44 protein-coding genes (1 of these 44 only partly in view) are annotated in these 55,845 nt (G+C 34.3%); 24 read left to right on the top strand and 20 right to left on the bottom strand.

Going from position 1 to position 55,845, the window contains the following annotated elements; translation table 11 throughout:
* From BUC23_RS08510 to BUC23_RS08495, 4 genes are all read right to left on the bottom strand, one after another.
* Nucleotides 1-1,894 (bottom strand): TonB-dependent receptor (locus BUC23_RS08510; RefSeq protein ID WP_073208472.1); only part of this gene is annotated, 1,894 nt, incomplete at its 3' end.
* 382 nt (nt 1,895-2,276) lie between these two features.
* On the bottom strand, nt 2,277-2,972 hold the full coding sequence (locus BUC23_RS08505; protein WP_073208415.1) for a LytR/AlgR family response regulator transcription factor: 696 nt from the start codon (nt 2,970-2,972) through the stop codon (nt 2,277-2,279).
* Nucleotides 2,965-4,032: a sensor histidine kinase gene (locus BUC23_RS08500; RefSeq protein ID WP_073208412.1), complete on the bottom strand. Its 1,068-nt coding sequence runs from the start codon at nt 4,030-4,032 to the stop codon at nt 2,965-2,967. The genes BUC23_RS08505 and BUC23_RS08500 overlap by 8 nt, the downstream gene beginning before the upstream one ends.
* A 642-nt stretch (nt 4,033-4,674) precedes the next feature.
* Nucleotides 4,675-5,238 carry a Crp/Fnr family transcriptional regulator gene (locus BUC23_RS08495; RefSeq protein WP_073208408.1) on the bottom strand — a complete coding sequence of 188 codons (564 nt, stop codon included), beginning with the start codon at nt 5,236-5,238 and terminating at the stop codon, nt 4,675-4,677.
* A gap of 1,214 nt (nt 5,239-6,452) precedes the next feature.
* On the opposite strand from BUC23_RS08495, the gene BUC23_RS08490 reads away from it, so the two are divergent.
* The 3 genes from BUC23_RS08490 (at nt 6,453) to BUC23_RS08480 (ending at nt 8,263) form a co-directional block, all read left to right on the top strand.
* Nucleotides 6,453-6,665, top strand: coding sequence for a hypothetical protein (locus BUC23_RS08490; protein WP_073208405.1), 213 nt, complete (start codon nt 6,453-6,455; stop codon nt 6,663-6,665).
* A gap of 234 nt (nt 6,666-6,899) precedes the next feature.
* Complete coding sequence (locus BUC23_RS08485) at nt 6,900-7,769, top strand: CPBP family intramembrane glutamic endopeptidase (RefSeq protein WP_073208402.1); 870 nt, start codon at nt 6,900-6,902, stop codon at nt 7,767-7,769.
* Nucleotides 7,770-7,945: 176 nt separating this feature from the next.
* Nucleotides 7,946-8,263, top strand: coding sequence for a Fic family protein (locus BUC23_RS08480; RefSeq protein ID WP_084538322.1), 318 nt, complete (start codon nt 7,946-7,948; stop codon nt 8,261-8,263).
* A 684-nt stretch (nt 8,264-8,947) separates the two neighbouring features.
* Here BUC23_RS08480 and BUC23_RS08475 read toward each other — a convergent pair.
* From BUC23_RS08475 to BUC23_RS08465, 3 genes are all read right to left on the bottom strand, one after another.
* A complete protein-coding gene (locus BUC23_RS08475) occupies nt 8,948-10,396 on the bottom strand; it encodes an amino acid permease (protein ID WP_073208399.1) in 1,449 nt (482 codons plus the stop codon).
* A 375-nt stretch (nt 10,397-10,771) separates the two neighbouring features.
* Entirely contained in the window at nt 10,772-11,254 is a 483-nt protein-coding gene (locus BUC23_RS08470) for a hypothetical protein (protein WP_073208396.1), read from the bottom strand.
* Between the two features lie 168 nt (nt 11,255-11,422).
* Complete coding sequence (locus tag BUC23_RS08465; protein ID WP_073208393.1) at nt 11,423-12,589, bottom strand: acyl-CoA dehydrogenase family protein; 1,167 nt, start codon at nt 12,587-12,589, stop codon at nt 11,423-11,425.
* Between the two features lie 157 nt (nt 12,590-12,746).
* Here BUC23_RS08465 and ligD (BUC23_RS17705) point away from each other — a divergent pair, with 157 nt between their 5' ends.
* On the top strand, nt 12,747-14,279 hold the full coding sequence (gene ligD, locus BUC23_RS17705; protein ID WP_244153789.1) for a non-homologous end-joining DNA ligase: 1,533 nt from the start codon (nt 12,747-12,749) through the stop codon (nt 14,277-14,279).
* A gap of 34 nt (nt 14,280-14,313) precedes the next feature.
* A complete protein-coding gene (gene ligD / locus BUC23_RS17700) occupies nt 14,314-15,249 on the top strand; it encodes a non-homologous end-joining DNA ligase (RefSeq protein ID WP_244153788.1) in 936 nt (311 codons plus the stop codon).
* On the opposite strand, the gene ku is transcribed toward ligD (BUC23_RS17700), so the two are convergent.
* Complete coding sequence (ku, locus tag BUC23_RS08455; RefSeq protein WP_341868411.1) at nt 15,246-16,034, bottom strand: non-homologous end joining protein Ku; 789 nt, start codon at nt 16,032-16,034, stop codon at nt 15,246-15,248. The two genes, ligD (BUC23_RS17700) and ku, sit on opposite strands and share 4 nt — an antisense overlap.
* Nucleotides 16,035-16,302: 268 nt before the next feature.
* The gene (locus tag BUC23_RS08450) at nt 16,303-17,070 is read right to left on the bottom strand and encodes an XRE family transcriptional regulator (protein ID WP_073208468.1); all 768 of its coding nucleotides are present in this window, start codon (nt 17,068-17,070) and stop codon (nt 16,303-16,305) included.
* Nucleotides 17,071-17,158: 88 nt separating this feature from the next.
* On the opposite strand from BUC23_RS08450, the gene dinB reads away from it, so the two are divergent.
* Together dinB and BUC23_RS08440 are read left to right on the top strand one after the other, a co-directional pair.
* Nucleotides 17,159-18,340, top strand: a complete 1,182-nt coding sequence (dinB, locus tag BUC23_RS08445) for a DNA polymerase IV (protein WP_208609313.1) — start codon at nt 17,159-17,161, stop codon at nt 18,338-18,340.
* A 4-nt stretch (nt 18,341-18,344) separates the two neighbouring features.
* Entirely contained in the window at nt 18,345-21,401 is a 3,057-nt protein-coding gene (locus tag BUC23_RS08440; protein ID WP_073208387.1) for a DNA polymerase III subunit alpha, read from the top strand.
* Nucleotides 21,402-21,456: 55 nt separating this feature from the next.
* Here BUC23_RS08440 and BUC23_RS08435 read toward each other — a convergent pair whose 3' ends face one another.
* Nucleotides 21,457-26,319 (bottom strand): DUF8202 domain-containing protein, encoded by a 4,863-nt coding sequence (locus BUC23_RS08435; RefSeq protein ID WP_139259801.1) that lies wholly within the window; start codon nt 26,317-26,319, stop codon nt 21,457-21,459.
* 421 nt (nt 26,320-26,740) lie between these two features.
* Between BUC23_RS08435 and BUC23_RS08430 the strand changes: the two genes are divergently transcribed.
* On the top strand, nt 26,741-27,523 hold the full coding sequence (locus tag BUC23_RS08430) for an RMD1 family protein (protein WP_073208381.1): 783 nt from the start codon (nt 26,741-26,743) through the stop codon (nt 27,521-27,523).
* Between the two features lie 51 nt (nt 27,524-27,574).
* Here BUC23_RS08430 and BUC23_RS08425 read toward each other — a convergent pair whose 3' ends face one another.
* The gene (locus BUC23_RS08425) at nt 27,575-28,153 is read right to left on the bottom strand and encodes a DNA polymerase ligase N-terminal domain-containing protein (protein ID WP_073208377.1); all 579 of its coding nucleotides are present in this window, start codon (nt 28,151-28,153) and stop codon (nt 27,575-27,577) included.
* Nucleotides 28,154-28,426: 273 nt separating this feature from the next.
* Between BUC23_RS08425 and BUC23_RS08420 the strand changes: the two genes are divergently transcribed.
* Nucleotides 28,427-29,485 (top strand): DUF3667 domain-containing protein, encoded by a 1,059-nt coding sequence (locus tag BUC23_RS08420; RefSeq protein ID WP_073208374.1) that lies wholly within the window; start codon nt 28,427-28,429, stop codon nt 29,483-29,485.
* Between the two features lie 43 nt (nt 29,486-29,528).
* Here BUC23_RS08420 and BUC23_RS08415 read toward each other — a convergent pair whose 3' ends face one another.
* Nucleotides 29,529-29,885: a hypothetical protein gene (locus tag BUC23_RS08415; protein WP_073208372.1), complete on the bottom strand. Its 357-nt coding sequence runs from the start codon at nt 29,883-29,885 to the stop codon at nt 29,529-29,531.
* Nucleotides 29,886-30,585: 700 nt separating this feature from the next.
* On the opposite strand from BUC23_RS08415, the gene BUC23_RS08410 reads away from it, so the two are divergent.
* The 12 genes from BUC23_RS08410 (at nt 30,586) to BUC23_RS08355 (ending at nt 42,461) form a co-directional block, all read left to right on the top strand.
* Nucleotides 30,586-30,969 (top strand): hypothetical protein, encoded by a 384-nt coding sequence (locus BUC23_RS08410; protein WP_073208368.1) that lies wholly within the window; start codon nt 30,586-30,588, stop codon nt 30,967-30,969.
* 227 nt (nt 30,970-31,196) lie between these two features.
* Nucleotides 31,197-31,529, top strand: coding sequence for an ArsR/SmtB family transcription factor (locus tag BUC23_RS08405; protein WP_073208364.1), 333 nt, complete (start codon nt 31,197-31,199; stop codon nt 31,527-31,529).
* An 18-nt stretch (nt 31,530-31,547) separates the two neighbouring features.
* A complete protein-coding gene (locus BUC23_RS08400; RefSeq protein ID WP_073208359.1) occupies nt 31,548-32,018 on the top strand; it encodes a DUF6428 family protein in 471 nt (156 codons plus the stop codon).
* Nucleotides 32,019-32,034: 16 nt separating this feature from the next.
* Entirely contained in the window at nt 32,035-32,667 is a 633-nt protein-coding gene (locus BUC23_RS08395) for an arsenate-mycothiol transferase ArsC (RefSeq protein WP_208609312.1), read from the top strand.
* Nucleotides 32,668-32,669: 2 nt separating this feature from the next.
* A complete protein-coding gene (gene arsB, locus BUC23_RS08390) occupies nt 32,670-33,713 on the top strand; it encodes an ACR3 family arsenite efflux transporter (RefSeq protein ID WP_073208357.1) in 1,044 nt (347 codons plus the stop codon).
* Nucleotides 33,714-33,986: 273 nt separating this feature from the next.
* Nucleotides 33,987-36,494: a nitrite reductase large subunit NirB gene (nirB, locus tag BUC23_RS08385; RefSeq protein ID WP_073208354.1), complete on the top strand. Its 2,508-nt coding sequence runs from the start codon at nt 33,987-33,989 to the stop codon at nt 36,492-36,494.
* 119 nt (nt 36,495-36,613) lie between these two features.
* Complete coding sequence (gene nirD / locus BUC23_RS08380) at nt 36,614-36,991, top strand: nitrite reductase small subunit NirD (protein ID WP_073208351.1); 378 nt, start codon at nt 36,614-36,616, stop codon at nt 36,989-36,991.
* A gap of 29 nt (nt 36,992-37,020) precedes the next feature.
* Nucleotides 37,021-37,608 (top strand): DUF4202 domain-containing protein, encoded by a 588-nt coding sequence (locus BUC23_RS08375; protein ID WP_073208348.1) that lies wholly within the window; start codon nt 37,021-37,023, stop codon nt 37,606-37,608.
* A gap of 12 nt (nt 37,609-37,620) precedes the next feature.
* Complete coding sequence (locus BUC23_RS08370) at nt 37,621-39,429, top strand: sensor histidine kinase (protein WP_073208345.1); 1,809 nt, start codon at nt 37,621-37,623, stop codon at nt 39,427-39,429.
* Nucleotides 39,430-39,554: 125 nt separating this feature from the next.
* Nucleotides 39,555-40,211 carry a response regulator transcription factor gene (locus BUC23_RS08365; protein WP_073208341.1) on the top strand — a complete coding sequence of 219 codons (657 nt, stop codon included), beginning with the start codon at nt 39,555-39,557 and terminating at the stop codon, nt 40,209-40,211.
* A gap of 154 nt (nt 40,212-40,365) precedes the next feature.
* Complete coding sequence (locus tag BUC23_RS08360; protein WP_073208338.1) at nt 40,366-41,856, top strand: MFS transporter; 1,491 nt, start codon at nt 40,366-40,368, stop codon at nt 41,854-41,856.
* A gap of 143 nt (nt 41,857-41,999) precedes the next feature.
* Nucleotides 42,000-42,461 (top strand): DUF4265 domain-containing protein, encoded by a 462-nt coding sequence (locus BUC23_RS08355; protein ID WP_073208334.1) that lies wholly within the window; start codon nt 42,000-42,002, stop codon nt 42,459-42,461.
* 112 nt (nt 42,462-42,573) lie between these two features.
* Here BUC23_RS08355 and BUC23_RS08350 read toward each other — a convergent pair whose 3' ends face one another.
* The 5 genes from BUC23_RS08350 to BUC23_RS08330 form a co-directional block, all read right to left on the bottom strand.
* Nucleotides 42,574-43,380 carry an ABC transporter ATP-binding protein gene (locus BUC23_RS08350; RefSeq protein WP_073208330.1) on the bottom strand — a complete coding sequence of 269 codons (807 nt, stop codon included), beginning with the start codon at nt 43,378-43,380 and terminating at the stop codon, nt 42,574-42,576.
* Nucleotides 43,381-43,586: 206 nt separating this feature from the next.
* Nucleotides 43,587-44,474 (bottom strand): nitrate ABC transporter permease, encoded by an 888-nt coding sequence (gene ntrB, locus BUC23_RS08345; protein WP_073208327.1) that lies wholly within the window; start codon nt 44,472-44,474, stop codon nt 43,587-43,589.
* Nucleotides 44,475-44,588: 114 nt separating this feature from the next.
* Nucleotides 44,589-45,815 carry a CmpA/NrtA family ABC transporter substrate-binding protein gene (locus BUC23_RS08340; protein WP_073208324.1) on the bottom strand — a complete coding sequence of 409 codons (1,227 nt, stop codon included), beginning with the start codon at nt 45,813-45,815 and terminating at the stop codon, nt 44,589-44,591.
* A 27-nt stretch (nt 45,816-45,842) separates the two neighbouring features.
* Nucleotides 45,843-47,279, bottom strand: a complete 1,437-nt coding sequence (locus BUC23_RS08335; RefSeq protein ID WP_208609311.1) for an alginate export family protein — start codon at nt 47,277-47,279, stop codon at nt 45,843-45,845.
* 368 nt (nt 47,280-47,647) lie between these two features.
* Complete coding sequence (locus BUC23_RS08330; protein WP_073208321.1) at nt 47,648-48,346, bottom strand: Crp/Fnr family transcriptional regulator; 699 nt, start codon at nt 48,344-48,346, stop codon at nt 47,648-47,650.
* 287 nt (nt 48,347-48,633) lie between these two features.
* On the opposite strand from BUC23_RS08330, the gene BUC23_RS08325 reads away from it, so the two are divergent.
* From BUC23_RS08325 to BUC23_RS08315, 3 genes are all read left to right on the top strand, one after another.
* Complete coding sequence (locus tag BUC23_RS08325; protein ID WP_073208318.1) at nt 48,634-52,146, top strand: nitrate reductase; 3,513 nt, start codon at nt 48,634-48,636, stop codon at nt 52,144-52,146.
* A gap of 81 nt (nt 52,147-52,227) precedes the next feature.
* Complete coding sequence (locus BUC23_RS08320) at nt 52,228-53,670, top strand: rubredoxin (protein ID WP_073208314.1); 1,443 nt, start codon at nt 52,228-52,230, stop codon at nt 53,668-53,670.
* 160 nt (nt 53,671-53,830) lie between these two features.
* Nucleotides 53,831-54,379: an acyl-CoA thioesterase gene (locus tag BUC23_RS08315; protein ID WP_073208311.1), complete on the top strand. Its 549-nt coding sequence runs from the start codon at nt 53,831-53,833 to the stop codon at nt 54,377-54,379.
* Between the two features lie 153 nt (nt 54,380-54,532).
* Here BUC23_RS08315 and BUC23_RS08310 read toward each other — a convergent pair whose 3' ends face one another.
* From BUC23_RS08310 to BUC23_RS08300, 3 genes are all read right to left on the bottom strand, one after another.
* Nucleotides 54,533-54,991, bottom strand: coding sequence for a cytochrome c oxidase assembly factor Coa1 family protein (locus BUC23_RS08310; RefSeq protein ID WP_073208309.1), 459 nt, complete (start codon nt 54,989-54,991; stop codon nt 54,533-54,535).
* 198 nt (nt 54,992-55,189) lie between these two features.
* On the bottom strand, nt 55,190-55,639 hold the full coding sequence (locus BUC23_RS08305; RefSeq protein WP_073208305.1) for a GyrI-like domain-containing protein: 450 nt from the start codon (nt 55,637-55,639) through the stop codon (nt 55,190-55,192).
* Nucleotides 55,623-55,845 carry the 3' portion of a DUF3781 domain-containing protein gene (locus BUC23_RS08300; RefSeq protein WP_084538321.1) on the bottom strand. The gene runs 65 nt beyond the window's last position, so the window shows 223 of its 288 coding nt (coding positions 66-288); its start codon lies beyond the right edge, outside the window — the gene reads right to left on this strand; it ends in the stop codon at nt 55,623-55,625. The genes BUC23_RS08305 and BUC23_RS08300 overlap by 17 nt, the downstream gene beginning before the upstream one ends.

Genomic DNA, 55,845 nt, shown 5'->3' with positions numbered 1-55,845 from the left:
AACCGGTGAATCTGCCTTCGTTTTTACGAAACATCACTTCTAAACCATAAGAACGCATTTGTCCGTTGAGAACTACCTGCTCAATTGCTTTGTTTGCAATCAAATCAGCACCGTCTATGTAGTCTATCCTATTTTGAATCTTTTTGTAAAAGGTTTCCACTTCCAAAGAATACATCTCATCGCTTAAATTCCTGAAATAACCCAAAGCTACCTGGTCTGCAATTTGCGGCTTGATGTAGTTGTCACTTGGCGTCCAAATGTCAAGTGGTGTTGGTGACGAAGTATTGGAAACCAATTGTAAATACTGAACCATTCTGTTATAACTTGCCTTTACGGATTGATTGCTATTCAGTTCGTAAGCCACAGCAAATCGGGGTTCTAAATAGTTATAGCTTTGAATCACTTTATTTTTATCATACAATTTAGTTCCAATTGGAGTTGCCTTTTCATAAATCTGTGCATCCTGATTAAAAATCACTGGTTCATTGTTGGCATAAATATTAGTCGATGATCTACCTAATCTATAAAACATACTGTATCGTAAACCATAGGAGAGTGAAAGCTTTTTAGATAGTTCTTGTTCAGCGTCTATATATACTGCCGGTTCAAAAGCATATTTTTTATCTAATTGTTCAAAATTTATTCCTGAATTTGCAATCGTTGGATTTATTGTTCCAGGATTGAAATCATAATAAATACTATTTGCACCAAAATTTAATTTGAATTTATCAGAAATATAATTTTTGAAATCGTACTTAATATTGTAATTTTTGATTCCCGAATCCCATTTGAATCCAACTAAATCTAAATTTAATCCAAAGTAATAATCGCTATATATTACCGATAGGTTTGAAAATAATTTATCATTAAACAGATGATTCCATCGTAAGTTTAAAATTGAATTACCATAGGTGTTGGTAAAACTTTTATCTAAACTAAAAACATCCCGACCAAAATAGCCCGAAAGGTATAAATTGTTGCTTGGGTTTAACTTATAGGATAACTTGGTATTCAAATCATAGAAATAGGCCGCATTGTTTTTCTGTTCCTCCAAAAATTTTAAAAATAAATGAGCATAAGATGCACGGCCACCAATAAGAAATGAGCCTTTGTCTTTTACTATTGGCCCCTCAGCTAGCAATCTACTGGAAATTAATCCAATTCCGCCATTCATATGAAAACCAGTACTGCTTCCATCTTTTTGATAAATATCTAAAACAGAAGAAGCTCTTCCGCCATATCTTGCAGGGATTCCTCCTTTGTATAATTTTAAATCCTTTATAGCATCAGGATTAAAAACAGAGAAAAAACCAAAAACATGTGAAGAACTAAAAATTGTAGCTTCGTCAAGAAGAATTAAATTTTGATCTGCCCCCCCTCCACGAACATTAAAACCAGAAGCGCCTTCTCCCGCGTTGGTCACCCCAGGAAGTAATAAAATAGATTTCAGTACATCAACTTCTCCAAGGACCACCGGCATCTTTTTTATCGTGGCAATAGAAAGTTTATTGACACTCATTTCTGCTTTTTTGATATTGGTTGCTTTCCTATCCTTTTTAATTACTACTTCTTGTAATTGTTCTTCACTACTGAAAAGCTTGAAATTGTTTTTGGTGTTTTTGTCTAAATTAACACTTTCTGTGATTGTTTGGAAACTTACTGAACTCACCTGAACTCTATAGTTCCCTTTAGGAATAGTGATAGAGTAAAAACCATATTCGTTAGTGGTAGTTCCCGTTTTCAATTCGGGAATATATACGTTTACACCAATTATGGTTTCATTGCTTTTAGCATCAGAAACGGTTCCACTTAAAGTACACTTTTCTTGAGAAAACATACTACTGACAAAAAGCAGAAGTGTCAGCGTTACGAAATAAATTAATTTTGTATTCATGTTTTTATTTTTTTTTTATATTTTTTAACATAATTGTCATTATTATTTACCAAACAAAGGCATCCCAAAATAAAAGTTGCGGAGTAGAACAAAAATGAAGGAAATGGAATCTAAATGTAGTGTGAACTTGTAATTAGGATTGCAGTTTTAGTTTTTCCGTTTCTATCTGTATGGATTGAGTTTTGACAATAAGCCAGTCTATCTATAATAACAGGTAATATATAGGCATAAATGAGCTTTTTCATAATTGTTCCTTATGTATAAGTAATAATATCTTATACAAAAGTCCAAGAATAAAGTTAGGTCTACAATCTAAATATGCCAATTAAATGAGGATGTCTGCAAGTTCCTGTTTTAATTCTGCAAGACGATTAATGAAAAGTTATATTCTATTATTTATTACAAGAAAAAATAGCTCTTTGTAGGTTTCTGAAATTGGGATTCTCTGATTTGAAATTATTATTCTCATCCTTTCAATAGATTCAATTTTGTTAATCCCAACCATGTAAGATTTATGAACTCTGCAAACTAAATTAGAGGGTATAATTTGCTCTAGTTCACTAAAATTTTGAAGTGTCATGATTTTTTTATTTACAGTATGAATTCTTCTGTAATCTCTCATTCCTTCAATGAATAAAATATCGACTAAATTTATTTTCTCTAATCGATTTTCGGTCTTCACAAAAATAAAATCTATTGGCAAGTGAGGAAGATTATAGTTAATATTTTCCTGCGCTTTATTTACGGCTTTTAAGAATCGATCAAACGTAAAAGGTTTTAATAAGTAATCCGTTACACTGAGTTCATAACCTTTTATAGCAAATTCCTGATAGGCTGTCGTTATGATAACCTGACTTTCTATTTTTGAACTTTCAAGTAACTCAATACCAGATAATTCATCCATATTAATATCTAAAAAAAGTAAATCGACTTTATTAGATTTTAAATAAGAGAGACCTTTAAGCGCATTATCAAACGTACCACATAAATTGAGAAAGGGAATTTTATTGACAAAACTCTTTGTTCTCTCGAGTGCCAAGGGTTCGTCTTCTATTATAATACAAGAGTATCTATCCATTTTTAATTGTTAATTTTACACTATAAAAGTTGATATGATTGTCTAATTCTAATATATGTTTCTCTGGATAAATCAGTTTTAGGCGTTTTTGAATAAGATCATTTCCTAAACCATTACTTTCTTTTTTAAATTTTCGAGTTGTATCGAATTTATTTTCACAAACGAATATGATGTTCTCCTTATTAATAAATACTTCAACACTTATAGCATTGTCTATTTTCTTATTTGTAGTATGCTTAAAGGCATTTTCGATAAATGGAATAAAAATCATTGGCGCTATTGTTCGATCATCCTGCATACCATTTATTTTAAAACTCACATAATTAGAATTTGCAGTTCTTATTTTTTGCAATTCTATATACTTCTCAATATATTCGATTTCTTTTTTAAGCAAAATTGTATCTGTTTTAGTTTCGTATAACATAAAACGCAAAATATCGGATAGTTTAATTAAATAATTAGAAGCCTCTGTGGCATCCTTTAATATCAATACATCGATATTATTTAAAGTGTTAAATAAGAAATGAGGATCAAGCTGGGCTTTTACTAATGCCATTTCTATTTCATGATTTTTTTGTTTCAATTCTTCTTTTAATTTTATTTCTTTAACCCAAGTAATAAAACCTTTAAGAATCAAGGCCGCCAAACCGCAAATCGAAGCAATAAAGCTCATAGCCATTATTGTTCTTATAGCGGTAGATCTACCATTTATACCTCCTTTATCCATATCAATAAGTTGACCTGATTCTATAAAATAGCGCATTATAATATATGCAAGTATTGCAGCACCTATAGAAAATACCATACCGGAAATAATGGAAATTACAAACTTTTTTTGTTGCAGGTATTTTGGGAATACTATAAAATAACATGCATAAAATGTGATGGCTGAAGGAAAAAACGCAAATAGAAAAAGTGATTTGAAGGCATTTACAATTCGTGCGGTCTGATCTACTGCATGACTGCTGCTTCTATAGAAAACTGCTAACATGATTGATATTAAAAGTAAATAGCACATCCAAAAACCAATATGCAACAAAATAATGATTGATTTTTTCATAACTTCAAATTTAGTAATTTATAAGAAATAAATTCAAAGATTTTAGAATGTATCGAAAATATATTATTAAAAATGGAGATATCTGTTTACAAAATCAAGAAAGACTTATTCAGATGCTTCATGGAATATGCTCATACTAAGAATTGTTGTCGTAATTTGGAACAAAATCTAATTTGCAGGATAGTCCAAAAAAGTTGAATAGTTCTGTAAAATCCAAACTGCACTATACTTTTTAGTCCGCCACCTATCTAACTTCTTTGAACACTTTAGAAAATAGGTTTGCAATAATTTTGCTAAATAAAGATTGTTGCTATTATTTAGACGGCATCGTTATAAAAAGCAACCATAAAAAACTGTAAAATCCAATAATTTTTGAAATACCAAGCATAATTATAAAATAGTTTGGACATTCGCACCATAGAAATAAAAAGAAACAATTATCGATGCTCAGTTTACCTATAATATTTTTAAAAATTAAGTTTTAATTTAAAAAGATCCAAAAATAATTCAACTAAAAAAATTACTTAAGCTTTATTCTTCTTCTAACAAAATCTATTCAAAAACAAAGTGGCTACCTTCGTTAATTTGACCTATTTTTCTATTTTTTTAATCTAAAATATAAAAAACACTTTTCAGTAAAAACTATCTTATGTTATTTCTGATACGACTTAAATGTCTGGGAGTGACTCCAAGTATGGATGCTAAACATTGAAGCGGAATTTTTTGCAAAAGTTCCGGCTCTTCTTTTAACATTTTACTATATCGTTGTTCCCCGCTTAGCAAAATAAGATCATGACGATTAGCATCAATATTGCAAATGGAACTTTCTAAAAAACCAATGTAAAAATCTTTAAAACTTGGAATTTCGTTTATCAATTTTTTTAGATTGGTTTTACTAATGATACAGATACTTCCATCTGTTAATGCTTTTACGTTTTCAATCGCAGGTCTATCATTCACGAAACTCAAGCGCGAAGCCATAAAAGTATTTTCAATTGAAACATAGGTCGTTCTAATTTCACCTTCTTTCAAAACGTAATATTGAAACACGCCGCTTTCAACAAAACCTAAATGGTTGCTTATTCTATCTTGCTTTATAAAGAATTCATTTTTTTTAAATGTTTGGAGTCTAAATGAATTTAAAATTTGATCTAAATCATTCGCCTCAAATCCAAACATATTAAAATATTTTTTTAGATTTATCATACCTTTTGCGTTAATTCCAATTATTAATCCTGAAGCTGCTGGATTATAGCTTATACTCGAAATTTTCTTGTTTTTTGTTAGTGTTCATTATGAAAACTGACAATTTTGAAAGGGCAAAAATAATATCTACAACTTTGAATTTCATTCACTCTAGTTAAGAAATAAAAACAATCAATCAGATGCGATAAAGTAAACAAGTAACAAATCAAACCATTTTATTTTGCATTTTTCACATAGACTACTTTTCTAATATTACGCCAATGCAAACTATTACCAACAGGTATTGTTGGATACAAGACAAAATATTTGAATAAGTCGCACTGAAAATTATTAATGCAACATCTCGCAAATCTTTGATTTAATGTTTAAAATAATCCTTTATATAAAGCATTAAAAGCTCTTAGAGTCAATAGATAAAAAAAAACTGTACTTATTAAACAAAAATAATTACCATTTATTTTGATTAAAAGTAATACTACAATAACACAGCATTAGACTTCTTTTTAAGTATTTCTATAACAATAGGTTTAAACAGTTCCGACTGGCATTACAGAAATTAAGCGAAATTTTAATCATCCAGATCTCCAAATTTAAATATGTCCCATTTTTTTTTTAATTGGTAAGTTTCAAATCCTGTTTTTAAAAAATTCAATTCATAAAGTATTCTACTGGAAATACTTTGATGGATCCATTTTTATATATTTTGAAACTAGTTGAGCACTTAAAAACAAAATAGCAGTTGGATTTGGTAGTGTTTGAAAATCCGTAAAATCAATCTAAAGAAATTGATAAACTAAATTCTAGTTTCAAAATTTTCACACGGGCTTTTTAAAAGTTCCCTTTGCAATATAAATTACCAAACAGCTATATCAGAAAATATTGAAAAGTAGAATTGGAGGCTTTGGGAAAATTATGAAATGTAATTATATTTTTTTTTTGCTAAAGCCACATCAAAAAAAAAAAATATTTTTTCTAGACTTTTGTCTAGTAAAATTAACGCTGTAATTTAAAAATTTGTATGTGGAAACAAAACAGATCAATTCATTTTTTAATCATCGTGCATCAAAATTATTCTCAATAAAAATTTATCTAAAAAAGAATAATTTACATCTTTTAGATTAAAAAAAAACATTTACCTAATAGGTTTATTTTACGCAATCAACCCTTTGTAAAGCAAAGATTATTGTTGCAATTCGTCCTTAAAAAAAAAAAAAATGGAAAAATTAATTTATCCAATTAATGGAATTAACTATATTCTCTTTGAGATAGAGTTGCCTCTAAAATTCGCCAAAAATTTTGAAACTAGAATTAAAGTTGTTGATGGAATCATTCAACAAACGAAATATATCGAAAAATTTTGGAATAGGAACGTAAGCATTAAGTGCTTAATTCCAGAAATAAATATGGCAAAATTTAAAGACTTATAAATACAACTCCTGAATTACCAAAATAAAAATATCATAAAAAAGTATAAATGGGGTAAAATTAATAATCGGCTTAGCCGGATTCAAATTAGGTGCATGCGCTATTTACTAACTAATAAATGATCCAATTTTGACAAAAGAGATTGGTTAAATTTTGAGAGGCCTAAATGTAAAAAATATCTTACACTTTGACATAGGAAAGACTAATTTTGATATATGAAACGAAAAATATAAACAATGAAAAAAATATTTAAAAGTTGTCCAATAATTACATTCGTACTAATAACATTTATGTTAAGTTCAATATTTTATTTTCTGATTATTCATACTGGAAAACTTGGTAGTGGATTTGGAATATTTATTACTGCGTTAATGTGGTGTCCTGGAATTTCTGCTTTACTTACTTCTTTATTATTAAGAAGAAAAATATCGCAACTTGGATGGAAATGGGGTAAAGCAAAATACCAATGGAAAAGCTACTTAATACCCTTACTGTATATTTTTATTACTTATATAATAATTTGGTCGATGGGCTGGGGAGGGTTTTACAACAAAGATTTCGTTAACCAAGTTTCAACATTATTTGGATGGACAAAATTGCCGCCCGGACTTGTTATATTGTTATATTTTATCTTGACTGGTGTATTTGACATGGCTAGAAATGCATCTTCAGCCTTAGGTGAGGAAATTGGATGGAGAGGTTTTTTGGTGCCAGAGCTTTCTAAAAATTTTAACTATACCAAAACATCATTAATAACAGGTGGTATATGGGCAATATGGCATTTTCCAATTCTTATTTTTGCAGATTATAACAGCGGAACACCTTACTGGTATGGTTTAACTTGTTTTACGGTATTAGTAGTAAGCACGAGTTTCGTCTTTACATGGTTTCGATTAAAATCAAATAGTTTGTGGACTGGCGTAATACTTCATGCAAGTCATAATTTATTTATACAATCAATATTTTCTCCTCTTACCATAGATACCGGAAATACAAAATATTTTATTGATGAGTTTGGAGTAGTTTTACCAGTAGTTTGCATGTGTTTTGCTATTTATTTTTGGAGAAAACGTTTAGAACTAACAAGTACCAACAAACAAAATTGAGAGATATAAATAATTTCAGGACAATACAGGTCAATTTGCACTGGAATAGGGTGGTCAATTTGACCGGTTTTCCCACTTAACATTAAATACTAATTTTATCACAACAAGATAAACTAATTAAATCACAACGGTAAATACTAAAATTATCATAACAAAATATAACTATCTTTACCACTATGCATATTCTGTTTCAATTATTGGAACAGGAGACCGAAGCTGCAGTCAGGGCGGTTTTAGGTCATTTTACATTTGTATTTATTCATCCAGATATGGATGGTAATGGACGCATGGGTCGATTTTTAATGAATACCATACTGGCTTCTGGTGGATACCCTTGGACTGTGATACCAGTTGAAAAAAGAGCAGAATATATGCAGGCTCTTGAGCAGGCAAGTTCGCACCAAGATATAAGTCCATTTTCTAAATTCATTGCGTATCTGATAAATGAAGCGATGGAGGAAAAAGCTGTCGCGATATTTCCGGAATCAAAATAAGTCAATATTAATTTATTCAATTAAATACTTATTCCTTACATTTACAAAATTACAAAAAAGACTTTGAAAGTCTAGTGACCTTATTGGTGACCCTGTTCTTAAAAAATGTATAGAAAGCCCAGCATTTACTGGGACTATTATAAAGCTTTTGGAGCCTCTTTCTCCGCGAGAGAATTCTCAAAATGAATTAAAACCCTTTAAATCGTATGATTTAGAGGGTTTTTCATTTTTTTTGTATGTCACAAATAATATCAAAAAAAGTGGCTCTATTATTTGTTACTCTTCTTCTTTAAAACTGTCGATTAGTCGGGAACACAGCTTTTTTGAAAATCGATCTCCTATTCTTTTTTTTACTAAATCAATTATAATAGGAAATAAAATATCTTTTTTGTCTGCAACAAAAACCTACCTTTCCAGAAATATCTTTTGTTTTTTTTAAGGGCTTGATTTGAGCTTCCACTTCCAATACCTTTTGTTCAGGTTTGTTTTTTCATTAATTGTTAATTTCCTCTATTCAATTTCTTGGATAACTTGCAATTTGAAAGATATCCTGCAGTCTTTATGTGCGTGCTTAACATAGTATATTCCTTGTATTGAATCGTAGTGATACTTTTGGTATATCGCTATTTTAAGACTTGATAAAACTATCCATAAAAAAGCCACTCTTTTCAGAGTGGCGTCCAATTATTTTTCTTCTTGTTCTCTTCTTAGTTTACTATTCTTTTTACCGTAAAAAAAGTAGATAACAAATCCTATAGCCAACCAAACAATCAATCGCAACCATGTATCAAAAGGAAGAGAAACCATCATCAGGACACAAGTTAATATTCCTAAAATTGGAACTAAAGGAACGAATGGAGTTTTGAATGGTCGTTCAATATCGGGCTGTTGCTTACGCAAAATAATAATTCCAAGGCAAACCATAACAAATGCTAAAAGCGTTCCTATACTGGTCATCTCTCCTACTATGCTGATAGGAACTAAACCTGCAAAAAGACAAATGAAAATACATAAAACAATATTTGATTTGAAAGGTGTGTTAAATTTTGGATGTAAATCAGAGAATATTTTAGGCAACAATCCATCCTTACTCATAGAAAAAAACACACGAGACTGTCCTAATAAATCAACTAATATTACTGAGGTATATCCTATTAAAATAGCCATAATAACGGCTACTGCTAACCATTTGTAAGGTGTATGTGCAATAGCTACTGCAACTGGCGCAGCACTATTTTTAAATTCCGTATAATTAGCCAGACCTGTCATCACATATCCAAATAATATAAACAAAACGGTACAAACTATTAACGAACCCAGAATTCCTATAGGCATATTTCGCTGTGGATTTTTAGTCTCTTGCGCCATTGTAGCAACAATATCGAATCCAATAAAAACAAAGAAAACTACTCCGGCACCACGCAACACTCCTGACCAGCCAAACTCTCCAAAAACCCCCGTATTCTCAGGAATAAACGGATGGTAATTAGCCACATCAATATATTGCCAGCCCAAACTTATAAAAACCAACACGACACCCACTTTCAGTGTAACAACTATCACGTTAAATATTGCTGAACCCTTTGTCCCACGAATAATTATTGCCGTTATCAAAACAATTATTAGGGTCGAAGGCAAATTAAACCATCCGTTTACTATTGTGCCGTCAGCTAATGTGGCTTTTTCAAAAGGAGACATGACCAACTGAGGCGGCAGGTAAATATCAAATTTTTCTAGAAATTTAACTAAATACTGTGACCAACTAATTCCTACAGTAGCGGCGCCAACAGAGTATTCCAGTATTAAATCCCAACCAATAATCCAGGCAAACAACTCTCCTAAAGTGGCATACGCATATGTATAGGCGCTTCCTGAAACGGGTACCATAGAAGCGAACTCGGCATAGCATAAAGCACTAAAGGCACAACCAACTGCAGCAACAACAAAAGACAAAATTACAGCTGGCCCTGAATTATTTGCAGCAGCGATTCCCGTTAAAGAAAATAAACCGGCGCCTATAATAACCCCAACACCAATTGCCACTAAATTAATGGCTCCTAAACTTCTTTTTAAAGTTCCTTTACCGCTTTCGGCAGCTTCTAATTTTAACCGATCAATAGATTTTTTAAGCATAATTCTTTTGTATTTTTAGCTATAAAAAAAGCCTTTCAGTATAAGAAAGGCTTCGTTGCTATTATGTTTAGACAATATCATAATTAAACCATTTCTGTAATAAATAATGTTTTGCAACTCATTATTGTACAGCAGTAATTCATCTTGTTATGTCTTTCTTTTTTATTCACAGTGCAAATGTATTGCGTAATACATTCGATTCCCAAATTATTTCAATATTTTTCCTTTATTTCAATATTATTTTTTTCAATTTAAAATCAGTTACAGACTCTTCCCGGTGTCATAATTTCCACGTTTTTTAATAAAAAACACAAAATACACTATGATTGATAAATACCTTTTTAATGCTAAATTCTGGTAATTAATCCCATTTTCTTATTTATCAACGCAGTCAACAGTTGTAAATTTATATTTCACGCGTTCAAAATCTATAGGTTCACCTTTAACAAAATAAGAAGCACCCATAGTAGTTTCTATTTTCCCGTTGCCTACAATAAGTTCGTTTCCTCGTTTTAAAAAAGCCATAGGATTTTTGTACGTTATTTTATCATACGTACCCTGAATAAATGTGTAGCTGGCGAATAAAGTATCCCCACGGAATTCTCCTGCGATTTTGCCAACTTTTTTTGGCATATCTAAAATTTTCATCACCATATCGCCGGTTATTTTTCCACTTTTTAAAGTGTTCATTTTTAATTCAAGAGTATCCTTTTCATACAACGCTTTATAACACTGAACGCTTATCGGTTTTTCAATCTGAACTTTGGTAGCTTCACCGCTTTTTGGGGTTTCATTTTTTTTACAGCCTTGGAGTCCAATAAAAGCCAACAGTACACAAGAAAGAGGTAGATTTTTCATAATAATAAGTATTTAGTTAATATTTGCAGCAATAACAATTGCTAATTTACATATAAATAGTGTAAAATACTACAGGTTTATTGGCGTTAAAATTATTATTGATACTGTATTAAAGCAACAGTAGTTTCTTTTACAGTACTCTTCAAGTAGTATTAATTTCAATAATAGTTAAAGATCTTTAAGCAATCCCCGGGCAATTACTATTTTCATAATTTCATTCGTTCCGGCATAAATGCGTGCCACACGATTATCGGCATACATTCGAGCAATTGGATAGTCCCACATGTAACCATAACCACCAAATAACTGCAAACATTCATCAACAACGTGGCCGCACATATCAGTGGCAGAATATTTAATCATCGAAGCACTTTCAGTTGTTAGTTTATGCTCTGCTAATAATTCGATACATCGATCTAGAAAAGCCTGATGTATTTGCATTTGGGTTGTACATTCCGCCAATTTAAATTGGGTGTTTTGAAATCCCGCAATAGGCGTACCAAAAGCGGTTCGTTCCGTAGTATAAGCGATGGTACTTTCGATGGCTCCTTCAGCGGTCGCGACCGCCATAATCCCGACTGTCAATCGCTCCCGAGCTAATTCCTGCATCATAATTTTAAATCCTGTTTTCTCATCTCCAAGCCTGTTCTCCTTTGGAACTCTTACATTATCAAAAAACAACTCTGCAGTATCCTGCGATTTCATTCCAATTTTTTTGAGCGGGACTCCTTTTGTAAAGCCCTCCATTGTTGATTCTAAAATGAGTAAGGTAACGCCTTCCCCCTCTGTATTGTGATTGGTTTTTACAGCCACAATAGCCATATCACACAAAAAACCATTGGTTATAAAGGTTTTTTGACCATTGACCAGATAATAATCCCCTTTATCTTCTGCTGTTGTTCGAAGTGCTTTCAAATCGCTCCCGCAAGTAGGTTCGGTCATTCCTATAGCAGTTATAATAGCGCCTTTAGCCATTAGCGGTAAATACTTTTGTTTTTGGGCTTCCGTTCCATAATACAATAAATAAGGAGCTACAATATCGGAATGCAACGAAAACCCAGGACCGGTTATTCCCTTTTTTGCGAAAGCTTCAATTAACAATGCATTAAAAGTAAAATCCAGTCCTCCTCCCCCGTATATTTCTGGTATATCCAAACACAACAATCCTAGTTCCCCCGCTCGTTTCCAGATTTCACGCGATACCATCCCGTTTTTCTCCCATTCGTCTAAATGATCTATAATATCATTTGCAATGAATTCCTGGATCATTTCGTGCATCATTTTATGCTCTTCCGAGGCATAAATCTTTCGTTCCAATAGTATGTTTTTTAGCATTTTTTTACCAATTTTAGATTAGAGGATGCATCTGCTGGTTCAAATGGGAATTTACGACATAAGAAGCAACAAATCAACATTATAACATTATTTATTGCATTATAATTAATAAATTTACTATTACTTTACTTTAGATTTTCAGCTAAATAATCTTGTAATGACGTTAGATAAATACAATCAGAAACGTAATTTTAATTTCACTGAGGAACCCAAAGGTGAAAACGTCAAGTCGAAAAACGATTTAATTTTTGTAGTTCAAAAACACGCTGCGTCACATTTACATTATGATTTTCGTTTAGAAATGAATGGGGTTTTAAAAAGTTGGGCAATACCAAAAGGCCCGTCAATGAACCCAAACGACAAAAGACTTGCCATTATGGTCGAGGATCATCCCTTTTCTTACAAAGATTTTGAAGGAACTATTCCTAAAGGAAATTATGGCGCCGGAAATGTTATTGTTTGGGATAATGGGACTTATACGCTGTCAGAAGAGCAATCAAAAGTAGCTACTGAAAATAAATTAAAAACAGATTTAGAAAAAGGACATATCCGTTTTATCCTGAACGGAAAAAAATTAAAAGGCGAATTTTCATTGGTTAAACTAAACAACGAAGAAGATAATTCCTGGCTTTTGACTAAAAAAAACGACTCTTACGCCACGGATGTAGACATTTTAAAAAAAGATATATCCGTAATATCTAAGGTAAGTTTAGAGGATTTGCCAAAAAAAACGACAAAGGATAATTTAGATTCAAAAATAAACGGAAGCGCTAATTTTATTAAACCAATGTTAGCCCAAACCTCTGAAAAACCATTTGACAACAAAAACTGGGTATTTGAAATTAAGTATGACGGCTACCGAGCCATTGCTGTTATCAATCCGGACCAGGTCCATCTTTTTAGCCGTAATCAGCTCTCTTTTAATAAAGACTTTAAGGTAATTGCTGATGAGTTAACAAAAATAGATCATGTTGCAGTACTCGACGGTGAAATTGTGATTGAGGATGAAACGGGCCGTTCGGATTTTCAATTGTTGCAAAATTATATCAAAACCGGAAAAGGAATCTTGAAATATTATGTCTTCGATATTTTAAATCTGGATGGCCACGACACTTCTAATTTATCATTAATACAACGAAAAGAACTAGTCGAAATTTTGCTTCGTAAATTCCCGATGTCGAATGTATTGTATTCGGAACACATTCAAGAGAAGGGAATTTTATTATATGAACAAGCAATCGAAAAAAATCTGGAAGGCATCATGGCAAAAGAGGTAAACAGCTTATATAGACCAGGAAAAAGAAGCAGCGATTGGCTTAAAATAAGAATTTCACAACAGGAAGAAGCAATCATCATTGGCATAACCGAATCAAAAACTACCCGGAGTTATTTTGGCGCCCTTTTATTGGGTCAATATGATCATGAAACATTACGATTTATAGGAAAATGCGGTACTGGTTTTAAAGAAGAAACGCTAAAGGAATTGTATAATAAGTTCGAACCTTATTTTATTGATGAACCTCCAATAAAAGGTAAAATTCCAACACGTGATAAAATAAAATGGCTTAAACCAAAATTTGTTTGTCAGATAAAATTCACCGAATGGACGCAGGATCATTATTTGCGGCATCCTGTTTTTCAGGGGTTGCGGGTCGACAAAGAAGCGAAAGACGTTATTTTCTCATTATAATAATAATCAATAACTTAAATAAAAACTCACAGCCATGAATCTTAAAAATGAAAATGATTTTTATTTAAAAATTGGACAAATAAATTTGCATTTGACCAACCAAAACAAACTATTTTTCCCCAACGATGGCATTTCAAAAGGGGATATTGTAAATTATTATAATGAAGTTTCAGCATTGATATTACCCTATTTAAAAGACCGTCCAGAGTCTATGAACCGCTTTCCTAATGGAATAAATGCAGGTAGTTTTTACCAGAAGAATGTTGACTTAGAAAATAGCCCTTCCTGGCTTAAAACGGAGAAAATTTATTCAGAATCAAATGACAAATACATCGATTATTTGCTGTGCAATGACAAAGCGACCTTACTGTATATGGCAAATTTGGGTTGTATTGAATTCAATCCATGGAATTCCACAATCAATAAAATGGATAAACCTGATTGGGCGGTAATCGATTTAGATCCGGCAAAAAATGATTTTAAAGAAGTGGTAAAAACGGCACTTACAGTAAAAGAAATTATGGATGAATTAGAGACGGAATGCTATTGCAAAACATCCGGAGCAACAGGGCTGCATATTTATATTCCGCTAGGGGCTGAATACAGCTATGATTCTGCCAAATTGTTTTCGGAGGTAATCGCAAATGAGGTTGTTGCCCGATTACCGCAAACCACGAGTGTCATACGATCAGTTGGAAATCGAGGAAATAAAATTTACATTGATTATTTACAAAACAGGCAAGGTCAGACTTTGGCTTCCCCTTATTCCGTGAGACCGAGAGCTGGAGCTACCGTGTCAACACCTTTGGAATGGGGAGAAGTGAATGAAAAATTATCTCCGTCACAATTTACTATCAAAAATGTACTGCAACGCTTTGATCAAAAAGGCGATTTATGGAAACCGGTATTAGGCAAAGGAGCCAATTTAGAAATGATTATAAAAAAGATTTCTGAAAAACCTAGGCGTTAAGATGATTTGTTTTTTTCGTTTTCGAGGCTTGCTTTCAGCATAGCCATTAAATCATCATTCTGTTTGTGCACCACTTTAAGTTTAGGGGCGACTTGTTTTTTACCTTTCGCTTTATTTTTTATAATTTCTAAAAGTTTTGCAGTATAATTGTCCTTATACTTTGCAATATCAAATTTCTCTGTTAATTGTTCGACGAGCTTAATGGCCATATCCATTTCTTTTGTATTCGTTTCGGAATGCGGCGGCAATTTTAACTCAGTAGTAGTTCTAATCTCTTCTTGAAATCGAATTCGGTTAAGTACAATAACATTTTTATACGATTTCAAAATGACCAAACTTTCTCTATTTCTTAAAACAATGGTACCTACCCCCACTTTTCCCGAAGCTTGCAATGCATCCCGAAGCAATGCATATGCTTTGACTGCTCCCTTATCCGGCTCGAGATAATAAGGCTGTTCGTAATAAATAGTGTCAATTTCTTTTTCATCGGCAAAATTCATTATTTCGATGGTTTTGGTTTTCTCGGCTTCAGCAGCTTCAAAATCAGAATCTTCAATTACCACATACTTGTCATCCAGTTTATATCCTTTTACAATATCGGCATAAGTAACTTCTTTGCCCGTATTTTCGTTAATGCGTTTAAATTTAATATTAGAATAATCATGCTTGTCGAGCATATTCATTTCAAGATTGCTTTCCTGGACTGCTGAAAATAATTTAATTGGGATATTTATCAACCCGAAAGTAATTGAACCTGTCCAAATTGATTTTATTCTGGTTTCCATAAAATTGAAGATTTACGTAATTAGGCTATCGAAAATATACAAAATACTGAATTTCAATACATTAAATTTACGAAAAAATAATATTTGTTTAATAACTATTCTCACCAAAATAAAACATCAACTCTAATAAAACTCCAAAAAACAACTTCTAAAAAACTTTAGACATATTTATTTAAACCCTTAAGAGCCTTTACCTTTATCTCCCTTTTAATTTAAAGATTGTTTAAGAACGCTTTACAAAATTCATCTCAATAGTCCGGCGATCTGTTTAAAAAAGCTTTTCTTTTACTTCTCGTACTTCCCGCCTCAAATCCATTAGTACCTCTTTCAAGCTTTCCGGACTCAAATCATCCGGTTTAAATTCTTCGGTAGCAAGACTGCAGGCAAATTCCCAAATTTCAAGAATTTCAGAAGCCTTAACTTCATACGACTTATAATAAGCATTGTCCGAATGAAGCACTAAGGCATTTTTTCCGTTTTTGTTTAATCTTTTGTAAACAATTCCTTCGTTTTTAGTCAGCAAAATATACGTCTTCCCATCCATAACATCCCCCAGTTTTTCTACATAACGACCTACAATGAAAAACCCACTTTTATGCGGTGGCATAGAATCTCCATCAACAGGAAAAGCCCTGAATTTGCCATTGCGTAGCCACGGTAACGAAATGTGCTGCAGGTTTTCAATAAATTCAGGGTCGGAATAGCCCGTAAGATAACCCGCTCTCGCTTTATGAGGAACAATTTCAATAAAACTCTCCCCTTCCTTATCCACCGTAATGGGCAGCAATATCCGGTTATCCTCGAGTTTTAACAAATCATCTATGGGTATTTTCCGCACATCTACCGATAGCAACAAGTCAATACTAATGTGGTAATAATGAGATATTTTCTTTAGTATTTCATAGGGAGCTTCTGAAGTCCCATCTTCATATTTAACGTATCTCCCTCTGGTTATTGCAAGTGACTCCGCAAGTTTTTCCTGAGAAATTTTCTGTTGCACCCTAAGGTTCCTGATGTTGTCGGAAAATAAAGACATGTTGATTTTGTTATAATTTGTAACAACAAATATAAACATTTTTGTTACAATCTGTACTAATTTTGTAATGTATAAAAGGAAGATGATTATGGAAAGAGCAATTGTACATATGGATTTAGACACTTTTTTTGTGTCGTGTGAAAGACTGGGAAATTCAAAACTGGAAGGAATCCCTTTAATCATTGGCGGTGGTGACCGCGGTGTAGTGGCTTCCTGTTCTTATGAGGCCCGCACCTTCGGGGTACGTTCTGCAATGCCTATTAAAATGGCACTACGCCTCTGCCCGCAGGCAAAAGTGATGAAAGGCGATATGGAATTGTATTCCAGATTATCACATGATGTCACTGAGGTGATTCAGGAGAAAGCCCCAGTCGTGGAAAAAGCCAGCATCGATGAATTTTATCTCGATATTACCGGAATGGACAAATTTTATGGGGGTTATAAATGGTCTAACGAGCTGGCACAATCCATTACCAGAGAAACCGGTTTACCTATAAGTTTTGCGTTATCTATAAATAAAACAGTCTCTAAAATTGCCACTGGAGAAGGGAAACCACTGGGAAACCTGGAAATACCGGAGAATAAGGTCAAGCAATTCTTAAATCCATTATCCATCCAAAAAATACCTATGGTGGGTGATGTAACGTTTCAATTATTATCCCGAATAGGAATCCGCACCATCCAGACACTTTCAGAAATGCCTGCAGAAGTATTGCAACGAATGATAGGCAAGAACGGCATCGATATTTGGAAAAAAGCCAACGGTATCGATAATAATCCCGTGGAACCCTATACCGAGCGAAAATCAATTTCGACGGAACATACTTTTGATCAGGATACCATTGACATCCCAAAACTGAAATCAGTGCTAATAGGTATGGTCGAAAAATTGGCTTTTCAGCTGCGATCAGAAGAATGGCTGACTTCAACGGTGGTCATCAAAATACGGTATGCCAATTTCGACACAGAAACCAAACAATGCAAAGTACCCTATACCTCAGCCGATCATATTCTGACAAAGAATGTTACAGATTTATTTGATAAATTATACCAGCGCCGCATGCGACTGCGATTAATCGGAATTCGTTTCAGCGGACTCGTCAGAGGGACGTACCAAATCAATATGTTTGAGGATACCGAAGAAATGCTTTCACTGTATCAAGCAATGGACCGAATGAAAAGCAGATATGGTTTTGACGCTGTTATGCGTTGTGCCGGAGCAACATTCAAACCCAATAACAAGTCCGAAATTTTAAAACGCAAATTATAACACGATGTACCTCAACTGTCATTCTTTTCATTCCCTGCGCTACGGTACCATTCCGCTCAACGAACTGATACAGCAGGCTGCTATTTGTGGAGTCAAAACAATGGCATTAACGGACATCAACACAGTCACCGGGATCTATGATTTCATAAAAGGCTGCGAAGAAGTCAACATCAAACCACTAGTTGGTATCGAATTTCGCTGCAACCATAAATTGCGTTATATCGGGTTGGCCAAAAATGCAAATGGTCTCGCCGAAATGAACCGCTTTCTGACCAAACACAATTTCGAAAATAGCCCTTTGCCACTGGTTGCACCATCATTTAATGACGTATGTATTATTTATCCATTAGAAAATCTACCAACAGTATTAAAAGACTATGAATATGCCGGAACTTCTCCAGAACAGCTTCTTAAATTGTTTCTCCCGGAATGGAGTGCCCGACTTGACAAAATGGTGGTGCTACAATCCGTCACATTCCGGACCAAAAGAGAATTCAATCTGCATAAAATCCTTAGGGCTATTGATACCAATGTTATTTTGTCAAGACTTACTGTAGCCGATTATTGTAAAACATCTGAACTGATGATCCCTTTGGACGAATTGCTGGCCAAATTTGAGGAGTATCCGCAAATCATCGAAAACACCAAAAAATTATTGGATCAGTGTAATTTTGAATTTGATTTCAAAACTCCCAGAAACAAAAAATACTATTCCGGAAGCCGTGAAAGTGACATGCTGCTTTTGACAAATCTCGCTTATGAAGGATTATCAAAAAAGTATGGCACCAATAATCCGCAAGCAAAAGCAAGAGTAGAAAAGGAATTAAAAGTGATTGACCAGCTAGAATTCAGTGGCTATTTCCTGATTACGTGGGATATTATTCAATACAGCATCAGTAAGGGATTTTTGCACATCGGTCGAGGAAGCGGCGCTAACAGTATTGTAAGCTATTGTCTTGGCATTACTGCCATCTGCCCTATTGAACTGGATTTGTATTTTGAACGCTTCCTGAATGTGAACCGCAAGAGTCCACCCGATTTTGACATTGACTGGTCCTGGAAAGAACGCGACACCATTCTTCGATACATTTTTGATAAATACGGCTCCGATCATGTCGCTTTTTGTGGAACCAATGTGGAGTTTAAATACCGCTCGATATTCCGGGAAGTGGGTAAAGTTTTTGGTTTACCCAAAGAGGAATTAGACCAATTGGCTAAAAACCCAATGCTATTACATGATAAAAATCCAATCGTAAAACTAGTACAGGAATACGGCATGCTGCTCGAAAAATACCCCAATCAAAGAAGCATGCATTCCTGCGGCATAATCATTTCGGAAGAACCCATTACCAATTATACCCCTCTAGAAATGCCTCCAAAAGGGTTTCCTATTGTCTTGTTCGACATGCACATTGCCGAGGATATCGGTTTTGAAAAATTTGACATCCTTAGCCAACGTGGTATTGGTCATATCGATGATAGTGTAAAGCTAATTGAGAAAAATCGCGGAATCAAGGTCGATATCCGCGATACAGCTTTATCAAAAAATGAGGCTAAGGCGAATCATTTTCTAGGCCATGGAAAAACCATTGGATGTTTCTATATCGAAAGTCCGGCTATGCGTGGTTTATTGCGCCGTCTCAAATGCGATAACTACAAAACCCTTGTTGCAGCTTCATCAATTATTCGTCCGGGTGTCGCCCAATCCGGTATGATGAAAGAATACATCTTCCGGCACAACCATCCCGACAAGTTCGAATATTTTCATGATGTTTTTAAAGAACAGCTCGGCGAAACCTATGGGGTTATGGTCTATCAGGAAGACGTGATAAAAATCGCTTTACATTATGCAGGCCTTCCGGCAGCCGATGGGGACATTCTGCGTCGGGCTATGAGTGGCAAGGGACGCTCGAAAGCAGCATTGCAAAAAGTGAAAGACAATTACTTTGCCTGTTGTGCACAAAAAGGTCATCCGGTGAAGTTGAGCGAAGAAATATACCGACAGATTGAATCCTTTGCGGGCTATTCGTTCTGTAAAGCACACTCTGCTTCCTATGCAGTCGAAAGCTACCAGAGTCTCTACCTCAAGGTACACTACCCTATTGAATTCATGGTAGCCGTCATCAATAATCAGGGTGGTTTTTACCGTACTGAAGTATATATTCACGAGGCACGTATGTCTGGAGCTACCATACACAATCCCTGTGTAAATAAGAGTGAATACGAAACTACCTTATATGGTATCAACGTTTATCTTGGCTTCATGCATCTAGAAGGTTTAGAAAGTAAGGTAGCGCATGTTATAGTTACAGAGCGGGAGACACATGGTGAATTCAAATCTTTGGAAGATTTCATCAACCGCATTCCAATAGGTATTGAAGGCATACAGATTTTAATTTTTATTGGGGCCTTTCGCTTTACCGGCAAAACAAAAAACCAGTTACTGGTGATTGCCAGACTCATTATGGTCAACTTCAAATCCGAAAATAGAAACCTAATGCTCCTTCAGGAACCAATCAAAGAATATACGTTGCCAATACTCGAGCGATCCGCTTTTGAAGATGCTTTTGATGAAATAGAGCTCTTGAGTTTTCCGGTTTCCTGCACTCCATTCGATTTACTTCAGACAGAATATCGGGGACAGGTAATGGCCAAAAACTTATTAAGTCACCATAAAAAAACCGTAAAGATGCTGGCCTATCTTATTTCCAGAAAGCACGTACCTACCAAAATGGGAGCTATGTATTTTGGAACCTGGGTTGATCATGAAGGGGAATATTTTGACACCGCACATTTTACAAATAGCCTGGAAAAATATCCTTTTCAAGGCGGTGGGTGTTACCTTCTTCTTGGAACTGTTGAAGTGGACTATCATTTCCCTACAATTACCGTTATCAAAATGGCTAAAATGCCCTTCATCCCTGATCCGCGTTATTCCAACACAAGTGACAGGCAATATAAAGTACACGAACAAATTCAGGAAGATGTCAGCATGACCCATAGGGCACCTTATCCGCAGGAACATGAAATTAATCTGCCGAGGCATAAAATGAGTACATGATACTAAAAAAGCCCTTTCTAGACTGCACCCAAAAAGTCAGACAATTTTATAGTTATTACTTTACTATTTTTTTACTGATTACGCCTTTATCAGTACTTATTTTCACTACGTAAACACCTTTTTGCAAATTAAACGGAATTTCTACTGTATCTCCATCCGGCACTTTTTTTACAGTACTTAGCTGTTGACCTACGATGTTATAAATTGAAACTTCTTTAATATCTATTGCCTGATTTTTACTAATACATAATTTCTTTTTTATTTCATTATTGTATACTATCAGCATCGATTCCGGTAATTCGTTTTGTTTTACCGATAATGATTTGTCTGTTTGAAAAGCCAATTCAAAACGTGTATTAAAAGTCCCTGCTGGCAAATTAACATCCGCAGCTTTTTCAGTAATGTCATAGTAAACTGAAGTTTCCTTATCGTGTATATATATTTTTTGATTTGCAGGTAAAAATTCTGAGCTATCAACTGTAAATTGAACATTACCTATTGTATCAGTCTTAATTCCCAATGGATACACTTTAGAAACGTCAAATGCTCCGACACCTTGTATAGTATATTCCCAATCATCTATCAGGAAATATAAATCGTTAGCTTGTGTATCTATTTGATAACCATCATAACCTTTATCAAGTCCATCAGTTGCTAAATCATTCATAAAACCAATTAATAATTGCCTGTGATAATTTTTAGCTGTATTAAAACCTAATCTGATTTTTGTGTTATAATTATTGTAAACTACATCATTACTGTTCTCATTGAAGTGGTTAACAGGAGCCATTGGATAATTCTTTTTTGGCACTATTTTAAATAAGGTATTGGATATAGGGACAGCTAAATCATCTATATCATTTTCCTTAACAAAAGCCCGTTGATTATTATTAAAAATAATAGGTACAGCTCCAACAATTCCCAGTTTTCCCAATACAAAAAATCCTTGACCAACAGGAATATATTGATAAGATAATTTAGTACTTGTTCCCACTCCGTTAATACCTATCGGAGCCACCGGCCCAGTTCCTCCAGTTAATGTTAATGTAGCATAACCACCGGTGTATCCTCCCAATATATGAGTATTATTGTCTGGGGAATGTTGCCAGAAATAAAGTTCTCCGGTAATTTCGCCATCAATAGTATTAATATTATCACTAATAAATGTATAAGCATCTAAAGCTGAAGGATAAGGATTTCCTACCAAAAATAAGTTGTCTGCCAAAACAGAATTACCATTAATAAGTCCATTAAACGGTTTTCCTACAAACGTATAATTTTGAGTTAATGAATTGCTGGAATCTACTGCACCTGCACCCTTGAAAATAAATCCTTGAGCAGGGAGAATTGGGTCTGTGATTTCATCAAAATGTATCCAATCAGCATATTCAGTTCCATTCTGAAATTTATACAGCCAATACCTAGCTAAACTTATAGGTGTGGTTTGACTACCGTTATAACCAGTAACCCAATTTATATTTTGAGGTGTTGTTGTGGAACCATCTTTAAACACTCCGTTTACGGTATAATTATTATTATTGGAGCTACTATTTATTGGCCCCACAGGGGATGACCAATAATTATAATTATACTTATTAATAGTTCCTTGTTGGCTTCTTTTTATAAAGCCTTTACTCGTTGGGTCCAATTCGCTATTGAGAGTCTGCACTAATTGAGAACGATCCTTTAAGTCAATTAAACCGTCTAATTTTAAGTAATTAGAAACCTCTATTTTAGTGTTATTACTTGCCAATAATGTTTTGTAGGTTACAGAATCTGTACCTTCAACAAACAATCCTAAAAGTGTTTTATTACCAGTTGATTCTACATTATTTAATAGTTTTACAATATTCCCCTTTACAACAGGTTGCGGTGTTTGATTTACAATAGAATTATCATTAGGAATGGTTTGCAAGGAACCGTTTTTCCAAATGGCCGAACTACTCCACAAACCATCAGCAACAGTTTCATAAGGTAATGGTGCGGTTTGGGTATTTAAAATTTGTTTGTTTTTATTCAAATATTTAATTCGAAGAAAATTGCGATCATCCGTTAATCCCTCCACGGTAGTACCATAAAAGGAATTAAAATCGTAATATGCTTTAAGCTTAGTCCAAGGAATTGTTTTGACTGAATTCTTAGTGATATATTGTGGTATAATTTTTCCATTTACGGTATTATCTGCGTATTTCACAAATTCCTGATTCATCAAATAATTTATCTGATCAGAAGATAATGCCATATCCCAAATATGAATCTCATCTATTTCTCCTATAAATGGATTAATAATATTATTTTTATCAATATAAAGAGAACCAACTGAAAATCTGGTATAATTAGGTGATGGATTTTGCAGATTAAAAGTGGAAGATTCTATAACTCCATCTATATAAAAATCAGCGCTTCCCACATAGTAAACTGCAACAATATTATGCCATTTACCATCTGCAACAGCTGTATTCGAAACAAATCGTGATGCGCCATCCCATAATGCCTCAATTTTATTCTGAGCGTTTAATCGTATTTCTAAATTAGTCCCCTTGCCAAATATGGTTTTATTAGTGGCATTTGAACCATCATTTCTTATCCAACATCCAACTGTAAATGAACCACTATTTAGATTTAAAGCATATTCCCCCACTAAAAAATCTTTGTCAATGATGCTGGCAGTACTTTTTACTAATTGTTTTGTCTCCACTTTGAGTGCTTTCCCAAAAGTAAAATACTTAGTACCGTCAAAGTCATACCAGGTTTGCAAATTACCAATTCCATCTGATTTCAGTGGAATTATATCAATGATATCTGCATCGTTAAAATTAGGATTGTCACTAACAATTAGGGCATATTCTTCATTAGCTAATTTTGGAAATGCACTAAAAGCGGCTACTGGTATTCCTACAAAAACATTTTCGACGTCACCATCCACATCAGTTTTAGTTTCAACAATTTTCCATTTTTTATTAATTCGAATTGTCGACGTTGTTATTCCGCTACTAATTGTTGTGGTATTAGAACCACTTGCTGTATAAGTCCCATTATCAGAACCCCAAACTAAAAAATCACGGTCTTTTTTAAACTGATTAATATTTGCACTATTGGTCGCAGCTATTACACCTAATCCAATAGTTACTTCATTCGAATCATAAATGCTTTTTGACTGCTTCTGATATAAATCTGAGTCAACATTTCTGCCAATACCTGCAATGTTATAATTAAAACCCACATTATTTGTACTATTCCAAATGATGTTTCCCCCAGAATCAATGTAGTTTTTACTAGTGCCATTTACGCCTAACGTGATGCCATATTTTATAGCTAAATACGTTTCTATCTTTGGACGATCTGCATCTGGAACACGAGAAGCATAGGAAATAACCTCTGCCACTCGACCATTAAGATTACCATATGTTGGTTCATTCAAATTTTTGCCTATATTGTAAGGAGTACCTTTCCACAATCCAGCATCATCATAACCCAAATTGCCGTAAGTAAGACTTGCACTGATGCTAGTTTGATTGCCAATAGTATTAGAATTAAATAATAAATCCATCCCAGCTGAGGCAGTTGTCGTTTTATTTCGCGTATTGATAATCCCAGCCTTAGTATAATCACCTAAAGCGTCCGCAACCGTAAAGTAAGGTGAATTTGTTGTTTGCCATTGGTTGAACCATAGTTTTTCGTTTGATAGACGGGAGGTAAAATTACCTAATCCAATTCCTGAATGCTCATTAGCAACCACAGGATAAGAAGGATTTGAAGCGGAGGTTCCAGAGATTATCGTCATTGGAGCTCCCACCGCACCATCAGGTTCCATTACTATAAAAGTTTCATGAGTATAGTACCCGTTTTCTATGTTATACATAAATTGATTGAAACTTGAAGTCCCATCATTTTTAAATTGCACCACAGGATTGAAATTGATATTACTACTTGCTGCATCAACAAAAGTTGGTTGATTCGCCACCGTCGTCTGTGAAGCATCCTTACCCAGTGAACCTAAATCTTTCCATAAGGCTATTTTAGTTCCTGAAGCTAAATTTATTCCCCTCGTGGCTTTAAGCCAAAGTCTAAAATCTGCATTTATACCCCCCGGACCTGTCACCGTGGGGTTATATGCTTCCCCTTTAACCACAAAACTATAAGGGTTTTTAGTTGCGTCATTGTTAGGTATTGAGATAATAGCCCATTTAATCCCAGTAGATTGAGGGGTAAACCGAACCACTAAATACGCAACTCCTCCCGGATTAATGGTAGATGCGGTTAATGCAATTATAGTAAAATCAGGGGATTGTAAACTCGTTTGCGGATTGTAAGTTAGACAAGTCAATGAACCAAGGGTCAAAGGACAAGTTCCCGTATTAGTAATTGCATAAGTCCTAGTAGTAGATGCCAATACATCAACAGTTCCGTATAACGTTCCCGTACTTGAGGTAGGAACTGTTTGTCCATTAGGAACAGGTTGCGTTGGCGTACCACCTAACACAGAAATCGACGGAGAATTGGTATAGGTAATTATAAAAGAAAATGTTGGATAATTTTTCCCATTAGAATTAATAGTAACGATGGTAGATTGCGGCGAAGAATTACAGGCAAAATTATTTTTTCTTATTTTAAATACGCTGGTCTCACCTTTTTTAATATTGAATTGAGTAACGGGAGAGGAAATTACAAAATTGGAATTACTTAACGTGACCTCTGGATTTGCTAGTGTCAATGAAGGATTACCCTGAGATGGAATATTAGTAATCGCAAATGCGATTTCTGTTGACGCACCAAAATTTACCGTTCCCCCATTAGCAATTTCTATTGGCGGGTTTCCATAACTGACATGAATTGTTGGATCAGCTTGAGAAAAAAGCATTACGGACCAGAGAAGTACAAAGGAAAGCAGTAATTTGTTAGTGGTATTTTTTTTCAAGGTGGTATCTTTATTAAATGTGCAACAGTTAACATAATTAACGCCTTAAAATTAAAAAAATTAATACAAAAAACAAACATAATTACAAAATTTAATCGTTTAATTACAATATTTACCGATGAAATGCGTTTTGTAGTCATTTTCACAGATTCTTATTAACTATTTCCATAGTTGATTAACAATTGACAAACCAAAAATCCAATACTTAACAAGCAATAAAATAAATATATTTACTATTATTTCTTATTTCAAATATGTAATTCATAAATATTGAGACAACTAACATCAATCAATAAACCTCGAAAAAATTGCAAAAATCTAATTTTTCAGATTATTCACTTCAAAAGCATCGTCATAAAGAAATAACGTCCATTTTAACAATCCTGTTTTTTTATTAAATTTGTTCCAAAATCATTTGTTTATGGAAATACGAATCGAAGCTATCCAAATTGCGGAATCATTCAATATCAAAAAATTTCGCACTGATTTTCGTACCGAAGTACATTCGGGATCTACTTCCGAAGTATTTTATGCAATGGAAGATAAGGACCGTTATCTATACGTTTTTGATTATGGGGTGGTGGTTTTCGCCAATTATGATGCGGTCGCCAAAAGTGAATTGATCAGTTTTATAAAAAATTACGCAACTAACTTGGTCGATTTGGATTTATTCGAAGAATACCGAATTGAAACTGACGATAATTTACAAAAGGTTGTTGTGAAAAACAATTATGTTATTTTTCCACAAGTTGATTCTTCTATTTTGCGTATTGTGATGCTAAACATTGGACAATCGGTAGCATTAGATTATTATGAAGTCCTAACCAATGAACTTATCACCTCTTCAAAACATTATATTCTGGAATTGGAACAACGCGGAAAACTTAGTATTTCAAAAACCAATTTACTTAAATACATAGGTAAAGTTCTGAATGTAAAAAACAGTATTGTTGACAATTTGTATATTCTGGACGATCCCAATTTAGTTTGGGATAATGAGGAACTAAATCTCCTTAACCGACATCTAAAAGTCAATTTTGACATCAATACCCGATTCAAAGACCTCGATTACCGCCTTCAAATCGTAGAAAACAATCTGACACTTTTCACCGATGTACTGAACGTTAGAGAAAGCTCCAGACTGGAATGGGTTGTAATTATTTTAATTGCCCTTGAGATTGCAATCGCCTTGTTTTTTCATTAAAAGCGAACAAGACCCTTTACTGTTTAAAAAAATAAAAGACATTGTAAATAGTTAAGATTTACTTTTCAAAAGCTCTAAAGTCAGATTAGAAATTACAGAATTATTGTCTTCTAAAATATCTCTTTCAATAGCAAACTGATCCCTTTTCTTGATCAACAACCAAGTGTTTTCTTTTTTAGTTTTTAGTTTAACCAAAGTAAATTCCCCTTTTAATTTCTTTCCCTTAAGGATAAAACTAAGGTGTCCTTTTTGCAAATCTGATTTTAAAATAGTTTCAATATTATCGTTATTTTGTTCATCAGCCAAAATATAAGTCCCGTTATCCCAAACAATAACAGCTCCAGCACCATAATTACCCTCTGGAATAGTACCTTCAAAATCCTTGTAACTGTAGGGATGATCTTCTACCATAATCGCAAGCCTTTTCTCCTCAGGATTCATTGACGGACCTTTAGGTATTGCCCAGCTTTTTAAAACACCATCCATTTCTAACCGAAAATCATAATGCAAATGTGACGCAGCATGTTTTTGTACTACAAAAATCAATTCCTTTGAAGTTTGATTGATAGTTTCTTGCGGCTCCGATGTTGCGCTAAAATTACTCTTCTGATTGTGTTTTTTTGAAGGCATTGCAAAAAATTTTAAAATTCAATTTGATTATTAATGCTTTTTAACTTCTCAGAAATATAAGATCACTTTTGACGATAATTCAAACCATTCCACATACAAATACACTGCTTCCAGACAGATTCATACTCGACTTAAATCCCTAATTATTGTCACTTAAAACGATTAATTTCCTCTAATTTTAAAGTTAATTAAAGGCTAAATAAGTCCAAAATACCTATAACAGTATCTAATTTCAATAGATTTGCAAACCTGAATTGATCATTATTTAAACTCATGTCAAAAGAAAAACTTAGAAAAGATAAAACCTGTCTCAATTGTAATCACGCTGTTATCGAGCGTTTTTGCCCTAACTGCGGACAAGAAAACACAAAAACAAGTAAATCTTTTCATAACTTGTTTGTTCATTTTTTTGAAGACTTAACCCATTATGACAATGCTTTTTGGAGAACAATATTCTATTTATTTTTTAAACCTGCAGCTTTAACAATCGCTTATCTATCTGGAAAGCGTTTGTCTTTTTTGGCTCCAATACGACTTTATATTTTTATCAGTTTTATAACTTTTTTACTAATCTCACTATTCCCTCTAGATTCAGCCGTAAAAAGTGAAACTAAAAAAGATCAGGTTATTGTTCCTTCACTAGATTCTTTACATATTGAAGAAAAAAGTGTTGATGGACTTACAAAAGTGGGTATTCTTTCCCAAAAAAATAATGACACTATTAAAAAAATACTTCAACAAACCGAAGAAATTGACAAAAAAGAAGTTGCAGATTTTGGATATAAATCCATTAATGAATTAGACTCGATACAAAAAAATGGAACCGAAAAAGTAAAAGTCACCTCAACCGAATATTGGTTCCTAAAAAAATGGCTTGCCGTAAAAGAGGAAAATACAAATGAAGAAATTATTGAAAAATTCAGTGATTCTTTTACCAATAATCTACCAAAAGTATTGTTTATGTATATGCCTGTTTTTGCCTTAATTTTATGGCTTTTCCATCATAAGAAAAAATGGGTGTATTTTGACAACGGAATTTTCACTTTGCATTATTTTTCTTTCTTGCTATTACTCATTTTAATACTATTTTTCATAAATAAATTTTTCCTGTTATTTGACAGTACTCCAATTTTAGAATGGATTCATTTCAGCATAAAAGCAGTTGGGACATTTTGGATGATTTATTATTTCTTCCCGGCACACCGCCGCTTTTACAAAGAAAAAATCATGATTTCTTTATTCAAAAGTAGTGCGATAATAATTATAAATCTACTTATTATAACTGTTCTAGTGGTGCTATTTGCGTTGTACACCTACATTAATATACACTAAAATTAACCCATGATAAATAACCATACGTAAGTAAACAATAGCGTCACTCATTATTCTCTTCTAGGTTGTTGTGATTGTCACCACCTATTCCGTAATGGTTATTTTCTTCGTCTTCACTTCCGGAATTTTCAAATTCATCATCTAATTCTGAACCAGGAATATCTAAATCAGCCCCAGAAACATCCTCTTCAAAATCTTTCTCATTCAATTCTCTGACATTATTTATTTCAACAGCTGCCTTATTTTTAGAAATATCCTCAGGATCTATTTCTATCTCTTTTTGAAATTGGTTATAAATATCCTCACTTGGCGGATATAAAAGAGAATCCGGGACTTTATTTTTATCTTCCTTATCCAGTTTTCCTTTATGAGAACCCGATTTATCGTCACTATTTTCCATTTTACTATTTTATTTAATTGATTTACAATACACTAAGTTAATCATTTTTAAACAAAAATATGTTTTATAAATATTAAAAAACAGCCTGCCGTTCAATGATTTTACAATATAAAAATGAGGTTTTGAATCCAAAAAGTAAAATATTCTATTCTAAAACATAGAAAAGGATGTTTTGTTTTTAAAGGTTTTCATACGAATATTCACAGCTTTTTAATTTCCCAAAATTCTATTTTTGAAGAGGTCAAATGTTTGTCTTAAATGGGTATTAAGTAATAAAAAAACAATGACAATAAGCATAAGATAGCAAATAACGGTAAAGATTTCCATATTGGACAATAAAATCGATTGTTTTGAAACCGAACTGATAATTTGTTTCATCGCTAAGTTGAATTACCATTGCATTAGTAATTATTTTTTTTTTTAATATCCCTAAACCTATTTTTTGTTTAGGGATATTTTTAAAAAAAACGTTTTTTTTGTAGCCTAAAATCTATATCTTTTTTCATTTAATACATCATAAATGACTAACTTTAAACAACTTAATTATTTTTTGAATTACAAAAAAGTATTTTAATTGGTATTTCAAGCAATTACAAAATAAGTATATGAGCATTACTATTTTGAATAAATTTTATCAAATCTTTTACTTTTTAAAATTTCTCAATTTCAATTAATGGCAAACTTTTAAAAACGACTAAAAATGGAAACTAAAAAAACAATTTATCAGTTACATGAAGAGCACAAAACATGGTTAAACAAACTTTTGTTCTACAATGATGAACTTAAAATTATGGATAAGCGAATTTTGGAGGTCGCAGAAAAAAACACGTCTAGCGAAGTTCGTTCCTTAGCTGATCATTTTATTAACCAACTAACAATTCAAAAGGAACAAATTGACATCTTGAGTCATGATATTAATAGCCACGAAATGTTTCTTGAGGCAGCAACGCATGATAATGCGAATTCTATAGACCATGAACGATTTTCTGACCATAAAAAACACCGAGAAAGCATAGCAACTTTTGAAAAACTGTTTAAAGAATTGAGGGAAGAATTAATTGACTTTTTATCAAAATGGATGTGAATTACAATTGGTAAAAAAGAAGCAAATATCTCGTAATACAAATCAAGGGCAAGCCTTCTATGGCTATTTGTGCGCTGGGAATTCTAATTTTCACATTGATGCACAACCATTTACAATAATGAAGCCCGAAATACCTTCTTGCTAACTGATTAAGTCCTAAAAAAATATTATTCCAAATTTGGTTATTAACCGCTAGTATCGTAATATTGCAATATAAATATATAACGATGGGAATTACTAAATCAGAACATTTCACAGACGAGCAAAACGAACTGGCAACATTAGCGAAAGCCATAGGTCATCCCGCCCGTATTGCCATTATTCAGCACCTAATCAACGTAAACAGTTGTATGTGCGGCGATATCGTAAACGAATTGCCATTAGCACAACCTACCGTTTCGCAGCACTTGAAAGAACTAAAAAATGCCGGACTTATAAAAGGAAATTTTGAAGGAAATGCTATCTGTTATTGTCTCAACGAAGAAGGTTTTAATAAAATAAAAAGTTTTTTTCAACACATCAATACCTATTTAGAAAATAAAAAAAATCAATGTTGTTAATTTTTAAATTATAAAAAAATGAAACTATCAGAAATTAAAAAACAGTTGAGCACGTTAGACAACGTTGCTTTTGTATTGCCAAATGGAACTTATGTTCCAGAGCATTTTCACGTAACTGAGGTGGGACTTATCACTCGGAATTTTATTGATTGCGGAGGAAAAGTTAGAAATGAGAGCGTGGTAAACTTCCAGTTGTGGGATGCCAATGATTTTGAGCATCGTTTGAAACCAAAAAAGCTTTTGGATATAATTGCATTGTCCGAAAAAGTTTTGGGTATTGAAGATTATGAAGTAGAAGTAGAATTTCAAGGCGAAACAATTGGAAAATACGATATTGGTTTCAATGGAACAGCATTCACTTTATTAAACAAACAAACGGCTTGTTTGGCCCAAGATCAATGTGGAATTCCTGCCGAAAAACAAAAAGCAAAACTATCCGAAATTCCAACACAATCTAGCTGTTGTACTCCCGGAGGAGGCTGCTGTTAATTCTTAAAATTATAAAATGACTTTAACCAAAACCATCCTATTTGCAGAAATAGAAACAATAATCCGTTCTTTGGATCTTGAAAGTGTACTAGCTGAGCGCAAAATTATTTTGCAACCACTTATTGATTTTATTCAAAACAAAGTTAACAAGCAACAAGAAATCAGACTTAACTTGATTTGCACCCACAATTCGAGAAGAAGCCATCTATCTCAAGTTTGGGCGCAAACAGCAGCGGCACATTTCAATATCAAAAATGTATTCTGCTATTCTGGGGGAACTGAAGCCACTGCTTTATTTCCTATGGCGGCCAAAACATTGGAACAATCAGGATTTAAAATTAAAATCATTGCTGAGGGGAGTAATCCAATTTATGCCATAAAATATGCGCCAAACGAGCATCCTATTATTTGTTTTTCCAAAACCTATGATGATGATTTTAATCCCCAAAGTGAATTTGCAGCGATATTGACTTGTTCGCAAGCAGATGGAGGTTGCCCGTTTATCGCAGGTGCTGAAATGCGTATTCCAATCACATTTGAAGATCCAAAAGCATTTGACAATACACCCCAACAAGCAGAAAAATATCAGGAACGCAGTTTACAAATTGCAACCGAAATGTTCTATGTTTTCTCTAAAATAAAATCATAATAATGGCAGCTAAAAAAAGATTAAATTTTCTTGACAGTTACTTGACACTTTGGATATTTCTGGCAATGGCAATTGGTGTTTCCATAGGATACTTTATACCTTCGAGCAGTGGTTTCATCAATTCGTTTTCAAGTGGAACGACAAACATTCCCCTGGCAATCGGTCTAATACTAATGATGTATCCCCCTTTGACAAAAATTGATTTTTCGAAAATTCCTCAAATGTTTGAGAAGCCAAAATTACTGACTGCTTCTTTTTTAATCACCTGGCTTGTTGGTCCGTTTTTAATGTTTTTATTGGCCACTTTCTTTTTGAAAGATTATCCGGAATACATGACCGGTTTAATTATAATTGGTATTGCCCCTTGCATTGCAATGGTAATTGTATGGAATGAACTAGCCGAAGGAAATAGGGAATTAACGGCCGGTTTAATCGGAATTAATAGTTTGCTTCAAGTGTTTTTCTTTGGTTTATATGCCTATTTTTATCTGGAAATCATGTTGCCATTATTCGGAATAAAAGGGTTGGAACTAAATATTACCGTGGCACAAATTGCTACAACCGTTGGTATTTATTTAGGAATTCCATTCACATTAGCGGTGATTAGCCGTTATACCATTAAGAAATTCATTGGCGACAAATGGTTTAATCAAAAGTTCATTCCATTTGTATCTCCAATAACCTTGATTGCATTGCTTTTTACAATAGTAATCATGTTTAGTTTAAAAGGCGAAATGATTGTTGATTTGCCACTGGATGTAATTAGAATTGCCATTCCTCTAGTCATTTTCTTTACCATTATGTTTTTCCTGATGTTTTTTGTTTCCAAAAAAGTAGGGGCTAATTATAGAGATGCGGTTGCACTTTCATTCACAGCATCCGGTAATAATTTCGAATTGGCAATTGCAGTTTCCATTGGAGTTTTTGGTATCAATAGCGGACAAGCATTTGCCGGAGTTATAGGTCCATTAGTGGAAGTCCCGGCTTTAATCATTTTAGTAAATGTTGCCTTTTGGTTGCGAAAAAAATACTACCAATCTAAGTAATTTCTAAAGGAAAATTTTAAAATAATACGTACATAATTCTAAATTAACACAAAGCTCCCAAACACTATTTTGGGAGCTTTTTTTTGTCAAAATATCACTTTAACCCCCAATTACAAAATACTTTTATGCACCAAAACAATACTTTAATTATAAATACCCTATTTAAAACTCCCTTTTTTGAAGAATTGCTAATAAATTTCAAAATCATATAATTAAGTATTTTAATTACGTATTAATACTTATATTTGCATAATAATACTTAATTAACGAGTCATGATTAAAGTAATAGTAGTCGGAAACGGCATGGTAGGTTACAAATTTTGTGAAAAATTCATTGCAAAATCTCGACAGGAAGAATATCAACTCACCGTATTTGGCGAAGAGCCAAGACGCGCATACGATAGAGTTCACTTGAGCGAATACTTTGCAGGGAAAAGCGCTGACGACTTATCACTATCAACCTCAAATTGGTATGAAGAAAATAACATTACGCTAAACACCTCTGAATTAATCACTGATATTAACAGAGAACAAAAAACGATACATACTCATTTAGAAAAAACACATACCTACGACTACTTAGTTTTAGCTACAGGTTCAGCTGCTTTTGTGCCGCCTATTGAAGGTGTTGATAAAGAAGGAGTTTTTGTTTACAGAACCATAGAGGATTTGGATGCAATTATGGCATACGCCAAAAAAATAAAACAAAAAGGAGCCACTGAAGCTGCTGTACTTGGTGGCGGATTGTTAGGACTTGAAGCCGCTAAAGCTGTTTATGATTTAGGACTAAATCCGCATGTTGTGGAATTTGCTCCTCGATTGATGCCGAGACAACTGGACAAAGGTGCCAGTGATATGTTACAGTCAAAAATCGAAGAACTCAACATTAGCATTCATCTTAATAAATCAACACAATACATTGCAGGTGAAGATGCCATCACAGGAATGATGTTTGAGGGAGAAAACCTCCTGAAAGTGGATATGCTGGTAATTTCGGCGGGGATAAAACCACGAGACGAATTAGGCAGGGTTTCCGGGTTGGAAGTAGGCGTGCGAGGAGGAATTGTGGTAAATAACAAAATGCAATCTTCTGACCCTTATATCTATGCTATAGGAGAAGTAGCACTTTACAATCATATGATTTATGGTCTAGTCTCTCCTGGATATGAGATGGCCGATGTAGCCGCTGAACAAATCCTGCAAGGGGCAAAAACGATGAGGGAAACCATCGATATGTCTACACAATTAAAATTAATTGGTGTTGAAGTTGCGAGTTTTGGTGATCCTTTTATAGAAAATGAGGAGGCAACCGCCATTGTTTACGAAAATAAATTAAGTGGAATTTATAAAAGAATCAATGTTACCAAAGATTCCACAACCCTATTAGGCGGAATTTTAGTAGGTGATTCAAGCGATTATAATGCATTGTTCCAAATTTATAGCAATGCCATGCCATTACCAAAAAACCCGGAAGATTTAATTCTTGGTTCAAGAGGCGGTGAAACAGCGTCATTTGGCAGTGCCATGGACTTACCGGATACTGCGGTAATTTGTTCTTGTGAAAATGTTACTAAAGGAGCTATTTGCTGTTCAATCATCGATGAAACTTGCGCTACTCTTGGAGAAGTGGTAAAGCATACAAAAGCAACAACAGGCTGCGGAGGATGTAAACCTATGGTAGTAGATTTGGTAAAAGCAACTCAAAAATCTTTAGGAAAAGAAGTAAAAGATGTCATTTGCGAGCACTTTGCTTACAACCGACAAGAATTATACGACATTATAAAAATCAACAAATTTACCAGTCATAATGAAGTATTAGGAGTAGTAGGAAAAGGAGATGGTTGCGAGGTTTGTAAACCAGTTCTCTCTTCTATATTTTCTAGTATTTACAATGACACAGCCAATAAGCATGTAACGGCTCAGGATTCTAATGACAGATTCCTGGCAAATATTCAACGCAATGGTACCTACTCTGTTGTACCAAGAATTGCGGGTGGCGAAATTACAGCTGATAAATTAATCGTTATTGGGGAAGTAGCCAAAGAATATGATTTATATACCAAAATTACTGGAGGACAACGTATTGACTTATTTGGAGCACATCTAAATGACTTACCTGTCATTTGGAAAAAACTAATTGACAATGGTTTCGAAAGTGGTCATGCTTATGGAAAATCACTGCGTACCGTAAAAAGTTGTGTTGGAAATGCTTGGTGTCGTTACGGAATGGATGAAAGCGCCGGTTTTGCCATCGAATTAGAAAATAGATACAAAGGACTTCGTTCCCCGCATAAAATAAAAGGAGGCGTTTCTGCCTGTATCCGCGAATGTGCCGAAGCAAGAGGAAAAGATTTTGGTTTAATTGCCGTAGAAGGCGGTTGGAATCTTTACATCTGCGGTAATGGCGGTGCAAATCCAAAACACGCTGTCTTGCTTGCTGAACAAATCGACAGAGAAACATGCATCAAGTATTTAGACCGTTTTTTGATGTATTATATTCGAACTGCAGGTCCATTAGTACGTACCTCAACTTGGTTCGAGAAACTGGAAGGCGGTTTAGAATATTTGAAGGAAGTGGTTATTGATGACAGTTTAGGAATTGCTGCTGCCTTAGAAAATGAAATGCAAGGGTTGGTAGATACTTTTGAATGTGAATGGAAACAAGCTATTGAAGATCCTGAAATGATGAAACGTTTTAGCCATTTTACGAATTCGGAAGAAACTGACGATAACATTGCATTTATTCCACTTAGAGATCAAAAAATGCCTAAGTCTTGGTAATTCGACGTATTTAAAGAAAAAACAACTACTACATTATATACAACTAATTAACTTTCAGCTCTCGGCTCCCTCTATTTTGAAGAGGGGCTGGAGGAGGAAAAAATTAAAAGATTTTTAAAATGGAAAACATTCTAAATCAATACGAAAACGTTTCTCAAAATGAGGTAAAAATATGGTTCAAGGCAGGAAACACCTCAGACTTTCCTAGTAATGGTGGTGGTTGCATCAAATACAAAAACAAGCAAATAGCCATTATAAAATTTGACCGAAGAAACGAATGGTATGCCTGTCAAAACTTATGTCCGCATAAAATGGAAATGGTACTTTCAAGAGGAATGATTGGTTCTGCTGAGGATATTCCTAAAATAGCTTGCCCTATGCACAAAAAAACATTTTCTCTTGTAGATGGTTCTAATCTGAATGGGGATGATTTAAAAATAGCAACCTATCCCGTAAAAATTGTAGATGACGAGGTTTTCGTTGGCTTTTTGGATTAATTATGTATCTTTGATTTCAAACATTTTAAATGACCACAACGCCATTCCAGAACGCTAGTAAATGGATTGATGCAGAAAACGCTCAAGATCCAAACCACGAAATATATCAAGAAAAAAGCTATCCAAAAGAATTATTATATTCGAATCGAATGTATGAAAGACTTATGAATTTTCATCCACATGCATCCGAAGCAGTTCAAATAGCCTCTAAGGCACAACACATTTGTCGCTGGAAAATTGCTAGAGAATCCTACCCAATGGATCGTGTGGGTTATTTAAGATGGCGAGAGGATTTGAAAAAATTTCATGCTAAAACTACAGCAACAATTTTAGAAAAAGCAGAGTACGATGACGCTTTTATTGATCGGGTCTCCTTTCTAATCGAAAAAAAATTACTTAAAAAAGACGAAGAAACACAGCTATTAGAAGACGTTATATGCCTAGTATTTCTGGAATTTTATTTAGACCCTTTTGTCCACAAACATGACAGGGAGAAAATGAAAAACATCATTCTCAAAACCTGGAATAAAATGTCTGAAAAAGGACATCAGGAGGCACTAAAAATAAACTTCAGTCCTGAAAATCTTGCATTGATAAAAGAGGCTCTCGGATTGTAATTAGTTTTCAATATGAAAAAAAGCGTCAAAGGATCTATCGATACTATTTCATTTAAAAGCTTAAGGTCATTGTATCTTTTCGCCTTATTGACCATTGCCATTACGGTATTGTTAAGTCAATTATTGATACAATACAATCTCAACAGTCAATTGAGCGACTCCCGAATCATAAATATTTCAGGGAAGCAAAGAATGCTGAGCCAGAAGTTAGGAAAAGAAGTTTTGATACTGAATTTTGTTGCGGATACGACCAAAAAAAAGGAAGAAATCAGTACGATCAGGGAAACGCTTTCACTTTGGAAAACGACGCATTATAATTTAGAAAAAGGAAATGACAGCCTTGGTTTTCCTAGGAAAAAAAGCGCAACCCTTTCCGAATTATTTAGGATAATTAAACCTAATTTTGACAGTATTGTTAATGCCACTACCCTTTTTTTAGAAAATAAAAAACGTAACATAAAGGAGTCTGAAAATCAAAAATTAGTTCAATCCATACTTGAAAATCAAGTGGTTTTCCTGTCTAAAATGAACCAAATTGTTAATGAATACGACAAAGAGGCGCTGGAAAAAGTAACCCAGCAAAGTAAAACTGAATATGCAATTTTAGCTTTTACATTATTAATTTTACTACTCGAGTTCATGTTCATTTTTAAACCTACAAACCAGAAAGTAGAAAAACTGATCGCAAAACTACTACTCTCCGAAAAAAAAGCATTAAAGCTCGCTTACAATACGGAGATAATTAGTGAAGTAAAAGAAAATTCTGTTAAAGAACTAAAATCACTTAATTATGCCATGGAGAATACATTGCTTTATTGTCGTGTTGCGCCTGATGGAACGGTGATTCATATTGGCGAAAAATTCTCTAAACTACTACAATACAATCCATTTATTTCTGACAAAACATTCTCACAGGTTTTGACTCCAATAGAAAAAGAGCAAGTGGTAATTGACCGTATTATTGCCGAAAAGCAACGCAGTGGCTGGCAAGGAGAACTCAATATTACCAATAGAAAAGGAGAATCACTTTGGCTGGATCTATCAATGGTTCCGGTGACCATAAAAAAAGATGAATCTGAATTGCTTATTATATGCTTTGACATCACCGAACGCAAGAAAGCGGAACAGGAAGTCGAACGACTGAACACAGAAAATGTAACCGATAAAATCAATCAGCAGAAAATCATTTCTAGTAAAATTGTTGAAAATCAAGAAAATGAACAAAACCGAATTGCCAGAGAAATCCATGACGGCATAGGCCAAATGCTTACTGGATTAAAATTTAGTCTGGAAAGTATCAATCTGGATGATAAAGAAAAATCGGCCCAGAAAATCGACTACCTGAAAAAATTATCGCTGGATATTATAAAAGGAGTCCGAACGGCCACTTTCAACTTGATGCCGCCGGAATTGAGCGATCATGGTATCAATTCTGCACTGGCAAAACTCGCACAGGAATTATCAAAATTAACGGGCAAAAACATCCTTTTTTATAATAAAACAAATTTTGATCAGCGACTGGATTCCCTAATAGAAATCAACATTTACAGGCTCACGCAAGAAGCAATTAACAACGCCATTAAATATGCTGATTCTACTCATATTATCGTACAATTGTCTCATAGCGATTCTATATTAAGTATCACAATCGATGATAACGGGAAAGGTTTTGACATTAATGAGGCAGAAAAAAAGCGAAACAGCGAGTCCGGCATGGGATTGCTTTTTATGAAAGAAAGGATTCAATATATTAATGGTCGGGTTTTTATTAACTCTATTCTAGGTGAAGGAACCCGAATCACTTTCAATATTCCTATATAATCCTGCTAATTTTACAAAATTCACTCTTTTTTCACTCCAAATAAAATAATTTCATCAGAATACGTATCTTAGCTTAATATTTAGGTTAATATACGTAATAATCATATTTCAAAATTAAGTAAGTTATGAGTAATACTATTCGAGTGGTTCTGGCAGATGATCATGTATTTGTAAGAGATGGTATCAAATCATTATTAGAGAACGAAGCCAACATAGAAGTTGCAGGAGAAGCTACAGACGGTCTAGAGGCGTTAAAAATAGTAGAAACAGCAAAACCTGACTTACTGATTTTAGACATTCGCATGCCTAACATGACCGGTATTGAAGTAGTCGAAAAATTGCGAAGCCAAAACAATATGGTTAAAATTGTTATGCTTTCAATGCACGAGTCAGAAGAATACGTATTAAAATCAATCAAAGCAGGAGCTGATGGATACTTACTTAAGGGTTCCAGCAAAGAAGAGTTCCTCAAAGCAGTTCATACCGTTGCTAATGGAGGAAAATACTTTAGTGGTGATATTTCATCCATATTAATTGGCCAACTCAGCAATCCATCCGGTGCGGTAGAAACAAAACAATTACTAGATGAAGAACTGATAACCAAAAGAGAAAAGGAAATCCTTAAACTTTTATTGTCCGGAAAAGGGAATAAGGAAATTGCCGAAGCTTTGGATATTAGTAAACGAACCGCTGAAGTGCACCGTTTTAACTTGATGAAAAAATTGAAAGTAAAAAACCTTATGGAACTTTCTAATAAAGCAACTGAATATTCCTTGTTATAGCCCTTTTAAAGACACCTTTTTATTTCAGGCAACGATGAATACGTATCAATTAATATAAAAATACGTATAAATACTTAATTATTTTCATAAAACTGTGTTTTAGCAGATTTTAAATACGTTTTAATACTTAATTTTGACAAAAAATATAAGTATTATGAAAAATTCAAACTCATTATCGCAATCACATAAAATTTTGTTTTTAAATACGCTTGCATTTACTATATGTTTTGCATGTTGGACTTTAAATGGGGTTTTAGTTACCTTCTTAGTAGACAATGGTATTTTTAAATGGAGCGTTGTCCAAGTGGGATGGCTCCTTGGAATTCCAATTCTGACCGGTTCTATTATGCGTTTGCCAATCGGTATTTTGACTGACAAGTTTGGCGGAAAATATGTTTTTTCAATTCTACTCCTACTCTGCTCTATTCCGTTGTTTTTACTTCCTTTAGCGGATAGTTTTTTCATGTTTGCCCTTCTAAGCTTTTTCTTTGGAATGGTAGGAACCAGTTTTGCTGTCGGTATTGGATTTACTTCTATATGGTACCCAAAAGAATGGCAAGGTAGAGCATTAGGTATTTTTGGAATGGGAAATGCAGGAGCTGCCATAACCACTTTTATTGCGCCATCGCTGCTGAACCATTTTTCAGTCGAAGACCCGCAAAATGGCTGGAAATTATTACCGGTTATTTACGGTGCAGCTTTGGTAATTATTGGTATTGTTTTTTTAATTTTTGCAAAAAACAAAAAAATAGAAAACCAAACAAAAACGGTAACTCAAATGCTTCACTCTTTAAAAAGTGCTCGCGTTTGGAGATTTGGAGCCTATTACTTCTTAGTATTTGGATGCTTTGTAGCCTATTCCCAATGGTTATTACCCAACTTTATGAACGTGTATCAAACGAGTTTAGTTATGGGTGGTTTATTTGCTACGATGTTCAGCTTACCTTCTGGCGTGATTCGTGCTTTTGGGGGTTACTTATCAGATAAATTCGGTGCCCGAAAAGTAATGTATTGGGTGCTATCCTCTTCGGTGGTATTGAGTGCTTTGCTGATGGTTCCAAAAATGGATATTACTACAACCGGTCCCGGTGTAATGGCAACAAAAAAAGGAACAGTTACTGCCATTTCTGACACTAATGTGAAAATTGGTGAGAAAGATTTCCTAATCGCTCAAAAAGTAGAAAAACCTATAGAAAGCTCCATTTTTCCCATACGGACTTCATGGCAGCAAGTGGTTGTATCCCAAAATCAAGAAGTGAAGAAAAAAGAATTGGTTGCTAAGGGAATAACTCACATCCGTTTCGATGCTAATATGTGGGTGTACTTAGTTTTAGTAATCCTCATTGGTATTTCTTGGGGAATTGGGAAAGCTGCCGTTTACAAACACATTCCTGAATATTTCCCGACAGAAGTGGGGGTTGTAGGTGGAATGGTAGGAATGATAGGTGGATTGGGCGGATTTTTTGGACCAATTATCTTCGGATATTTATTGACTGCAACCGGTGTTTGGTCGAGCTCATGGATATTTGTTCTTCTATTTTCAGCTATATGCCTGATTTGGATGCATTATACCGTAACCAAAATCATGAACGAAAAACAACCTGATTTATCTAAAGTGATGGAAAGACAATCTTCCAGAAAATAAAAAAAAAAGACTTATGCAGAAAGCCTTTGAATGCGTTCAAAGGCTTTTTTTTTTGTATTCAATAGACGTATATTTGATTTTTAAATCAATTCCAAATGATTCCAAAATAGCGAATCTTTAATTTGGCATTCAAAATACAAATAATGAAAGAACAAGAAACTAGTGTAAAAATACTCTTTAGGTTTTTTAGTGCTATTTTAAATGATCGGACTGTTGAAAATTTATGGGCAACCACTATTAACGCCGAAGAAGGATTGTACAAACTGGATAATATCCCTTTTTATGCTTCTGTTTCCTGTGGCGATATTGTATTAGCCGAATTTGACGAAACAGAAAACAAATTGACTTATAGAGAAACGATTATACATTCTGGAAATTCAACTATCCAAGTTATTCTAAAAGATAAATCTTATGTGGTAAATGATGTACGCGAATTTTTCACTAGTTTGTGTTGCGAATCTGAAAAGTTCAACGACGATTACTTCGTTATAGAAATCCTAGCTGCTGCAGATTATACTCCAATTAGAGAGAAACTAATGGAACTGGAAGAAAACAATATAATAACGTATGCAGAACCCAATTTGTCAAAAAACCATTGGTACTAAATTATGTTTAGATCACAGAATGAATTCTTGATTCACAATAAGCATCATTAAAATCAAAATCCCCGTAATGATAATCATTACGGGGATTTAACCATAAACAAATTAAATAAAACTAACTTTTATACACCATTCCCATGTCTTCAATGGAGAATTTATCAGTTAATAGGTGTAATAACTTATCTCTTAACTCTATATATTCGGGCATTTTTACGATTTCGATTTTGTTTCTTGGTCTTGGCAAATGAACCTCAACTATTTCTCTGATGGTTGAAGCCGGACCGTTATTCAATACCACAATTCTATCGGATAAGAACAATGCTTCTTCAATATCATGCGTAATCATTACAATCGTTTTGTCTCTGTTATTCAAATTCCATAATTTCAAAACTTCTAATTGCATGGTTCCTTTAGTAAGTGCATCTAAAGCTCCAAAAGGCTCATCCAATAATAAAACGCCTGGATTTATAGAAAATGCTCTTGCGATTGCTACCCTTTGTTTCATTCCGCCGGATAATTGCCCAGGTAATTTATCTTTGTGTTCGTATAAATTAACCATTTTAAGGTTTTTCTCTACGATTTCCTGTTTCTCTTTTTTAGAACAATTCATTACCGAATCAACTGCTTGAAAAATGTTTTGTTCTACAGTCATCCAGGGTAAAAGGGAATAATTTTGAAAAACAATTCCGCGATCTGGTCCTGGCCCTTTTATTTTTTGATTGTCTAATTCAACTGTTCCGCCTGTTGGCGTTAGCATTCCTGCAATAGCATTCATAATTGTTGATTTCCCACATCCTGAATGTCCAATGATGGATACAATTTCTCCTTTTTTGATAGAAAGATTAATATCTCTTACTGCAATATATTTCCCTTTTGGAGTTGGAAACGAAATTTCCAAATCTTTGATTTCTAAATAGCTCATGATCTTTTTATTTAAATGATTTAATGATGAAAAATTAAATCGTTGTTGGTTAATAGTGAATTGGTCGTTTTATGGGTTTGGGTGAGTGATGGCAGTGGAGCTCTTTTTTTATTAATTACCACGGGTCATAACCCGTGGCAATTGATAAAAAAAAGCGGGAACGTACAGCACGACCCGTAGTTTTACGGAGGGGCACGCCTAGATTATTATGCTTTGTAAGCCACTTTATTTTCGATATAAGTAAATAATTTATCAAAAAGTAATCCTACAATACCTATGATTATGATGGCTGATATTACTTTTTCGAGACTTAATGCATTCCAGCTGTCCCAAACAAAAAAACCAATTCCTGCACCGCCAGATAACATTTCACCGGCAACAATTACTAACCATGCAACACTGATGCTTAAACGCAATCCGGTAATGATATGAGGCAAACTGTAGGGTATTAAAATTTTGGTCAGGTAACGCATTTTGGTAAAACCAAAAGCTTTAGCTACGTTTTTATGATCTTGCGGAATCGACGCTACACCAAAAGAGGTATTTATAAGTGTAGACCACAATGAGGTAATAAAAACAATAAATATAGTAGCCATACCGGTATCTTTGAACACAACCAAACCTATAGGAAACCAAGCTAACGGAGAAACAGGTTTTAAAAGTTGAACAATTGGATAAAAAATTTGTTTGCATATTGAACTTGCTCCCATCAGTATACCAATAGGAATAGCGATTAATGAACCCAATAAAAATCCTATTAACACTGTTTTTATGGAACTGAATAATTGCAGTCCAATTCCTTTGTCATTAGGACCATAATCATAAAAAGGGTCGCTTACCATTTCATATAAAACAGTCAATGTTGCTTTTGGGCCAGGCAGCGCATCTTTACTATAATAACTTAGTAGGCTCCAGAATCCTGCAAAAACCAACAAACCTAAACTGGCTAATGCCAATGATTTTATTTTTACAAGTACTGTATTAAGGATCAATTTGAATTTAATATTTTCAGATGCCACTGCATTATTGCTTTCAGTCGAAACGCTAATTACTTGGTCGAAGGCATCAACGGTTAATGTGTTTTTATCAGACATTTTATTAAAATTTTAGTTCAATTAGGCATTTTGTATTCTTTAAACCCCGTATTTTACTGTAACCATACATAAGACGGCATGACTACAGTAATTAAGGATCCCATATATTCTATTCTATCTTTTTACAACTTTTAAGTAGGCTGCAGGATTTGATGGGTCAAAAACAGTTTTATCCATGGTTAGAGAAAACGGTTTCATGTCGTCATTAGGAATTTTTATTTTCATGCTCTTAGCAACTTCTTCATACAAATCCTGCAGGATTAATTTATCGGCAATTGCAGCGTAATTTGGTGCTTCTTTCAAATATCCGAATCGTACAAACTGTGCCATTGCCCAAATTGCATACGATTTACGAGGATAATTAACAGTACCGCCTTTGTGAAACAGCATATAATCTTTGGCATATACTTGAGTTCCTTGGTTGCAACCTAAATTGTAATCTCCCATTAGTCTGGCTTCGATAACATCAGCTGGAGCATTTACATAAGGTGCTCTACCGATAATTGAAGCTGCTTTTTTACGATTTGACGGATTGTCTAACCAGATACAAGCTTCCATAACCGCTTTCATCACTTTTACTAAATCAGCTTTTCTTTTTGTGCTGAAATCTTTGTTTACCACCAAAGCTTTTTCAGGATGATCTTTCCAAATGTCCTGAGAAGCAACTTGTGTAAATCCGATTCCTTGTTTTACAGCAACACCACCCCATGGCTCTCCAACACAAAAACCATCCATGTTACCCACTTTCATATTCGCAACCATTTGAGGAGGCGGAATCGTGATAATTTTTACTGCTTTTTGATTCAAACCGGCGATAGACATCCAGTTGCGCAGCCATAAATCGTGTGTTCCTCCGGGGAAAGTCATTGCAAAAGTCACTTCTTTCTCCGCTTTTAATTTAGCCGCAACCACTGGTGTTACTTTATTCATTTGTTTGAAGCCCACTTTGCCACAAAAATCATTAGAAAGTGTTATGGCTTGACCGTTTACATTCAACATCATCGCTATTTTCATTTCAGAACCGGCTTTGCCCCCTACTCCTGTGTACACTGAAAATGGCATGGAATACAAACAATGTGCTCCGTCTAATTCGCCAGTCAGGATTTTATCACGAACATTTGCCCAAGACGATTCTTTGGTTACTACAACCTCTACTCCGTATTTTTTAAACAAGCCTAATTCTTTTGCCATAACAATTGGAGAACAATCCGTTAAGGGAATAAACCCTAATCGTACTGGATCATTTTGGCCACTTATTTTTGTAAAAGCGGCACTTACGACTAACAAAATCATCGTTGATGCCGTTAAAAGGTTTGCTATTTGTTTTTTTATAGTTTTCATGTTGAATTGATTTAAAATTAATGAGAATTATTTTTTAGCTAAAAAATTAGGTTTAATGTTAAGCATCACATAAGCAAATTGTGGGCTAAGATCCGGGTTTGTAACATTCTTAACCGCTGCTGACGCCATAGAATTCGTAGCTTTCATGATAGAATAACCGGCTTCGATATTGATCATTTTAGTCAGATTATATTTTACAAGCATATCAACTTCAGTTCCTAGATAAGAATCTAACTCTCCTCCAGTACCATTAGATAATGTATTTGCTGACTGAAAACCATGAACATCTAATTGTAAAGTAAGATTGTCTCTCATATTATATTTAGCTTTGAAGAAGTAGTTTAGCAATCCTTGTTTTCCAAAACCATTTGCAGCGTAGAAATAATCCATGCTTCCCCAAAATTTGTGTGGAGTTCCATAAAGCGGGTCAAAAAGATTGCTTTGTGAAGTAGCTGTTACCGCTTTTGTCCCATCAGTTCCTGATAAATAATCAATTCCAGGTCCTACAAATAATTTTCTCCCTACTTGTAATGTTGATGTAATCGACGCCAGATTAGCGCTTACAGAACGCCCATCTTTGTCATGTCCACCTTGATGATAAAGGCTTCCCGCGATATTAATTTTTCTTGTTGGATTCGTATTAAAGTAAAAACCAGTTGTATTACGGCTCCAAACTCCTTCTCCATAAACTTTAGTAGTTACAGCCGGAGTTCCAGAAGTTACGCTTGTATATTTATTAAAATCATCTTTGAAGAATAAAAATGAGATATCACCAAAGGAAAATTTCTTACCCAAATACGCATACTGAAACGATTTATACATGGTTCCAATTCCGTTTGTACCAGCACCATAAGCGGTTGGAACACCATTATAAACTGTTCCTGTATTGCCTTCTTTGTTTTGATTGAATGCTGCTCCAACATCAGCGATCCAGCCTTCATTCGCAAATTTGAAAACAATAGCATCATGACGTCTTCCTTGTTGTAACCAATCTAGACCTCCCAATACTTTTTGGTCGTCATAAGAAATTTCCTGACGCCCTATTTTTAAAGATAAGTTTTGGACAGTGCTTATAGTATCGTTTAACATAATCTCTCCCCAAGCCTCGTGCAAAAGGATTCCATTATTTGCTTCGGTAGTAGTCCTGTTTATAGAAGAAGCATCTTGTCCCCAAACGCGTACATCTTGCAATGCCATAAAAACTTTAAATCGATATCCTGTAAAACCTATGTTTAATCGTGCTCTTTGAGAATTGAATAAGGCAGCTTTATCACCCTCTTTTTGCAATGTTCCTTGTCCCGCTCTTAGCTCGGTTCTCTCTCTGATTTGTCCTGTTGCTGTAAATTGTGCTTTCGCTTCGTTTTGACTTAATGCTGTTAAGGCAATTCCCAAAAAAAGTGATTTTGAAATTTTTCCTATTTTTAAACGTTGAATCCCTGCCAATGTGGTTTTAAACTTTTGCATAGTCTTATGTTTTAATTAGTATGAAGCAAATTTAAATAAGTATTAATACTTAGTCGTCATCTAAATAACAGGAGAAAATAGCTTTTTAACACTTAAAACAACGGGATTAAAACGGTTTTACTTCTGCTATTTGACAGAAAAAGGCAAGAACAGTAACAATACTGTGGCTTTAGAATCATCAAACATCTAGTGAAAAATACGTATAACAAAAATTTATAGTGTAGAAATCAAGTCAATCGGCTTTTAGAAAGATAAAAAGCGATTCTATATATTAATAAAAGAAAGGAAGATTGCGCGTTCTCCAGAAGGAGATGGCATGCTGAAAGGAAAAGGATGAAGACAAAAAAAGGCGGGATTTATTCTTGTATCTATTTGTGTTCTTTAATTTCTGATCTTAATTTGTCAGGATTAACTAAGCCTATTTTCTTACCGACAGTTTTTATAAGCAGTTCTTTTTTTAAACTTGATATTACCCGAATTACTTGTTCATCATTGGTTCCTGCAAAATCAGCAATCTCTTTTCGGGATAAATCAAGTTCTATTACGCCATTGATTTGTCCAAATTTTCTATGGATATACAACAAGGTATCAATCACTCTCTCACGTACATTCATTTGCGCAATTTTACGGATATTATTCTCGCTTTTATTCAATTCTTCTGCATAAAACAGCATTAGATCAAATGTAAATTCAGGAACATTATGAAGTATTTCCAGCATATCTTCATTACTGAAATTACACAATGTGGTATCTTCCAGCGCATACGCACCAATGAGATAGCGCTTACTGGTCCCGAAACCTCTGAAACCAACCGTATCGCCATCTTTGGTTAATCTCACAATTTGTTCCCTTCCGTTAATACCTGTTTTCACCGTTTTTACTTTTCCTTTATGGATAAAGTACAAACCCTGAATAGGCGCGCCTTCAATAATAAATTGCTGCGCTTTTTTACAAGTAAAACTGCGTTTTCTGTCAATATAGCTTTTCATTTGTTCTAAATGAATATGTTTTTTAATGAAGCAATTTTCATTCACACAGCTGGTACAAGTGGCTAATTCTTCTTTCATACTACGCTACTATTTGTTTATAAAAGGCCCTAGACAACCGTGAACGGACAAAGCAATATACTATTCGCAATTCTTCATTACCATTTTTTAATTTGAATAATGCAATGTCTCGGTTTAAATTTAAAATTGGTACTGAGACAATTCAGGGCTCCAATTTATTTTAACCAAAAATATAAAATAAAATTCATTTAATACGTATTAATACGTAAAAATACTTATTTTTACACTTTCATAAGATAGATAGAGAATACATACCAGGCTTTCATTATTAATAAAGAAATTCAATAATGCAAAATTCAGAAATAAAAACCACGTGTTCCTATTGTGGAGTAGGTTGCGGAATTATAGTAACCAATGATGCAAAAAATGGAGTAACCGTTACGGGAGATAAAGACCATCCCGTAAATAAAGGGATGCTTTGCTCAAAAGGGATGAACTTGCATTATGTGGTGAACGATACTTCAGATCGAATTCTTTATCCCGAAATGAGATGGAGCAAATCTCATCCCATGGAAAGAGTGAGCTGGGACACCGCGCTAGATCGTGCGGCAGCCGTTTTTTCGGCTATCATAAAAAAACACGGTCCTGACAGTGTTGGGTTCTACATTTCCGGACAATGCCTTACTGAGGAATACTATTTGGTAAACAAACTGGTAAAAGGGTTCCTGAAAACCAATAATATCGATACTAACTCTCGTTTGTGCATGAGTTCAGCGGTGGCGGGCTACAAGAAAACATTTGGTGAAGATTCTGTACCAATCGCTTACGACGATATTGAACTGGCAGATACTTTTTTGATAACAGGAGCTAATCCTGCTTGGTGTCACCCTATTCTTTTTAGACGAATCGAACAACACAAGGAAAAAAATCCGAAAACAAAAATCATCGTTGTTGATCCTCGAAAAACAGATTCGGCTTTAGCTGCCGATTTGCATTTACAAATCATTCCGGGTACTGATATTATTTTGTACCATGCTTTGGCAAAAAGGCTAATCGAAAAAGGATATGCCGACAATGATTTCATTAAAAACCATACTGAAAATTTCAAATTATACAAGGATTTAGTTCTTTCCAGTTCCCTGGAAAAAGCATCTAAACTTTGTGGAGTTCCTTTGAATGACATTAAATTAGCGGCCGACATCATTGGTAAAGCCAAAGGATTTCTTTCGCTTTGGGCCATGGGATTGAATCAAAGTGCTATTGGCGTAGATAAAAATACCGCATTACTTAATCTTTCTTTACTAACCGGACAAATAGGAAAACCAGGTTCCGGACCTTTTTCATTGACTGGACAACCCAACGCAATGGGCGGTCGTGAAGTGGGTGGTATGGCAAACTTACTCGCAGTTCATAAAGAATTGAACAATCCCGTTCACCGAAAAGAAGTCGCTGATTTTTGGGGAGTTGACGGGATTTCTGAAAAACCGGGATTAACGGCTACGGAAATGTTTGATGCCTTAGAATCCGGAAAAATGAAAGCGATTTGGGTTATCTGTACCAATCCGTTAGTGAGTTTACCAGACTCTCGCAGAGTAGAAAAAGCATTGGCTAATGCCAAATTTGTAGTTGTTCAGGACATTTCTCATAATGCGGATACCTCAAAATTTGCCGATTTATTATTACCCGCAGCTGGTTGGTTAGAAAAAGAAGGTACGATGACCAACTCTGAAAGACGAATATCCTATTTGCCAAAGGGCATCAATGCACCGGGAGAAGCACTGCCTGATGTGGAAATTCTGACTCGTTTTGCTAAAAAAATGAATTTCACAGGATTCAATTTCAACAGTACCGAAGATATCTATAAGGAATATTGTTTAATGACAAAAAACACCACAATTGATATTTCCTTTTTAAATTACAATCGTCTAAAAAACGAAGGGACCTTTCAATGGCCTGTCCCTGATTACGGACATCCCGGAACGCCGCGTTTATTTACCGATAAAAAATTCTATACGCCATCGGAAAAAGCGATATTTAATCTGCCGACAGCGATTGAAAATACCTCCGAACAACCAAATGACAGGTTTCCGTTTATTTTAACAACCGGGCGCATTCGTGATCAATGGCATACGATGACGAAAACGGGAAAAGTATCCCGCTTGATGACCCATATACCAAGTCCCGTGCTTGAAATAAATCCTATTGATGCCTATAAAGCATCCATAAAAAACGGAGATATTGTTGTGGTAACCAGCAAAAACGGGACTGTTCGTGTAAAAGCAAAAGTGGCTGACACCATAAGAGAAGGCGTTGTTTTCCTACCGATGCACTGGGGAAAACAATTGGAAAATGATTTGAATAGAACAAATAATTTAACGAATACGCTTGTAGATCCTGTTTCAAAAGAACCTGATTTTAAGTTTACTACCGTTTCCGTGGCCAAATACGTGAAACCTTTCGAAAAAATCTCGGTTGTAGGTGCTGGAGCAGCTGCTTTCCGATTTATTCAGAACTACAGAGAAATCAACACTTCGGATGAAATTATTGTTTTTTCGAATGAAGAGAATCCTTTTTACAACCGAGTTTTACTACCGGAATATGTAACTGCAGAACTTTCTTGGGAACAGCTTTTAAAAATAAAAGACGAAGCTTTACGCCACTTAAATATCACGATGAAATCTGGCGTTTCAATTGACAACATCAATACTAAAGAAAATATAATTCTAGATAGTGACGGCATTACCCATTCTTTCGACTCCTTAATATTAGCAACAGGAAGCCGCCCTTTTATTCCCGAAAATGCACAATTGCATTTACCCGGACGATTCACCATCAGAAAAAAAGAAGATGCAGACCGCTTGAAAAACTATCTGGATAACACTAATTTAATTCCCGAAGAGCAGCATGTAGTTATCGTTGGCGGCGGATTATTAGGATTGGAATTGGCTGCAGCCTTAAAACATAAAAAAGTAAAAATTACGATAATTCAAAGGGCTTCCCGATTAATGGAACGCCAATTAGACCGAATTTCGAGTAAATTACTTGCCGAAGAAGTCCAACTTCGTGATATTCAAATTTATTTTGATAATGAAGTCAGTACCGTGTTCGAAACAGATAATCCAAATGAAATAGAAATCGCGCTCAAAAGTGGTCGTATCATAACTGCTAATGCCATCGTATACACCATTGGAACCATCCCAAATATAGAATTAGCCAAAGAATCCGGCATTTCCTGTGGGCGTGGCGTAAAAGTAAACCAGTATTTGCAATCCTCGAATCCAAACATTTTTGCCATTGGTGAAATCGCTGAATTCAACAACCAGTTATTCGGAATAACATCGGCAGCTGAAGAACAAGCGGATGTCTTGGCAAATTATATGGCCGGAGATATCAGCAGCTTTTATAAAGGTTCGGTGTTGATGAATATTCTGAAACTCGAAGACATTAATTTGTGCAGTATTGGCGAAATAGAAATCCCTGACAATGATGATTCATACGAAGAAATTGTGTTTGCTGATTTAGGAAAAAGATACTATAAAAAATGTATCGTCAAAAATGACTTATTAGTAGGTGCTATTTTAATGGGTGATAAAAATGAGTTTGCGGAGTTCAAAACAATGATCGAAAGCAAAATCGAATTATCTGATAAAAGAAACACTTTGCTGAGAGGAAGTTCGAATACAAAACCAGTAATAGGCAAATTAGTTTGCTCTTGCAGTCAGGTAGGAAGCGGAAATATTGAAGAAGCCATAAAAAGCGGCGTTACTAATTTTACTGAATTATGCAAAACCACCGGAGCCGGATTAGGTTGTGGAAGTTGTAAAACTGAAGTGAAAGAAATATTAGCGAAGATTAAATAAATTAGTTTTCAAGTCTCAGTCTCAGTTTTCAGTTGCGCACTGAGACTGTAAACTGTGACTGTAAACTCTAAACTATAGAATATGGAATTGACAAGACTAATAGTAAAAGGAGGCGTTATTTCACCAGGAGAATTGCGTGGAATTGTAAATATGGCTTTAGAACAAGGACTGGAATCCATCTCCTTTGGTTCCAGACAGGATATCATATTCCCTAAAGGTTTCAACCACATTGAAAAGGAAAAAACAGGTAAGAATCATTTTGTTTATCCCAATGAAAAAAGTGGGAATAACATCGTTTCGTCTTATGTGTCTACCGATATTTTCAGAAATACGCCTTGGCTTACCGGAAATAAATTTTTGTATATTTTAGAGCAATTTAAAGAACAACCCAAGCTAAAAGTAAACATCACCGATCCAAAACAACAGTTAGTTCCATTGTTTACGGGGCATATCAACTTTATTGCTTCCGATCATGAGGATTACTGGTTTCTATATGTCCGCCTGCCAAAATGGGATAAAATGGAAATGTATCCCGTACTGATCTACAGTTGGAATATAGCAGAAATATATTATGCCATTGAAAAAATACTGGAAGAGGAACCTGATTCTGTTGATATGATTTTTCAATTGCTAAGCGAAGCTTTGGACACCAATAATAGAACAATAGACAAACCTTTGAATATTCCGTTCTACCCCTTTCCTTACTATGAGGGAATGAACCGATTAGGAATTGACCAATATTGGTTAGGATTGTATTGGAGAAATAACCTGTACGATTTAGACTTTCTGAAAGAAATGTGCGATTTATGTTTTGATTGCAAAATTGGAAAAATATGCATCACGCCATGGAAATCCTTCATTATAAAAGGGATTCCAAAGGAACGAAAATTAGATTGGGAAAAATTCTTGGGCAAAAAAGGAATTAATGTACGCCATTCTTTATTGGAACTTAACTGGCACTTACCTGTTGCGATGGAATGGGCATTGAATTTGAAGACTTTTCTGGTTCGAACGCTTGATCAGTTTGACATCAGTACTTACGGACTGACCTTTGGTTTATCAGAATACAATCGTGAGGGACATTACTTCACTTCGATTGTAGTGGAGAAAAATGAATTGCCAAAAGACTTAGAATCCATCAAAATCAGAGACACATATAATGTTTTGTATGCCAAAAATTTTGATCCAAATACTAAAGAATATATTGTTCATACCCAAGATGTCGATAAACTGGAATTACCAAACATTTTGATTGAATTGAGCAGGAAATATTTTGAAGAACTAGGAAATCAATCGGTGGAAATTAGTCCCGCTGCAACCAAAAAAGAGAAAGCAGCACAAGATATCCATCAATGCCCGGAATGTCTGACTTTATACAATTCAGAATATGGTGATGTTAGTCAAGGAATTGAAAAAGGCGTCCTATTCAAAGATTTACCGGAAGATTATTGCTGTTCGTTATGTGAATCTCCAAAAATAAATTTTATTGTATTAACAGGACAGAAACTGGACACTTTATCATAATCTCAAGACAATTAGCTACCAATTAATTTATCATCCTTTTAGATTCTAGAGGCTATATTGCACAATAACCTATAGGTTTAGACCAAACCATTAAATAAATTAAGAAAAATTAAGCTTTCATACTTAATTTCTTAATGGTTAAAACAAAAATATTCATCAAATGAACAGTACTTTCAAAACGGTAAGTTCCTCTCACATCACTATTTCTGAGTTAATGCTTCCATCGCACACTAATTTTAGTGGTAAAATTCACGGAGGTTATATTCTATCCTTACTCGATCAGATTGCTTTTGCCTGCGCTTCAAGATTTTCAGGTAACTACTGCGTAACGGCTTCTGTGGATACAGTAAATTTCCTAAAACCAATTGAAGTGGGCGAACTAGTTACCATGAAAGCTAGTGTGAATTACGTTGGAACCAGTTCAATGATTATTGGCATTCGTGTGGAGGCCGAAAATATCCAGACCGGAGTCGTGAAACATTGCAACTCTTCTTATTTTACGATGGTTTCCAAAGACAAAGAAGGAAAAAATGTTCCCGTTCCCGGATTAATTTTAACCACTTTAAAAGAAGTGAGTCGGTTTCAAAACTGCGTGAAACAAATTGCTTTAAAAAAGGAAAGAGAGTATCAAAGAAGCATTGCCACCTTTGGGTCTATAGAAACTATTTTGAGTTTAAATCAGTATAATGTCAAAGTGGAATTGAAGTAAGTAATCATTCTTTAAAAAACTCATTCGATCCAATTATTTAACATAATCAATCGGTCTTAGGGTTCATAGTGTTAATTTTTTATACTGTCTGTGCTACATTACCTCTACCGTTATGCCACTTGAGTTGCGGATAAAGGAAGCCTAGATTTACAATTATTTTTCCCCAATTGTATCTTTTAACATTTGAATTTCTTCTTTAGGCTCTTTTACACGGATGTTTATTTCTTTATATACCCATTCATTCCCGTTTTTGTGAGCAGAAATATCCATTTTTCCTTTTCCTTTATTTCCTTTTATTCTGACTGACAATTCAACTGAATTATTATGGTTTGAATAAATCGCATTTCCTTCCAAAATTGCTAATTTATCAATCGGTTCTATTGCTCCAATAACTTCAAGAACTCTTTTATTCATTTTCGCTTTTTCAATTGCCTTTTCATAAAGTGAATTGTCAGAATACGCTTGAGCAATATCAGTTACAGTTCCGTCAATACTTGAACTCAAAATTGAACCAAATAGAAGCAAAAACAGTAACAGTAACAGTAAAGTTGGAAAAAACCATTTCCAATTTCTTTTCCACCAACTTTTCTCAACAACTAATTCGTTATCCATTTCTTTTATTTTACTGTTCTGTTTTTCAATTATTTTTTCTCCGAAATTTTAGTTGAAACTATCTTCTGCTGTTTTCCTGCATTGCCATTGTGTGTGGTTCGTAACCTTTCATTTTTTGGCTTAACGAAAACTTGATGCGAAACAGTACTTGCATTAAATCCGAAACTATATCAAAACAGCTGTTAGTGGCTGGTGTTGTTATTTCGTTGCAATGAAAATTTCAACTTCTGAATTTTCTCCATTTTGCGATCGCTCTCCGTAAACTTCAAAATGATAGCTGTATTTTCTGTTTAATTCTTTGTCCTTCTGCCAAATGTCAACCCAAGCAGCTACAACAGCATTCGGCATTTCACCTTTTGCAGTGAATTTTTTAAAATTTTCAGATTGAAATTCACGGCCGATTAATCCGTCTGGAATTTCGTCCAAAGTTGATACTGGAATACCAATTATTGTCGTGTAATCTTCCGTAAAGTCACTTTTGTAGTCCGTATAAATCGCTATAATTTCATTAGAAATCTTGTTAGGAATTATGTTTAATAAATTTTTCGAGAAAAATTGTCCCCAAAGATTTCCCAGATCTTGTTGCGCTTGGTTGTCTTTGTTTGTTGTTCGAGTTGAAATCCCGATTATTTTAAATCCGTTTGTCATTTTGCTTTTCGTTTTTTGTAATTCGGTCAACAGTTATAATTCTATAAGTGTTTGAATTTATTGTTATTTTGATATTATGTTCAATGTTTGAAATATAAAAGTTTTTACCGATTTTCTGAAAATGAATTTCATTTGTTTCTTTTATTATTTCAAAAAGCATTTTCTCAATTACTGACTTTTGGTACTTGCTATTTAACTTTTTATTA

It is taken from the genome of Flavobacterium xinjiangense (genome assembly GCF_900142885.1).
GTDB classification, from domain to species: domain Bacteria; phylum Bacteroidota; class Bacteroidia; order Flavobacteriales; family Flavobacteriaceae; genus Flavobacterium; species Flavobacterium xinjiangense.
Note: the sequence above shows the minus strand (reverse complement) of the source record. Positions and strands in the feature narration are given on the sequence as shown.

Excerpts from the sequence above, each read along its gene's own strand:
- BUC23_RS08505 (WP_073208415.1), bottom strand. The coding sequence starts at position 2,972 with ATGGATAGATACTCTTGTATTATAATAGAAGACGAACCCTTGGCACTC.
- BUC23_RS08500 (WP_073208412.1), bottom strand. The coding sequence starts at position 4,032 with ATGAAAAAATCAATCATTATTTTGTTGCATATTGGTTTTTGGATGTGC.
- BUC23_RS08495 (WP_073208408.1), bottom strand. The coding sequence starts at position 5,238 with ATGATAAATCTAAAAAAATATTTTAATATGTTTGGATTTGAGGCGAAT.
- BUC23_RS08490 (WP_073208405.1), top strand. The coding sequence starts at position 6,453 with ATGGAAAAATTAATTTATCCAATTAATGGAATTAACTATATTCTCTTT.
- BUC23_RS08485 (WP_073208402.1), top strand. The coding sequence starts at position 6,900 with ATGAAAAAAATATTTAAAAGTTGTCCAATAATTACATTCGTACTAATA.
- BUC23_RS08480 (WP_084538322.1), top strand. The coding sequence starts at position 7,946 with ATGCATATTCTGTTTCAATTATTGGAACAGGAGACCGAAGCTGCAGTC.
- BUC23_RS08475 (WP_073208399.1), bottom strand. The coding sequence starts at position 10,396 with ATGCTTAAAAAATCTATTGATCGGTTAAAATTAGAAGCTGCCGAAAGC.
- BUC23_RS08470 (WP_073208396.1), bottom strand. The coding sequence starts at position 11,254 with ATGAAAAATCTACCTCTTTCTTGTGTACTGTTGGCTTTTATTGGACTC.
- BUC23_RS08465 (WP_073208393.1), bottom strand. The coding sequence starts at position 12,589 with ATGCTAAAAAACATACTATTGGAACGAAAGATTTATGCCTCGGAAGAG.
- ligD (WP_244153789.1), top strand. The coding sequence starts at position 12,747 with ATGACGTTAGATAAATACAATCAGAAACGTAATTTTAATTTCACTGAG.
- ligD (WP_244153788.1), top strand. The coding sequence starts at position 14,314 with ATGAATCTTAAAAATGAAAATGATTTTTATTTAAAAATTGGACAAATA.
- ku (WP_341868411.1), bottom strand. The coding sequence starts at position 16,034 with ATGGAAACCAGAATAAAATCAATTTGGACAGGTTCAATTACTTTCGGG.
- BUC23_RS08450 (WP_073208468.1), bottom strand. The coding sequence starts at position 17,070 with ATGTCTTTATTTTCCGACAACATCAGGAACCTTAGGGTGCAACAGAAA.
- dinB (WP_208609313.1), top strand. The coding sequence starts at position 17,159 with ATGGAAAGAGCAATTGTACATATGGATTTAGACACTTTTTTTGTGTCG.
- BUC23_RS08440 (WP_073208387.1), top strand. The coding sequence starts at position 18,345 with ATGTACCTCAACTGTCATTCTTTTCATTCCCTGCGCTACGGTACCATT.
- BUC23_RS08430 (WP_073208381.1), top strand. The coding sequence starts at position 26,741 with ATGGAAATACGAATCGAAGCTATCCAAATTGCGGAATCATTCAATATC.
- BUC23_RS08425 (WP_073208377.1), bottom strand. The coding sequence starts at position 28,153 with ATGCCTTCAAAAAAACACAATCAGAAGAGTAATTTTAGCGCAACATCG.
- BUC23_RS08420 (WP_073208374.1), top strand. The coding sequence starts at position 28,427 with ATGTCAAAAGAAAAACTTAGAAAAGATAAAACCTGTCTCAATTGTAAT.
- BUC23_RS08415 (WP_073208372.1), bottom strand. The coding sequence starts at position 29,885 with ATGGAAAATAGTGACGATAAATCGGGTTCTCATAAAGGAAAACTGGAT.
- BUC23_RS08410 (WP_073208368.1), top strand. The coding sequence starts at position 30,586 with ATGGAAACTAAAAAAACAATTTATCAGTTACATGAAGAGCACAAAACA.
- BUC23_RS08405 (WP_073208364.1), top strand. The coding sequence starts at position 31,197 with ATGGGAATTACTAAATCAGAACATTTCACAGACGAGCAAAACGAACTG.
- BUC23_RS08400 (WP_073208359.1), top strand. The coding sequence starts at position 31,548 with ATGAAACTATCAGAAATTAAAAAACAGTTGAGCACGTTAGACAACGTT.
- BUC23_RS08395 (WP_208609312.1), top strand. The coding sequence starts at position 32,035 with ATGACTTTAACCAAAACCATCCTATTTGCAGAAATAGAAACAATAATC.
- arsB (WP_073208357.1), top strand. The coding sequence starts at position 32,670 with ATGGCAGCTAAAAAAAGATTAAATTTTCTTGACAGTTACTTGACACTT.
- nirB (WP_073208354.1), top strand. The coding sequence starts at position 33,987 with ATGATTAAAGTAATAGTAGTCGGAAACGGCATGGTAGGTTACAAATTT.
- nirD (WP_073208351.1), top strand. The coding sequence starts at position 36,614 with ATGGAAAACATTCTAAATCAATACGAAAACGTTTCTCAAAATGAGGTA.
- BUC23_RS08375 (WP_073208348.1), top strand. The coding sequence starts at position 37,021 with ATGACCACAACGCCATTCCAGAACGCTAGTAAATGGATTGATGCAGAA.
- BUC23_RS08370 (WP_073208345.1), top strand. The coding sequence starts at position 37,621 with ATGAAAAAAAGCGTCAAAGGATCTATCGATACTATTTCATTTAAAAGC.
- BUC23_RS08365 (WP_073208341.1), top strand. The coding sequence starts at position 39,555 with ATGAGTAATACTATTCGAGTGGTTCTGGCAGATGATCATGTATTTGTA.
- BUC23_RS08360 (WP_073208338.1), top strand. The coding sequence starts at position 40,366 with ATGAAAAATTCAAACTCATTATCGCAATCACATAAAATTTTGTTTTTA.
- BUC23_RS08355 (WP_073208334.1), top strand. The coding sequence starts at position 42,000 with ATGAAAGAACAAGAAACTAGTGTAAAAATACTCTTTAGGTTTTTTAGT.
- BUC23_RS08350 (WP_073208330.1), bottom strand. The coding sequence starts at position 43,380 with ATGAGCTATTTAGAAATCAAAGATTTGGAAATTTCGTTTCCAACTCCA.
- ntrB (WP_073208327.1), bottom strand. The coding sequence starts at position 44,474 with ATGTCTGATAAAAACACATTAACCGTTGATGCCTTCGACCAAGTAATT.
- BUC23_RS08340 (WP_073208324.1), bottom strand. The coding sequence starts at position 45,815 with ATGAAAACTATAAAAAAACAAATAGCAAACCTTTTAACGGCATCAACG.
- BUC23_RS08335 (WP_208609311.1), bottom strand. The coding sequence starts at position 47,279 with ATGCAAAAGTTTAAAACCACATTGGCAGGGATTCAACGTTTAAAAATA.
- BUC23_RS08330 (WP_073208321.1), bottom strand. The coding sequence starts at position 48,346 with ATGAAAGAAGAATTAGCCACTTGTACCAGCTGTGTGAATGAAAATTGC.
- BUC23_RS08325 (WP_073208318.1), top strand. The coding sequence starts at position 48,634 with ATGCAAAATTCAGAAATAAAAACCACGTGTTCCTATTGTGGAGTAGGT.
- BUC23_RS08320 (WP_073208314.1), top strand. The coding sequence starts at position 52,228 with ATGGAATTGACAAGACTAATAGTAAAAGGAGGCGTTATTTCACCAGGA.
- BUC23_RS08315 (WP_073208311.1), top strand. The coding sequence starts at position 53,831 with ATGAACAGTACTTTCAAAACGGTAAGTTCCTCTCACATCACTATTTCT.
- BUC23_RS08310 (WP_073208309.1), bottom strand. The coding sequence starts at position 54,991 with ATGGATAACGAATTAGTTGTTGAGAAAAGTTGGTGGAAAAGAAATTGG.
- BUC23_RS08305 (WP_073208305.1), bottom strand. The coding sequence starts at position 55,639 with ATGACAAACGGATTTAAAATAATCGGGATTTCAACTCGAACAACAAAC.